Raw genomic sequence first — 50,842 nt, 5'->3', positions numbered from 1 at the left:
AAGTTCTGCTCCATCTAGTTGTTATGTTCATTATAAATAAAAGTACCCTATAAGAGAGACTTTTTTTAAGTGTCTATCTTATAGGGTACATTTTATAATTGGTTGAGAGGCTATTTCTTTTGATATAAATATATTTTGCCTTTGCTTTTATCGTTATGCAAATAAGATGGAATGTGTAATCTCTATGTAGGGTTAATTTGTTTATATGTTATTAATCTGATGTAAATTATCAATTCTCTATAGAATGTGTATATTTCCACTATTACAATTCATTAACATAATATAAATACTATAAAAATAGTGTATTAACAATAATATGTTTACATATATATGTAGTGGGGAAATATGTTTCGAATAGTTTTACTATTGATGGCACGCCGTATGCGATGAAAGTCGCCTGTATGGTGTAGGCCCAAACCGAAAGCCTAGATAGAGATATGTGGTATAAGGTGGGAATAGCAAAGATAAGTTTACTTTGTCGTTAATGCATTCAAACGACACACATGCGAATTTGAACAATATTGCTAAAAAGGTGACAGCAGTTAAGGAGGTTAGAGCGAAAAAGCCTAATGCATTACTATTAGATGCCGGAGATGTTTTCTCTGGAACTTTATATTTTAACGAATTTAAGGGACAAGCTGATCTAGCATTTATGAATTTAATGCGTTATGACGCGATGACATTCGGTAACCATGAATTTGATTTAGGTTCTACACCTGAAGGACATCAAGCCTTAGTTGATTTCATTAAGGGAGCACAATTCCCATTCGTTTCAGCTAACGTAGATTTTTCAAAGGATGCGAAGTTTAAAGGTCTATTTACGGATCTTATCTTAAGTGAGCCACAAAAAGGTAAGATCTATAACGGGATTATTAAAGAAATAAATGGTGAAAAAGTGGGGATTTTCGGATTAACAACTGCTGAAACAAAAGAGATTTCCTCTCCAGGCAGTGTTGCATTCAAAAACTACATCGAGGAAGCAAAAAAAGCGGTAAAAGCCTTTGAAGATAAAGGTGTCAATAAAATAATTGCCTTAACGCATATTGGGTATGATGATAACCCTGCATATGATAACGATCTTATTCTAGCAAAATCTGTAGAAGGTATCGATATTATTGTAGGTGGTCATAGTCATACTCAGCTAGATAAACCAACCGTTGTAAATAAAAATACGACTGGACAAGCAAAGGATCCAACGGTAATTGTACAAGCATATCAGTACAATGATTATTTAGGTACTTTGGACGTTACTTTTGACCAAAAAGGTGTTGTCATTGAGCATAATGGTGCTTTATTAAAAGTAGCTGATTATGCTGAGGATGCACAAGCAGTAGAAATGTTAAAGCCTTTTAAGCAAAAAGTAGAAGAAGTTTCAAAGAAGGAAATTGGTGCAGAAGCTTTAGTAGCGTTAGAGAATCCACGTACTGGTGGAGATAACACAAAGCCAAGTGTACGTAGAAACGAAACACCTTTAGGTAATGTTATTACAGATGGCATGCTTGCGAAAGCGAAAAAGTATAATGCAAATGTCATTATGGCTCTTCAAAACGGTGGAGGTATCCGTGCTGGAATTGATCAAGGACCTATTACAGTTGGTGAAGTAATAACTGTACTTCCTTTCGGTAATACATTAGCGACAATGTCTTTGACAGGAAAAGAATTGAAACAAGCATTTGAAATAAGCGTTGGGCAATACCCAGCTGAAAATGGTGGTTTCCTACATGTTTCAGGTGCAAAGGTAGAGTTTGATTCTTCTAAAGCAGCAGGTCAACGTATCGTAAAAATTTCATATAAGGATGCACAAGGAAATTACAAAGAAATTCAAGATAACGAGACTTATACAGTTGCAACAAATGCATTCACTGCAAAAGGTGGAGATGGCTTTGATGTCTTTAAAAAGGCATATGAGGAAGGGCGAGTGACAGACTTAGGCTTATCTGACTGGGAAAACCTTGCTGAACAACTTAAGTCCCTAGGCAAAGTCAATCCAAAAATTGAAGGAAGAATTGTAGAAGTTGCTAATAGTCTAGTACCTGATAAAAATATCCCAGAGTCAGAATTCTCTGGTACAGCAGACAAACCAAAAGTGTATGAAGGAAATGTAACAGTAGATGTTAACAATATTTCTTTATTAGAAAATGCGGTAGTGAAAGGAAATTTAATTATAACAGGTGCTTTAAAGGATGAATTATCTTTTTCAAACATACAAGTAGAAGGGAATCTGGATCTTTCAAAAACAGATGCTAAAAAAATTAATTTTAATGGAATCACAGTTAATGGAGAAACAATTCAATAATTCTTTTGCAAAGTCTTCTCTTAATAGAGGGAAGGCTTTGCATTTTAAAAACTAACTTTCCTAAATTTGAAAGGAGAATTGACTAGATGTCAAAGAAGAATTGGAAGAAGCCGATAAACGCCTTTTTAGCAACAACCTTAGTCGCGAGTGTTGCCGCACCAGTAGCACCTCTCACTGTACAAGCTGAAACATTAGCAAAGGATTTAATTATTTCAGAGTATATAGAAGGAAGTTCCTTCAATAAAGCGGTTGAAATTTATAATGGTACAGGCGCCGCGGTTGATTTAAGTAATTATACGCTAGAACTTCATACGAACGGGGAAGTTACCGCGAAAAATAAAGTGAATCTGGCAGGTATTCTAGAAAGTGGGGCTACCTATGTTTTATATCATAAAGATGCAGCGCCTAACATTAAAGCAAAAGGAAATCTAGAAAACTCAGCTGTTATTAATTTCAATGGAAATGATCCAATTGTATTAAAGAAATCTGGTGAAATAGTCGATTCTATTGGGCAAGTTGGTTCTTCAGTGGATTTTGGTAAAGATGTAACTTTAGTAAGAAAGAGTTCAGTATTGTCGGGTGATACAATTATTGATGATCCATTTAATGCAGCTTTAGAATGGACTTCATATCCGGTAGATGATTTTTCTAATTTAGGCCAGCACGTTATGGATACAAATTCAGGTGAACCTGTTGATCCAGAAAATCCAGGACCAGTCGATCCAGGGACTCCTGCCGTCCTGTCAATTGGAGAGGCAAGAGCTAAAGGCGTAGGCGAAACTGTTACCATCAAAGGTAGAGTTGCGGCGGGCTTGAAAAATACGTTCTCTGTCCAAGACGAAACAGGTGGTATTGCCGTAAGACCTCCTAATTTAGCTATGTCTATCGGGGATGAAGTTACTTTAAAAGGTAAATTAGCTGACTATCGTGGGCTACTACAATTAGATGGTGCTACAATCGTTGAAAAGGTTGAAAATGCCGGTGTACCTTCTCCAAAGGTTGTAACAGGTGCTCAAGTAAATGAAGATAGCGAATCACAGTTAGTAACAGTGAAAAATGTTACGCTTACAGATGTTCAACAAGGAGCAGGGTGGGCAAACTTTACTGCTAATGACGGAACAAATTTCCTCGTACGAGATGAAACAAATTCGCTAGATTTAACTGTCGGTACAAACTATGAATCTATCACTGGTATCGTTCAACAGTTCGATAAAGACTATCAAGTAATTCCTCGATCAAAAGCAGATATTGTAGTGGATAGTTCAGCATTAAAGCCTGCTATCGCATCTCCTGGAAGTGGGACGTTTACTAGGAAAACAACAGTCACTTTAACAACACCGACAGCTGATGCAGAAATCTATTACACATTAGATGGCACGGTGCCAACTGATAAAAGTCTTAAATATGAGGCACCAATTGAGATTAGCAAAAATACTACTTTAAAAACAATAGTTAAAGCTAAAGATGGCACATTTAGCAATATAACTACATTTGATTATAGCATTACAGATCAATTACAAATTCATGATATTCAAGGTGCAGGGCATACTTCTCCATTTGATGGTCAGACAGTTGAAGGAATTGAAGGAATCGTCACGTATTCATTTTCATTAAATAATAATTGGTATTATACGATTCAAACGCCAGATGAACTGGCAGATAATAATCCGAATACTTCTGAAGGAATTTTTCTGTACAGTGGAAAGAAACCATGGCCAATAAAAGTAGGGGATTTAGTTTCTGTTAAAGGTAAAGTAAGTGAATACGCATACGATGGCTATGATGATAGGCAGCAAACAGATTTAAAAACAACACAAATTAATGTGCGTGACGATCAAGACGGAAAAGTAGAAGTCATTAAAAGCAGTGTAGCTTTACCAAAAGCAATTGAAATAGATAAGTTAAAAATGTCATTTAGTGAGATCGACAGTGATCAGCTTGAAATTTTTAATCCAACAATCGACGCAATTGATTTTTGGGAAAGTCTCGAAGGAATGAGAGTAGAAGTTGGAAATGTGAAAGCTGTAGGACCACAGGATCATGGAGATTTAGTAACAGTACTAGAGGATGAACCAACGAACACAATTCACGGTGGGGTATTGTATGAGAAAGAAAATGCAAATCCAAACAGAATTCAATTCCGATTAGAACCGAATGGAGCTGCACGCGATCTTGAAGTGGCAACAGGTGATAAATTTAAAGGGCCAATTACGGGAATCGTAGGCTATTCTTATCAAAACTTTAAAATCTATACTTCTTTAGATGAGATGAAGGCAGCTTATGAAAAGGGAGATACATCTCCAAAGACGACAAAAATAGAAAAGGCAGAAGATAAGTTAACAATTGCCTCATATAATTTAGAAAACTTCTCTAATAACAAAACTTCTACAACTGATGATAAAGCGAGAAAACTAGCAAGAGCAATTGGTATTGATATGGGTAGCCCTGATATTGTTGGCGTAACAGAGGTGCAGGATAATAACGGGCCATCTCCAGGTGATTCCAAAGCGGATCAAAGTTATAAAAGATTAATTGATGCTATTAAAGGTGTAGGTGGTGTCGAGTATCAGTATGTTAATATCGATCCAATCAACAATCAAGACGGTGGAGCACCGGACGCTAATATTCGAGTTGGCTTCCTTTATAATCCAAAGCGAGTTAAGCTGAAGGAAGGTATCCCATCAGGAGATGCCACAACAGCTGTTGGTTATAAAGATGGGAAATTAACATTGAACCCTGGTCGAATTGATCCGGCAAATGAAGCTTTTAATAGTAGCCGCAAACCTTTAGCAGCACAATTTGAATTCCAAGGTGAAGATGTAATTGTTATCGCAAATCATTGGAATTCAAAAACAGGAGATACTCCTTTATTTGGTGCGATTCAGCCGCCAAAGTATGGAAGTGAAGTGCAACGTAAAAAAATCGCCAACATTGTTTATAATTTTGTTGGGGACATTAAATCAAAAAATCCAGATGCAAATATTGTTTCTTTAGGTGATTTTAATGATTACCAATTTGCAGATGCGCTTAAAATCCATGAAGGTCAATTGATGACAAATATGATTAATAAAGTAGATGCTTCTGATCGTTACACATATGTATTTCAGGGGAACTCACAAGTATTAGATCATATTTTAGTGTCAAACAATCTAAAAGACAAAACCAATGTCGATATTCTTCATATTAACGCTGATTTTACAGACATGGCTGGCCGTGCAAGTGACCATGATCCTGTAATGGTTCAAATCGATGTAAAAAAAGGTTCAACTGTTGAACCGATTCAGCCTGAAATAGTATATGATTATAAGAACTTCAAAACAAACAAATTGACAATAAATAAACCTAGTGTGGCAGTGCACTTAGATGCCCAATCTGTTATTCCAAAAGGTGTATTCCTTAAAGGTGCTTATGCGAAATTACATGGAGAAGGCTTTAAGACGACTGATGTTATCCTTAGTCCAGCTAAAGCAGGGATGATTATCGACCTTAAAGGCAATAGCGTGAAAACACTCACAATTGAAGGTCCAAATGTCAGTGAAATAAGAGGCGCCGAAAATATAGATATACAATCGATAATCTATAAAAAGGGTGCAGCTCCTGAGCAAATTAAATTTACAAATTCGAAGGGGGATCCCATTGTGGATCCTTCTTTACCTTCTGAAAACAATCAACCAATCATTAAAAAAACAATTTCAAACAAAACTGTAGCTGTTGGAGCGGAAATTCAAATTGATTTAACAGATCATTTTTCCGATCCTGATGGTGATGAACTTTCATTTACGGCTACAAAAGGTACTATAAATGGAAAGTTATTAACACTCAATTTAGATGAGGGTAGTCATATTGTTGGCGTTACAGCATCTGATGGCAAGAAAAGTGTCACTACAAGTTTCAGCGTTACAGTGATTGCTAATGATTATTATGCTGGAGCATATAACAAGGAAGGTCAAGCACTAAAAAAGGCTCTTCATGATATCATTTCTGAACAAAAGGTACTTTCTTATGATGATGTTTGGGATGCATTAAAGTATACGGATGAAGACCCTAATAATTCGAATAATGTCGTTTTATTTTACTCTGGTAAATCTAGTCCGAAAACAAACAATGGCGGCAATGTAGGAAACTGGAACCGAGAGCATACGTGGGCAAAATCACACGGTAACTTTGGGACAAGCAAAGGCCCCGGAACAGATATTCATCATTTACGCGCAACCGATGTACAAGTGAATAGCTCAAGAGGAAATTTAGACTTTGACAATGGGGGCAGTCCAGTCGCTGGTTGTAATGGCTGCTTTAAAGATTCAGATTCATTCGAACCACCTAATCGCGTAAAAGGTGATGTAGCACGTATACTATTATATATGGCAACTCGTTATGAGCTTGGAGATAAGGTTGATCTTGAATTAAATGACAAAGTCAATAATGGAACAGCCCCTTATCACGGTAAACTCTCTGTTCTTTTACAATGGCACAAGCAAGATCCTGTAGATGAATATGAAAAACAAAGAAATGAAAGAATTTACGAAATCCAAGGCAATCGAAATCCGTTTATAGACCATCCTGAATGGGTAGAGAAGATTTGGTGATGGAAAGTTTGGTTAATGCAGTGACTTAAACTATTAATATTACTTTCTTCTTTATTAATATGGAAGAGTACTCAAAACGCCACTTCAAAGTATATGAAGTGGCGTTTGTTTAAATACTACTCATAAAGCTAACGAATTGAAGCGGTACACCGATATGGCTGTACCTTCTCCGTGGTAAGCGAAGAGGATTTTTCCTTATGTAGGAACTTTTTCAGACAACACCTTGTAGTTCGCTTCCTCTTTTCAATTCAGCCTCATGCGATCGAGCGGGCAGATAATAATTCAATAATGCGCGGTGCTGGCTTTCGTGAATAGCTACTAGTCTGTTTACTTTTTCGTTTGTATCTAAAACAACTTGTTTGATTTGCTGCTACTCAAATTCTACTACTTCAAGACGATTCTCAACCGATTCAATTCGACTATTAATTGAATCAAGACGATGATTAATTTGCTTTAATTCGCTTAATACTTCCTCCATCGATTTTACTTCTCTTCTATTAAATATATCTATTTTGCTTATCTATCTCTCATTAATATAACCTCCTCATTATAGCCATAGATTACAAGTATCACCATTGCATTCATCGACAAACTATGACAGACTTAAATGAGATATAATAGTTTTAGGAGAATGTTTAGTGATTAAAGAGTGGGATTTACTGCGTGTGGTGGCGTGTTTGTCTATTTTACTATTACACACTTCTTCATGGATTATTATGGAGGTAGGTGTAGAGCCAGAGCAGTCGTTTTATCTGTTTTTACGGATTGCGCTGTGTTATGCGACGCCAACGTTTATTTTATTGTCTATTTTAATTTTAGCGAATCGTTATCAGGATAAAATACCGAATAACTTTTGGCCGAATAGAATTCAATATATTTTTCTACCTTATTTAGTATGGGCAATGCTTGATTCGGTAATTGTAGAGTTAATTTATCACAATGGCTTAGTATGGGATAAGTTTGTCAGTAATATTGTTTACGGCGGGTTTGTAGGCTGGTTTGTTGTGGTTATGATGCAGTTATATGTAGTCTTTGCGTTGATGAAGCGTTTTAAATGGTCTATGGCTTGGTTTTTACCGTTATGTGTACTGATTATGTTAATCCATCATTCATTGATTGCCTTGCCATATCCATTTTTTGAAGAGAATGAACTCACGTTGCGTTTACTATTTACGGGTTGGCTTGGTTATTTTGCGATAGCTTATGCGATGGGTGTGTATTATACGCAGATTGCTGCGCTTGCGAAAAAGTATCGTTACGCGACGATTGTGTTGCTTGTGTTATCTGCTATCTTTTTATATATCCGTCTGCAGCTCGGTTATACAGAGACGCATTCGAGACGACTTGATTTAATACCGCTTGTTATAAGTGTCGCCTTATTGGTAATTGCCTGGGGGCAGTCGCTACCTTATACGAAAACGGTTCAATTGCTAAGTCGATATGCGTTTATGATCTATCTCATTCATTGGGAGGTTCTGAGGATATCAACAGGATGGTTTGTGGACCATTTTAATAGTACGTTTGTCCGAGTGCCATTGCTAATGCTGTGGGCGCTAATCGTTTGTATTACGGTGACAAAGTTGATTTCCATGCTTCCATTTAGTCAGTGGATAATTGGGAGAATAAAAAGACGTACCGCATAGGAAAAGCAGTGATTTCTTTAATTATAGAAATCACTGCTTTTTTTATTTCACCGGTAGCAAAAAGGGATGCGCCACTAGGGATAGAAGTATCAAAAATAGCATCTACCATTCCGCAGTCTCAATAGATTCACGAATATGACATACGAAACGAGGTATACGTTCCAACCATTTTTATAAGACCCATTTTCAAGACAAATTAATATTCCATAAAAACTCCATGCCATAAATGTCCAGCACGCCCCGTTCCAAAAGCCCGTGAGCCAAGAATCGCTGATACCTACGAGAAGATCGCTGATAAAAAGCTTAGAATCGCTGATAAGCTCAAGAAGAACGCTGATAAAAAGCCAAGAATCGCTGATACCCTCAAGAAGATCGCTGATAAAAAGCTTAGAATCGCTTATACTCCCAAGAAGATCGCTGATAAAAAGCTTAGAATCGCTGATACCCCCAAGAAGATCGCTGATAAAAAGCTAAGAATCGCTGATACCTTCAAGAAAATCGCTGATAAAAATCCAAGAATCGCTGATACTCCCAAGAAGATCGCTGATAAAAAGCTTAGAATCGCTGATACCCTCAAGAAGATCGCTGATAAAAAGCTAAGAATCGCTGATACCCCAAGAAGATCGCTGATAAAAAAAGAATCGTTAATACCCCCAAGAAGATCGTTGATAAAATACCAAATATTGATAGAATTACTGTAATTGCTGATAAAAAAGTGCCAATTCACAAGTCAATTTCTGAACGAAAAATGGCTTATAGAATATACCAAAAACTAATAATATATAAAACTTATGGAAAATTCTGATAGAATGTAGGGAATACAAGAATAAATTACCTACCTAATTGTGACATGAGTTCACGAATTGTTCACTAATGGTTTTTAATCAATTATTGTTTAAAAGTCGAAAATTGTAGAAATTTGGATGGTAAAAATGACATGGGTAAGATGGTATATTTTCCTTGTGGCAGTAAGGTTTGTCTGTTAATTTTCGGGATGGTAGCCATAACAATATTTGTACAAAATATGGGTATAAAACCTTTAAAACTAAGGTGTTACCACATTTTTCATTCCAGGTATTTCATTTTGAAATTTATTATCTCGTAATCTTATAATGAAGTCGTAGTCACGAATATTGGCTAATTTATCTAGGAGGTAATTTCATATGAAACAAAAATATAGTAAATGGGTTGTAGGCGCAGCTTCAGCAGCCCTAGTAGCATCAGCAATCGTACCAGCAGCAAGCGCAGCAAGCTTTTCTGATATTAAAGGCAATGATCACGAGGACGCTATTTTAGCATTAGCAGACGCTAAAATCGTATCTGGATACCCAGATGGTACATTCAAGCCGAATGCTGTTGTTACACGCGGTAATGTAACAAAGTTCTTAGGAAAATGGTTAGTGTCAGAAAATTACGAAATTCCTGCAGACTATGCAACAGAAGCTCGTTTCTCTGATTTACCAACAACAACATCTGACAAAGAGTTATTACAATATGCAGCACTTGTTAAAGATACTGGCGTATTCAAAGGCGCAAACAACCAATTAATGCAAGCTAATAACATGAACCGTGAGCAAATGGCTGTTGTTTTAGTACGTGCTATCAAAACTGTTTATAACGTAGATTTAGTAGCTGAGTACAAAGCGGATGAAGACTTCGAATCTGTTATCACTGATTTAGACAAAGCTACAGCTACAGAAAATCGTGAAGCAATCATCGCATTAGAATATGCTGGTATTACAAACGTTGAAAATATCCAACAGTTCAATCCTAAAAACTCATTAACACGCGGTCAATTTGCATCATTCTTAAGCCGTTCAATTGATAGCTTTGGTGAAGAAGCAACTTTAACTGTTAAAGAAGTTAAAGTTGTAGATGCAACAACATTAGAAGTAACACTTTCTGATGACAAAACACATAAGGTAACATTACCAACTCCACTTCCAGAAAACAAAGAAACTAAAGTAGAGTTCGAGATCGATGGCAAAACTTATTCTGCTGAAGTTACATATGTAACTGCGGTAAAAGTAAAATCTGTTGATGCAGTAAATGCAAAAACTTTAGCTGTAACATTCAATAAACCAGTTGAAACTGAAAAAGCTAAATTTGAGCTTAAAAAAGATGGCTTCAAATCTAACTTCTCTTCTATTACTTGGAATGAAGATAAAACAGTTGCAACAATTGAATTAACAAGCAAAATTACAAAAGGTGAATTCACTGTAAACGTAACTGGCCTTTCAGATGAAGCACTAACTGGTTCTGTGAAAACAGAAGACGAAAAAGTTTCTATTATTGATATTCTTGGTGAAGTAGCTCCATCAACTGGTGATAATACAGCTACAATCGGCTACCAAATTAAAAACCAATATGGTGAAGATATTACAAAATTAAATGCTTCATCTTTAACACTTTCTGCAGCAGGCGCTGATTCTGCAGTTGCAAATGCAGACGGCTCAATCACTATTACTAAAGCTGCTGGTCTTAAAGAAGGCGACAAAGTAGTACTTACAGTGATCCACGGTTCAACTGCAACTACAACAACACAAACTGTAACAGTTTCTGCTAAAACTGTAGCATCTGATGTAACAATTGGAGCTCTTTACAATAAAGATGGCAAAACTTTAACTGAAGATACTACTTTAGCAAAAGATAAATTCTATCTTCCTGTTACTGTAAAAGATCAATACGGTAAAGAAGTTACTGACTTAAACCGTCTAAATGGTGAGGTTCTTGTAACGAATACAAACCAAGCTGTTGCAACATTTGGTGCATTTGAAAAACAAACAATCGAAGGTAAAGATGTAGTTGTACTTCCTGTTACTAACATTGTAGCAACTGGTGATACAAACGTAATCGTTATCGCTAAAGCAACTGGTAAAAACGGTCAAGCAACAGTGAAAGTTGCTGAAGGTTTACGTGCTGATTCAGTAACATTAGGCGCGCCAACAAAAGTTGCTACTGCTGGAGCAGACATCCTATTCCCATTATCTGTTTTAGACAAACAAGGTAATGCAATTAAAGATACTGCTGTATTAGGCGGTTCTAAAGGTATCACTATTACTGGTGGTACTTTAGTAGAAAAAGACGGTGAGCTTTATACAAAAGTAGCAGGTGCTAACGTAGTAGAAAACGCACCAGTAACTGTTGTTGTGACATCTTCAACTGGTAAAGTTGCAACTCAAACAGTTATCCCTAAATCAGCTACTGAACCAAAAGTAATCACTGGCTTAAATAGCAAAGTAAGCACAGCTATCCGTGAACTTGCTGATGAAAAAGTAGAAATTGCTGCAAAAGATATCGTAGTTGAAGACCAATTCGGTCAAGTTATTTCAACTGACGAGCTTCTTGCAAAACTTGCAACAGCAGGTTACACAATCAAAGCATTCACAGATGCGGATGCACCATTCACTGTAGCAGGTGAAATTAAAGATGCTGCTAACAATAAAATCACAGTAACATACAAAGCAGGCGCTACTAAAACAACTGCTAATGTAACATTCAAACTTGTAAAAGTTGCGAATGATACTGCAGTTGAAGCAAGCTCTTACTCTAAACAATTCTCAGTTGTAAAAGATAGCTCGTTCACTTCTTATAAAGTAGAAGATATCAAACCTATCTATGTAACTGGTACTGCAGGATCTTTTGCAATCCCAACTGAATATGGAAAAGACATCGTAGTGAAAGCAGTAACTGCTAATGGTGGAGAAGTTACACTTAAAGCTGGTTCTGACTACACAGTAAAATCTGCAGTTCTTACAGGCGTTGAAGATGGTAAAATTACTACTGATGATGCGGCTAAAGTAGAATTCGATAAAGATGCGAAAACTACAACTGCAAAAGTAACAATCACAATCAATGCTACTGGTGAAGAAATCGTGAAAGAAGTAACATTCTCTAACGTTGCTCCTAAAGTAGAAAAAGTTGCTGTAGTAGAAAACAATAAAGCTCAACAATACATTGATGGTGAAGCTGTTAACTTCGTAACAACTTCTTCTTACAATGTAGCTGCTAACTTCGACTTAGATGCATTCTTCCAATTAGCTGACGTAGTTGTTACTGACCAATACGGCGTAATGGCAACTGTTGCTGAAACAGGTGCAGATAAAGGTAAAGCTACATTTGATGGCAAATTAACTGCTGCTACAACATTAACTTTATCTAAAGTTTCTGGTGAAGTAGTATTCAGCCAAAACGGTACAGCTGAAGCATCTGCTACAGGTAAAGCTGGAGACGTATTCAATGCTCGTGTAAACATTGGTGGTCAAAGTGCAGAGCTTGTAAAAATTACAGCTAAACAAGACTTCAAAAACAACTAAGAAATATTTTATATACAGTGGAGGTTTGAGTTAATCGAACTCTCCACTGTTTTTTTATGGGGAAAATTATGGCGATGAATAGAGAAGCGAGAGTGACGGAAAGAAAGACTAGCGATGGAAAGAAGAGAGAACGGCGAAAAGAAAAGTCAGCGATGGAAAGAAGAGCGGGAACGACAGATAAAAGAGTTAGATCGACGGAAAGAAAAGTCGAAACGAAGAACTGAATCCGCAAAATAACAGATATCATCTCGAACCGACGAACTTGGTAGTCATTAGTAGAAACTTAACATTATACCTCACCCTAACATTCGATATAGAACTAGAAAAAAGAGACTCTTAATAAGTTGATTATGAAATATTTGGATTCCCTTATACGTATTATAATAGTATGATAGACAAAATATGTTAAGGGGTTGAGCCGGTGATGAAGAAGCATACTTTATTTCATGGGGCATTAGTTGCTGCTTTAGCGACAAGTGCGATTGTAGTAGTACCAACTGCACAAGCAACAGATAAATTTTCCGATGTTGATTACACGAAAGAATACGGTGTTGCTGTAAAGGATTTAGCAGAGCGCGGAATTATTAAAGGTTATACAGATGGCACATTTAAGCCATTCGCTGACGTGACGCGTGGACAGGCATCGAAGATTTTAGCAGGTCTGCTAGGGTTGGATACTAAAAATGTAATGGATCCACAATTTACTGATGTAAAGCCGAGCGATGAATATTATGGGGCAATCGCAGCCTTGGAAAGTGAAGGGATTATCTCAGGGTTTGCGGATGGAAGCTTCGGTGTTAATCAAGCGATTACACGTGAACAATTAGCGCGAATGCTAACAACGGCATACCATTTAGAAACTACTGAATTTGGTCAGGCATTACCATTTAAGGATATTGAAAAATATTCAGATGCTTATTACGCAGTCGCTCCATTGTTTGAGAATAATATAACGAAGGGGATTACACCAACTACTTTTGGTTTAAAAGAGACTGTCAATCGTTCGCAGCTTGCGTTATTTATTCATCGTCTTGAAGCTATGCAGGCTAAACGAGTGGTCCAAACATTTACTGCACAGGAGTTTAATTCAACTAATATTGATGCTTATTCTAATGATAACCTATCGCCAGATGGAGAGCATGAATTTTTCCGCATTCTTCGAACAAATAACGATGTGAAGATTGAGGCGTTACGAGAGGGGTCTGGCAATTTCATGCTGGTTGGCTACAATATTGATAATGATGAAAATTATGAAATAGTCGACTTGCAAAAATATAAAATTGATGTAACAAAAGTAGATGGAAAATTACAAATTAACTGCCAGCCAACAGATGAAGTTACCCCGGGATCAGCACTGTTTTTAGAGCAAGATTTAGGCTTTGATCCGAAAAATATTCAGCTAACTACAGCTGCTGGACATGCTGTTAGTGATAAAGTTTTCAGCTATAAGCCATTTAAATTTGATGGCTGGGAGGAACATTCGATTCCTAATGGCGGTAATTATGTGCTTTCGTTATCGCAAGCAGGTGACTATATTGCGACTTTCTCAGATAATAAAGGACATTCGGTACGTGTAGGCATCCATGCAGAATCTGATGGCTATGAATTGTATACAACATCAGCGGTTGAAAGAAACAGCACGTTCATTCCAAAAAGTGAAATTGGCTTTAATGTGAAAGATTTCAAAATAGAGCAATACACAGGCGCAATGCATGATTATAAAATAGTTGATGTCGAGCTTTCAGCAGATGGTATAACTGTAAAAAAAGTCGGAAAAGGTAATTCTATTTTTTCTGTCCGTCTAAATGGAGCAAATGGTGAGAAACTATATGTTCATGGCATGGTCTATGAGGTAAGTGGTATAACAGCAATGAACTATGAACTAGCGACACAAGAACAGATGGAAAATTCATCATTTAATTAAGAAGCCGGTAGAAAAGAGAACATCGCTGATAAAAATCGAAGAATCGCTGATAGAACCAGGTAAATCGCTGATAAAGCCAGATAAATCGCTGATAAACATCAAAAAACCGCTAACAACACAAAAGCCTCCCCAATTTTTCATTCGGGGAGGCTTTTATATACTAAAAGACAATATATTTCACGTAGTCTTTCCAACCAATCTCTTTAAAATCTCGCCACTCGATTTTTTTAAGAGGTATTGAACGGAAGGAGCGAGCTAAAATATTGCGTTGTTCATTTGCAATAATAGGTGTTCCGGCATCCATATAGCCTGTAAAGATAGTAGAATCTGCCGTTTTAAAGGCAACCTCGATATCCTCAAGGCGTATTTTGCCATTTTCATCAATCGTATAAACGCTATATTTATTATTCTTTCTAGCCTTCACCCATGCGGACTTCACCTTAAGTGCGTTGGATGCCTGATTTACGGTAATAGAAGCCTTACCGACAGTTGAAAATGGTATGTTTTCTAGTATGTCATCTTGATGCAATATTACCTCATAGCTTGTAGGCTTTGGTAGCTTTGCAGACTTAGCTAGTGCATTTGCCCAAAGGGATTCATTATTTGTTGGTATCATTTGTTTTTGAAATACAATACCTGATAGCTCATTGTCGTTATGCGGCAATTTAAAACTAACGGTTTGCCCATCTTCAACCTTTTGCCATTCATCCTCGGATAAGTAAGCTAGCATAGACTTTTCAGATGAATAGATTTCAAATGTTACCGCACCAGCTTCTTCAGTGATTTTTGAGATTACACCATCTACTGGGCAAATAACACCTTGGCGCGCTTTAACTTCGCCAATCTGTGCATCCATTAAAGCTATTTGACGATTGGTCTCCGCAATGTGACGGTTCAGTATTGCCACTGCAGTTGATGGAGAAGCTTGCTGACCTAATTCAAATTTAACAGAGACGTTTAACTTCTCACTAATTTGGTCGGTATTAATAGAGCTTTTTGGGTCATTGCCTTCTCCGTATTCAGATTCTATGTCCGCTAAAGCAGATTCTAAATCACTTAATTCAGTTTCGTAAGCAGTGCGTTCAGCCTCAAGCTTTGCTAATTCACCGTCAACTTCCTCTGTTTTGTAGGTAGCTAGTAAATCATTGGCATGTACTTCCTGCCCACGTGTTACATCTATTGCAGCAAGATTTTTCGCATCTGCTGAAATCGTATAGGTTTGCGTTGGTGCAACAATCGCATCCTTTTCCACCGTCTCTACACGATCACCAGGTGTAGCTCTTTGGAATTCATTGATAAAGTAGGATCTTGCTACTTTACTATCATCCTTAAATACAAAATAAGCATTTACACCAATTAATAACGCTATCACAAAAATACTTAAACTTGTCCAAGGTCTGGATTTAATAAAGCGCATCATCCTAACCCCCTTGTAATCCATTCTTGTAGTGGTAACACACTAATCATTCCGATAAAAATAGCCATTACTACATATAGCCCAATAATTTTTGCTAATAATGCCTTTCGATCTGACCATTCCTCCCATTTTGAGAGGAACGTGTATTGCACAATAATTGTTAATACTGTTGCTACGGTTAGTTGATTGATAGCAAATAGTACATAATCCTTATCAATTACTTGCTGAGCTATAGGAGCAAGTGAGAAGAAGGAGAAGTTTGTAGTGTAACCAACTGCATAAAACACAGCAAATAAAATTGTCTTTTCAATAAGTAAAAATACCATTACATAAAGTTGTACCTTCTGAATCCATTTGTAAGGAATGTCTGTTAATAGATGTAACAAGTATGTAACGCCATAATAATGGAAGCAATAATAGATGACTCCCCAGGCAATAACTCCAACCATTGATAGTAAACGGGCTGTATAGTATTCAGTTGGATGATTCGATGCAAATAATGTTGTTAAGCTCTCAGTACCCATGCCCCAAAACTCACGAACGATGAATAGAAGCAAAAAGAGTATAAAAACTACGAAGGATCGCTTTTTATAGCCTCTTATTTCTCCTTGCTCAACAGCTTGGGTAAAATAAGTGGGATGCATTAAGCTGTGCCAAAATTTATATTGATAAAACATATATAGCTCCCTTTCTCGTAAATTAAATAGTAAAGTTGTAGTATACACCTAATTACTGGAAAATAATATAGTAGAAATGCTAAGTTTTTCATTGATTTCCCTCGAAAAAGAGAAAATTTAATCGTTATTTTAGACAATTATACAAAGCTTTTATTTACCAATCTGAGTAATGTTTCAACAAAATATTTCCTGGAAAATATAAGGTGTAAGTACCTATAGAGTAGCGCTTTCCGCAGACGAGCGCTGATTCCTCTACGCTTCGTTTGTACAAGAAAATTGCCGTCAGCTGCACCTATCTTTTAGGTAGTAAATTTGTTCAGCTAAAGTCTATTTAGCATTTTTACTCGAAATTAGTCATCTTTTGCCAAAATTTCTTCCAGATCAATGCACATAAATCAATTATATAGTATCCTAACAATAACTTCCTATAAAAAGACTATTTAATCTAAAAAAATTATCTTGCTGTTAGTGAAGAGGATGAGCTTCTTTAATAGATTAGCTTGAAATAGGATAAAATGCACCGATACAAAAGGTAGCAAATTAGAAATAAATGATACATATCTATTTACCTATAAAAAAGAAAGGGTGGGCATTTTGAAGAAACCACTACAGGTTGGTGTAATAACAAGTCTATTACTAACTCCGACAGCAATTGCCAATGCTCAAGAAGGACAACCTCAAACAATTTCTCAGGCAGATCAAGTAGCTAATGTGAATGTAGCGGCAGTAGACACTAGAGCACAAACCATTGCACAATTTGGCAAATTATCTGTTACTTCAACTAATGATGAAATGGTGATAGCAAAGGGGGATGTAGCAGTTTTAAGTACTACAGACTTCAAACCCGATGAAATCAATTTTATTAAAGCGAAATACGAGTATGTTGTAGCTCAACGAGATTTATTGGCTAAATTAAAGACTATTGGAGCCAAAATAAGTAAGTTATCTTATACAAGTAAAACATTTGTTGATGAAGCTACAGAAGTTAATAAAGAGTACAATACTTTTTTAGGTTCAGACACTGAAGCCTATATAAAAGTTCAAAAGACTTTCGAGAGTGCTGTAAATGCTGCCCTTGCGTCAGCGGATGCTAAGGACCTTGTTTCGGCAGTTCGAGGTACATCAACGCAATACGGCTATGGAGTACAAGAGCGTAATGATTATTTCAAAAAGAACGGTGCAGATATTGAGAAGCTTTTAAAAATGTACAAGGATGCAGAAGATGTAGGTCAGGCAATTAAAAAGTTAGATTCTTTTATTGATATCCTAAACAACCAGTTATCCACTTCTACTGACATTGCCAAAGCTATTACTGAAGTAACAACTGAACTAAACAAGCTCACAGCTGATCAAAAGAAAATTATTACAGCCTATAATCCAAATAATGCAACGGTAACACCATACAAAAAATATACAGAAGTATTAGCCAACTTATCATCAGCTGATCAAGTAATTGCGAAAATTACAGAGCTGACAAACAAGAGCCCAGGGGATTTCCCATCTGCTACAAACTTTATTAGTGCAGTAACAGCGATTGAAACTGCCTACAATAAACTAGATGCTGGCTCAAAGAATTTAGTTACGAATTATGAAACGTTTAAGCTATTTAAAGCTGCCGCTGATATTTCCAAGCAAATTACAGCACTAAAACCGTCAAATAATGCAGATTATCGAACTTCTGTAAAGGCTATTAAAGATACCTTATCAACATTAGACAAAAAAGATTTTGTGAAAAATAGCGCTGACTTAGAATTAGCTGAAGCAAATATAGCGGCAGCGCAAGAAATTGAGAAACTCATTGCTGGAATTGCCAATGCTTCCGATAAAATTACTCAAATAGAGCAAGCGCGTGCAGCTTACAATACACCAGTATCACCTGATGGGAAGAAAATAGATCCTGCCACAGTCAAAAAAATCGTCAACAATTTGTCAGAACTAACAAGCTCGGAAACATCATATAAAGCAGTTTTAAATGTAATTGCGCTAGTGGAAAAGCTAGACCCAACTGCGAAAGATTATACTAAAAAAGCGAAGGCTGCGAATACTGCTTATCAAAAGCTAGATTCTGCAAAACGCGAATATGTGAAAAGCTATAAATCGTTGGGGGATCAAGTAGAGGCGATGGATATTGTGGCACGCATCATGGCTTTGAATCCATCGCAAAAAACATATACGGAAGCAGTCAAGGCGTTATTTGCAGATTATGAGAAACTATCACCTAACGGGAAAAACCTTGTAACGAATTATTCTGATCTTCAAATCGCGGACGGCTATATTACTACAGCTAAAAATTTCGATGATCGTGTTATCGCTTTAGCTAATGAGCCAGATGCTACGTTTGTAGCGAAAATAGCAGCGATGTCTGCAGAATATAAAAAGATGGATAAAAATGCAAAAAAATTAGTAACACAATCCAAGACATTAACAACTTATGAGAAAAATAATGCCAAAGTTGTGAAGGTTATTAATGCGATTGCAGCTTTAAATCCAGCAAATAAGGATTATACAAAAAAGGTTTTGGCAGCGCGTAAGGCGTACAATGCATTAGACTCCGCCTCACAAAAACGCGTAACAAACTACAATCAGCTAACAGCTGTTGAAGATGTTGCTACATTAATAGGTTTGATTGAAACATTGAAACCGACAAGTAAAACATTTTTAAATGATTTAGATTCTGCGCGCAAAAATTACGATGCATTACCACCAGAAAAGCAAACTGCTGTCACAAACTATGAAAAGCTTGTCACAGCTGAGACTGAGCTGAAATCTGCGCATATAGTTATTGAATTGATAGACGTGGCAGTGCCTACTGATCCAGATTACTTAACGAAGCTTATGAATGCTCGCGTTGCTTACGATAAGCTAACATCAGGACAGAAAAAGCTTGTCTCTAATGTGAAGGTGTTAACAGATCGTGAAAAAGAAGTAAAAGCAATTTTAAATACTATGGTGCAAATCGATGGTATAGAGCCGGACACAAGTAAATTTGTCAGTCAAGTAAACTCAGCGCGAAAAGCGTACGATAAACTGACAAAAGACCAAAAACTATATGTCAATAATATTGCTATTCTACAAAGCTATGAGCCAACTGCCAAAGTGATTGAATTAATTGGCAAACTAAAGCCGTCAAGTAAAACGTTCAATGCGGATACAGTACAAGCTCGAGCATTATACAATGCTCTAAGTAAGGATATGCAGCAATATGTCACAAACTACAATTTATTACAAGCTGCTGAAACAAGCATCTTAGGTGCAGGAAATGTACAGCGCATGATTGATGAGCTTCCGACTGTCCCGGCAAATCAATATATTAAACGTATAGAAGAGATACGTGCAGCATATAATGCATTACCAAAAGATCAACAATATGCGGTTGAAAACTATAAAACATTGCAAGAGCAAGAAAAAATTATTAAGCCTGTCATTAGTGTTGTCAATGAGATTGATAAACTTATGACATCGAAAAATATGGACAGCCAATATCAAAAGATTTTAAAAGCATATGATAATCTTACTGCCACTCAGCGTAAATATGTTTATAACGATCAGCTGCTTCTATCAATAGATAACGTTATTAAAGTTTATCAAAGTATTGCAGCTTTAAAGCCAAGCGACAAATTGTATTTCGGTATGATAGAATCTGTACGAAAAGATTACGATAGCTTAAGTACTACAGATAAGCAACGAGTATCTAATTACAATATTTTGCTTGAAGCTGAGAAAAATATGAGTGAAGTAAAGAAAGTTGTTGAGATTATAGCTGGTCTTAATCCGGCTTCTAGCACATATATTCAAGATGTAGCGAATGCTTCTGCTGCATATAAAGCATTAGATTCTAAAGTAAAAGGACAAGTTCTTAACTACGATACTTTAAAGAAAGCAGAAAAAGATGTAGCAGTAGTGTTAAAAGTAGTAAATGCGATTGGCGAGCTGGATCCAGACGCTAAAACGTTTGAAAAGAAAGTACTGTCTGCACAAAAACTATACGACGCACTTACTCTTGAGCAACAGGATTTAGTATATAATTACCGTATTTTACAGGATCATATAAGAACATTAGGTTTGTAATAAGGAGAGAGGGCAAGTCCCTCTTTTCTTTCTTTATAATAAGGAAAGGAAGCGTTAACTTGTCGACTAAGAAGGTACATAAAGCATGGGCTTTTGCAACTGCGGCAGTAGTTGTTCCCTGTGTTGCAGCCATGCCTGCAGAAGCAGCTGCAATGCCATTTACAGATATAAAAAATAGCGGAAGCGAAGCAGAACTATACAAGGCAGTTAGTGAATTATATAGCCAGGGAATTGTATTTGGGACAACATCAACTACGTTTAGTCCTTATCAAAATTTAACACGAGGGGAAGCGGCATACTTTTTGGCTGAAGCTCTAAAATTGGAGACAAAAAATGTCGTAAATCCTGGCTTCAATGATGTACCGACTTCTCATAAATATTACGGGCATATTGCCGCGCTTGCTGAAAAGGGTATTATCCAAAAAGGTACAAATTATAATCCAGATCATTTTATTAAACGAAGTCAAATGGCAAAGATATTGACACTTGGCTTTAATTTACAGCAGGCAACAACATTATCTGCGCCTTTTTCAGATTTTACTAAAGATAATGAAACTAATAAGTATATTCAAACGTTATTAGATTATGGGATTACACAAGGAACTAGTGCGACAACATTTTCACCCTATACAGATGTTCGACGCGGTCAAATGGTTTTATTCCTGTACCGCACTTTGCAAAAAGCTGAAGACGATTTCTATATTATTAGCGTTGAATAAATGCGAAGACTCACTCTTAGGTTATTTTCAATCTTAGAGTGGTTTTTTAAAAATTATAAAGGTAAAATTAGGTAATAATGGAATGTGAGTATCTCGTAACTAAAGTCGGGTGTCGGACCGGTAGACCTTTAAACTGCGAATTAGAACGATGATATTGCTTTTATTCCCTCGTCACGTGGGCCATGAGGGAAATCAAACATGATACTGAAATGGATACGATTCCTAATTTGGTCGTTAGGAAAACATGTGGTGGCAAATTTGTTCCATTAGAGTACTATACATATTTTAAATGAAGGAGGAGGTAGCTATGTTTAAAAAAGTATCTAGTGTTGTTGGTATGTCTCTTATTTTGCTGACTACATCATATGCTGTGCCTCTGACAAACACATCTGAAGAAGTATTGGCAGCCAATATTGCAAAGGATGTTTCACAATCACATTGGGCAAAAAGCGCAATAGAACATATGCTAGAAAAGCATTATATGACAAATTATCAGGATGGCTTCTTTAGACCAGAACAACCGATTACTAGGGCGGAGGCTGCAGCTGCAATTGCTCGTTCCATGAAGCTAAAACTAGATACCGATTACACTCCTAATTTTACAGACTTATCAGCCAATCATCCGTACTATAAAGAAATTTGTGCATTAGTGGAATTAGGGATATTACAAAATGGTGATTACTTCAACCCTGATGCATCTTTACAGCGTGCACAAATTGCCAAAATGTTAACACTCGCGTATCAAATTGAAGTCGATTCTCAAAATCATAGTAAGTTTAGCGATGTTAATGAGGGACATTGGGCAAAAGACTATATTGAATCACTTGCAGATGTTGGTGTTATTAAAGGGATCAACGCACAGCAATTTGCACCAAATCGATTGGTAACACGTGCGCAATTTGCTTCTTTGGTTGAAAGAAGTCTCGACTTTTCAGCGAAGATAACAAATCTCGAGGTAGCCTACGACTATTTATCCAAGTCTTATATTCCAACAAAAAATTATTCACCAACCATGTCCAATGATGTAATACGATTAGTCAACGTCGAACGACAAAAAAGAAAGCTACAACCCCTAAACTATGATGCAGCTTTAACGCAAATTGCCGTTATTAAGGCACAAGATATGGTGAATCGACATTATTTTGAGCATGAATCCCCTTACTACGGAATGCCCTGGGATTTGGCAACATTATTCGATTATCCATACACGAGCTTAGGAGAGAATATAGGAAGAAAAATTCCAACATCCGAAGCTGCCGTCAAAGCATGGATGGCTTCACCAGCACATCGTGAAAATATTTTACGAGAAAATTACACAAATACCGGGGTAGCAATTGCAGTTGATAGCAATGGATATTACTATTGGGTGCAGTTATTTTCTAGTCAATAGCCTATGCGAAGCGGGATAGGGGATACCCGCGCGAAGCAAAGGCGAATACTCGCGGAGCAGAGGTGAATACTCGCGGAGCAGAGGTAAATACCCGCGAAGAAGGGGCGATTACCCGCGCGGAGCAAAGGCAAATCCCCGCGAAGCAAAGGCGAATACTCGCGGAGCAGAGGCGAATGCTCGCGAAGCGGAGGCAAATACTCGCGAAGCGGAGACAAATACTCGCGGAGCAAAGGTGAATACTCGCGAAGAAGGGTTGAATACCCGCAGAGCAGAGGTAAATACCCGCGAAGAAGGGGCGATTACCCGCGCGGAGCAGAGGCGAATCCCGCGAAGCAGAGGTGAATACTCTCGAAGCAAAGGCAAATACTCGCGAAGAAGGGTCGAATCCCCGCGGAGCATAGGCAAATACCCGCGAAGCAGAGGCGAATACTCTCGAAGCAAAGGCAAATACTCGCGAAGCAGAGGCAAATACTCGCGAAGTAGAGGCAAATACTCGCGAAGTAGAGGCAAATACTCGCGAAGCAGAGGTAAATACTCGCGGAGCAAAGGTGAATACTCGCGAAGAAGGGTCGAATCCCCGCAGAGCAGAGGTAAATACCCGCGAAGCAGGGGCGATTACCCGCGCGGAGCAGAGGCGAATCCCGCGAAGCAGAGGTAAATACTCGCGGAGCATAGGTGAATACCTGCGAAGCAAAGGCAAATCCCCGCGCAGAGCAAAGGAAAATCCCGCGAAGCATAGGCAAATACTGCGCGAACCCCTTACATCATTAAGAGGAAAATTGGATCGTAAATGCTCATATTTAACAGTTGAAAATTGAAATTACACTAAATCTTGTAATCTATTGTGACAAAGCGTAGCGAATATTACAGGAATGTTACAAAAATCCCGAATATCCATTATTTAATACCCATATTTTAGCGCTGATAAACCACGAAACGTTGGTATATCAGTGTTTTTTTGTGCTTTAAAAACCGTTACACAATTGAAAAGTTAAAATAGCATCTTTTATGATAGTCTATTTATAGGCAAAAAAGTTCTGAGAGGGGTATACCGAATATATGAAAAAGAAATGGTTATTACCGATTTTTGCATCTTTCATGTTATTTACAACAACTCAAATAGATAAAGCAGAAGCAGCTACAGAATCTGATGTTACTGATACAGCGTCAAAATATTTAGGTGTTCCATATCTTTATGGAGGTACAACTACTAAAGGGCTCGATTGCTCAGGATATACATCTAAAGTCTTTGCAGATTTAGGTATTGAATTAAACCGTACATCAGGCTCACAATATCAACAAGGTACTGCGGTAGCAAAGAAGGATCTTCAAGTTGGAGATTTACTATTCTTCAATACTAGTGGTAAAGGTGTTTCGCATGTATCTATTTACATGGGTGACGGGAAAATGATTCATTCACAAACAGGTAAAGGTGTTAGTTACTCAAATGTAGATGATCCTTATTATTGGGGTTCTCGTTACATTGGTGCTAAACGTGTAGCAACATTTGATAGTGAACAAGCAGAAGCTGTTAAAGAAGAAGTAAAGGAAGCTGCGATTGACTTTACAGTTTATGCTTCTCGTGCTGAAGTGGCAGTGCAAATTGCTAAAGCACTTAACTTGGATACATCCGATAAAAATACGAATTTTACAGACGTAAAACCAACAAATGAACATGCTGGTGCAATTGCTGCTGTATCGAAGTTAGGTATCTTTGCTGGTGATGGTAGTGGTAAATTTAATCCATCTTCACCGATAACACGTGCTCAAATCTCGAAAGTATTAGTACAGGCCTTCGGATTAAAGCAACAAGGCAATGTTGTAACATTTGCTGATGCTCCTGCAAATCATTGGGCAAATGAATTTATTTCAATTCTTGCTTCAAATGGTATTGCAGAAGGTATTGGAAATGGTAACTTCGGTTACGATGAGATGTTAAAAATTTCTCAACTTCAAACATTTATTGAACGCGCACAAAAATAACAATAATAATCAAATTCCGTATTACTTAGACAAGGGCTACGTTTAAAGTAATACATTGCAAGGAAGTTCTTTTATATAATGTATAAATTGAGGGGAGTTTGCACTTGCAGACTCTCTTCTTTTTATGAAATATACTAAAAATAGGGGTGATGCCTAGAGAACAGTGGAATAGTTACATTCGTATGATAGTTTTGTCGGTGCAGTTTTGCTAAAATGAACACGAGAACAGGAAGGGAGGAAATAAGACATTGAACCTCAAGAAAGTCAGTCTTATATTATGCGTCTTATTCATTTCAGCTTCTATGTTTACAATACATAGTGCCCAAGCAAGTGGTGGGTTTGTAGATGTTCCTAAAGATCATGAAGCGTATGAAGAGATCAATTATTTAGTTAGTTTAGGTGTTATTAAAGGATATACGGAAAACGGCAAAACGTATTATAAACCTTATAATAACGTAACGCGTGGACAAGTTGCCAAAATGGCTGTAATTTCTTCAGGTAACCAGCCACTAGTTGTCAATAAATCAAGCTTTTCCGATGTAAAAGTCGGCACAGAGCTTTCAGGCTATGTAGAACGCGCTATACAGCTTGGTTTCTTTAAAACAAATACTCAGGGGCAATTCTTACCGGATAAGCCTTTAACTCGTGATGAAATGAGTTATGTATTAACAAAAGCCTTTAAACTTGATACAAGTGAATATCAAAATATCGATTCTCCTTTTGTGGACGTAGGGATTACTCATCCATATGTTACATTTGTGAATACGATTTACTATAATGGTATTACAAAGGGAACAGGTCAAAATTATTATCCAAATAAACAAGTGACACGTGCGCAGTTTGCATTATTTATAGCGCGTGCGAAAAGTGAAAAGTATCGTTTAGAGCTACCAGTTAAAGGTGTAGGTGTACCTGATACAAAACAGGTCATTGGCTTAGTTTCTGTAACAACTGACGGATTAAATATTCGTAAATCAAAAGATTCTTCATCTACTGCTAATATAGTAGGTACAGTAAACAAAGGTGGTAAACTATCAGTCTATGCAGTTGAAGGGGACTGGTTAAAGGTTACTTATAAAGGTGCATTTGCTTATATTCATAAAACGTATGCACAGTTTTTAGACGCTGACGGTAACGCATTAGGGAATGTCCAAAAGCAAGTTACTGCAACACAAAATTTAAATGTTTACGTAAAACCAACTTCTTCATCAAAAGTTATTACAACAGTTAATAGCAAAACGAAATTACCAGTTTATAAGACAGTAAGTGGCTACCATCTAACTGTAGTAAACGGTATACCAGGCTATGTCGTGGCTAATAGTACAGAGGACGTTGAAGTAGAAAAACCTTCTAATCCAGATCCAACTCCACCAACAGTTTCTGGTGATGTATTAGGTCGAGTGACGGTTGACAGTTTAAATGTTCGCAAAGAAGCTAACTCAACTTCTACGGTACTAGGTAAGCTGAAAAAGGGCGAATATATTCAAGTAAACAGTATTAACGGTTATTGGGCACAAGTTACTTATCAGGGTCAAAAAGGGTATGTCCATAAATCATACTTAAAGCTACTAAATCAAAGTGGTAATCCATTGAAAAATCGAATTATCATTCTTGATCCAGGTCATGGTGGTAAGGACCCTGGAACTGTTTTAGGTTCTTATTCCGAAAAAGCTATCACATTAAAAGTCAGCACACTTGTGAAGCAAAAGCTAGAGGCTGCAGGTGCGAAGGTATATATGACTCGTACAGGGGATACGTATCCTTCATTACAAGACCGCGTTGATTTTACAAATGCTAATTACGGTGAAATCTTCGTAAGTGTCCATGTAAACTCAGCAGCAAATACTTCTGCACAAGGTACTGAAACATATTATGCAATTTCAACAGGTGATATGTATCAAGAAGACATTGATCTTGCGACATTTGTAAATAATCAAATTGTTAATAACTTAAATATGAAAAATCGTGGTGTTAAAGAAGAGCAATACTATGTTATTCGCAACACGATTATTCCAGCCATCTTAGTCGAGCTAGGCTTCCTAACAAATGATGAAGACCGCGGTAAAATGACGACTGATAAATATGTTGAGTTATTTGCTGATTCTATCTACAAAGGAATTTCACAATACTACGCGAAAAAATAATAAAACGGGCTACATTGTTCAATATGAACGATGTAGCTCTTTTTTTGATGCTTTCAATACTATGATAATTCTATTATTTAGAATTTAAGTTGTAACAGTTTCATCTATAAGATAGTTTTACCTGTGAAATTTTGCTAATATTAATGGTAGAACAAGAAGGGAGGAAATAAGACATTGTATTTCAAAAAAATTAGTCTTATCTTATGCGTCCTTTTCGTTTCTGCTTCAATATTTACAATACATAGTGCACAGGCAAGTGGCGGTTTTGTAGATGTTACGAACAAGGATGACGCATATGAAGAAATCAATTATTTAGTTAATTTAGGTGTTATTAAAGGGTATACAGAAAAGGGCAAAACGTATTATAAACCTAACAACACCGTAACGCGTGGACAAGTTGCCAAAATGGTTGTTGTTGCTTCAGGTAACAAGCCACTAGTTGTCAATAAATCAAACTTCTCAGATGTAACAGCCGGCACAGAGCTTTCAGGCTACGTGGAACGCGCTGTACAGCTTGGTTTCTTTAAAACAAATATCAAGGGACAATTCTTACCAAACAAACCTTTAACTCGAGATGAAATGAGTTATGTGTTAACAAACGCGTTTAAGCTCGATACAAGCGAGTATAAAAATATCGATTCTCCTTTTGTAGACGTAGGTATAACTCATCCGTACGTTTCATATGTGAATACGATTTACTACAATGGTATTACAAAGGGAAGTAATCAAAATTATAATCCCAATGAACAAGTGACACGTAAACAGTTTGCATTATTTGTAGCGCGTGCCAAAGAAGAAAAATATCGTTTAGATATCCCTGTTAAAGGTGTAGCTACACCTGATTCATCACAGGTCATTGGCTTAGTTTCTTCATCAACTGACGGATTAAATATTCGTAAATCCAAGGATTCTTCATCTAATGCTAATATTGTAGGAACTGTCAACAAAGGTGGAAAACTATCAGTCTATGCAGTTGAAGGAGACTGGTTAAAAGTTTCCTATAAAGATGCCTTTGCTTATATTTATAAAACGTATGCACAGTTTTTAGATGCAGATGGTAACGCATTAGGAAATGTTCAAAAGCAAGTTACGACAACACAAAATATAAATCTTTACGTAAAACCAACCTCTTCATCAAAGGTAATTTCGACTGTGAATAGTAAAGTGAATTTACCTGTTTATAAGACGGTAAGTGGTTACCATCTAACTGTAGTGAACGGTGTACCAGGATATATTGTGGCTAATAGTACAGCGGATGTTGAAGTAGAAAAACCTTCTACTCCAGATCCAACTCCGACTCCAAATCCAAAACCAGATCCAACACCACCAACAGTTTCTGGGGATCTATTAGGTCGAGTGACAGTTGATAATTTAAATATCCGCAAAGAAGCTAACTCTACTTCTGCAGTAGTAAGTAAGCTAAAAAAAGGCGAATATGTTCAAGTGAACAGTATTAACGGTTATTGGGCTCTAGTTACTTATCAAGGTCAAAAAGGGTATGTCCATAAATCTTATATAAAGTTATTAAATCAAAGTGGTAATCCGTTGAAAGATCGAATTATCATTCTTGATCCAGGTCATGGTGGTAAGGACCCAGGAACCAATTTTGGTAAAACTATTTTCGAAAAAGACATTACATTAAAGGTTAGTACTATAGTCAAGAACAAACTGGAGGCTGCAGGGGCAAAGGTATTGATGACACGTACGGGTGATACATTCCCTACTTTACAGGGGCGTGTAGATTTTACAAATGCTAATTACGGTGAAATCTTCGTAAGTGTCCATGTAAACTCAGCAGCAAATACTTCTGCACAAGGTACTGAGACATATTATGCAGTGACAACAGGTGATATGTTTAAGGAAGATATTGATTTAGCGACATTTGTAAACAATCAAATCGTAAATAACTTAAATATGAAAAATCGTGGCGTCAAAGAACAGCAATACTATGTAATTCGCAACATGCTAATTCCATCTATCCTAGTCGAACTGGGCTTCCTATCAAATAATGAAGACCGCGCTAAAATGACAGATGATCAATATGTTGAGTTATTTGCTGATTCTATCTACAAAGGAATTTTGGAATATTACACAAAACAATAATAATGAAAAGCTACATCGTTCAATAGTAGACGATGTAGCTCTTTTTGTTTGATTTAGCACTTTGCGCATTATGATCATTGTGAATTAGACTTCTATTATTTAGAATTTTAGTATAATAATAGTTTTAATTGAGAAATTTTGCTAAGATTAGTGGTAGAACAAGAAGGGAGGAAATAAGACATTGTATTTTAAAAAAATTAGTCTTATCTTATGCGTCCTTTTCGTTTCTGCTTCATTGTTTACAATACATAGTGCACAAGCAAAAGGCGGCTTTGTAGATGTTACGAACAAGGATGACGCATATGAAGAAATCAATTATTTAGTTAATTTAGGTGTTATTAAAGGGTATACAGAAAAGGGGAAAACGTATTATAAACCTAACAACACCGTAACACGTGGACAAGTTGCCAAAATGGCTGTTGTTGCTTCAGGTAACAAGCCATTAGTTGCTAATAAATCAAGCTTCACGGATGTAACAGCCGGCACAGAGCTTTCAGGCTACGTGGAACGTGCTGTACAGCTTGGCTTCTTTAAAACAAATATCAAGGGACAATTCTTACCAAACAAACCTTTAACTCGAGATGAAATGAGTTATGTGTTGACAAACGCGTTTAAGCTCGATACAAGTGAGCATGAAAATATCGATTCTCCTTTTGTAGACGTAGGCATTAATAATCCGTACGTTTCATATGTGAATACGATTTACTATAATGGTATTACAAAAGGAAGTAATCAAAATTATAATCCAAATGAACAAGTGACACGTAAACAGTTTGCGTTATTTGTAGCGCGTGCAAAAGAAGAGAAATACCGCTTAGATATCCCTGTTAAAGTTGTAGCTGCACCTGATTCATCACAGGTTATTGGCTTAGTTTCTGCAACAACTGACGGATTAAATATTCGTAAATCAAAAGATTCTTCATCTACTGCTAATATTGTAGGAACTATCAACAAAGGTGGAAAACTATCAGTCTATACAGTTGAGGGAGATTGGTTAAAAGTTTCCTATAAAGATACTTTTGCTTATATTTACAAAACATATGCGCAGTTTTTAGATGCAGATGGTAACACATTAGGGAATGTCCAAAAGCAAGTTGCGACAACACAAAATACTAATCTTTACGTAAAACCAACCTCTTCATCAAAGGTAATTTCAACTGTGAATAGTAAAGTGAATTTACCTGTTTATAAGACAGTAAGTGGTTATCATCTAACTGTAGTGAACGGTGTACCAGGTTATATCTTGGCTAATAGTACAGCGGACGTTGAAGTAGAAAAACCATCTACTCCAGATCCAACTCCACCAACAGTTTCTGGTGATGTATTAGGTCGAGTGACGGTTGACAGTTTAAATATCCGCCAAGAAGCTAACGCTACTTCTGCGGTAGTAAGTAAGCTGAAAAAGGGCGAATATGTTCAAGTGAACAGTATTAACGGTTATTGGGCACAAGTTACTTACCAAGGTCAAAAAGGGTATGTCCATAAATCTTATTTAAAGTTATTAAATCAAAGTGGTAATCCGGTAAAAGATCGAATTATCATTATTGATCCAGGTCATGGTGGTAAGGACGTAGGAACCCATTACGATAAAATTTACGAAAAAGATATAACATTAAAGGTTAGTACTCTAGTAAAGGATAAACTAGAGGCAGCAGGTGCAAAGGTATTGATGCCTCGTACTGGAGATACATTCTCCCCGCCACAAAAACATGTTGACTTTTCACATGCTAACTACGGCGAAATCTTCGTAAGTATCCATGTGAACTCAGCAGATAATACTAAAGCAAAAGGTACCGAAACGTATTACGCTAAAACACCAGGTGATATGTATCAAGAAGATATTGAGCTTGCGACATTTGTAAACAACCAAATTGTTAAAAACGTAAATATGGAAAATCGTAAGGTCAGAGAAATGAATTACATTGTAGTTGCAAATACGAATATTCCAGCCATTTTAGTCGAGCTAGGCTTCCTATCAAATAAAGAAGACCGTGCTAAGTTGACGGATGATAAATATATTGAGTTATTCGCTGAATCTATCTACAAAGGGATTTTGGAATATTACTCAAAACAATAATAATAAAGAGCTACATCGTTCAATAGTAGACGATGTAGCTCTTTTTGTTCGATTAGTAGTATTAAAAGTGATTTTTTCATCGCAAAAAAGCGATCTATCAGCGATTTGGTATTTTAGCGGCGGAAAACACGAGTTTAGCGGCGAACCGGGCACTTTTAGCGGCGCAATTCATGGGTTTAGCGGCGAACTGAGCACTTTTAGCGGCGCAAAACACGAGTTTAGCGTCAAACCGAGCACTTTTAGCGGCGGAAAACACGGGTTTAGCGTCGAACCGAGCACTTTTAGCGGCGGAAAACACGAGTTTAGCGGCGAACTGCACTTTTAGCGGCGCAATTCATGGGTTTAGCGGCGAACTGAGCACTTTTAGCGGCGCAAAACACGAGTTTAGCGGCGAACCGAACTTTTAGCGGCCGAAAACACGAGTTTAGCGTCGAACCGAGCACTTTTAGCGGCGGAAAACACAGGTTTAGTGGCGAACCGAGCACTTTTAGCGGCGCAATTCACGAGTTTAGCGGCGGAGTACACGGGTTTAGCGGCGAACCGCACACTTTTAGTGGCGCAATACACAGGTTTAGCGGCGAACTCACTTCAAGCGGCGGAAAACACGGGTTTAGCGCCGAACCGAACTCCACACAGCGCAATACACGAGTCTACCGGCGAACCGAACTCCAACCTGCGCAATACATGGGTTTACCAACGATATAAAGCATCCCAAACAGCGCACTAAAATCAACTTTCACCTTAATAGCTATTTTGAATTTGCGTAAAGTGTTCTATTTACGAATTGAGCAAAGTTTTGACGTGTTACTGTACCATTTGGTTTAAATGTATTATCGGCATAGCCTGTAGTGATGCCAAGTGCATATAAGGCTTGAACATCTTTATAATATGCATGAGATGTCGGCACATCAGAGAAAGTATTTTTCGTATAACCTTGTAGCTTGAAGCCGTTGACAAGTGCTCGTGCCATGGCAGCGCGGGTCATTGGCTGGTGGGCATTGATTTTGCCATTTTCTACTGCAATAATGCCGTAGCGTAGGCCTGTTGCTAAAACAGCATAGCCATAATCACCTGCTTTGATGTCACTTGCATTTAAGGTAGCTGAGCTGGATGCTGGAATCCCTAATGCTCGTAAAATCATTTCTGTTGCTTGTAGGCGAGTTAATGTACCTTGTGGATTAAATTTTCCATTCGTTCCTTTCACAATGCCTAGTGCATATAAGTTTTTAATATCATAATAGGCACCATTCGACGAAGATACATCTGAGAAGAATGGAGCGGAAGCAATTGTCGCTTTGTTGGAACCTTTTGCGCGTGTGAGCGTTTTAATTTCTGCAATCGTTGCAAATTTTTCATCAGCATTTTTGCGATCATCGCGCCCCTCTATAAAGGATGTACGTATCGTATATGTTCCGGTAGCTAAATCGCCAGGCATAGAAATCTGATATTTTTCCGCATGCGTACTAATGTCTTTTTGATCAGCATTGTTTGTTGAGGAATCCGCAGCAAGTCCTGGAATGTAACGTTCATGTCCATTACCAACAACTTTATCGTTTGCGTCTAAAATTTCTACTTTCAATGTACCGCGTGCAGGCACATTACCATTGTTTTTAACCGTTACAGTGGAGTAGAAAACGAATTTACCAGACGGTGCTACATAACTTTGCACCCCGTCAGAGTAAAGCGAAAGGTTATAACGGCGGGGCACATAGCCATTATGTTTTTCGGCTACCCAATTTAAAGCATGCTTCATAAATACTTGTGCATCTTTGTCACCATTAGTTGTTGAATAGGCAGCACCATTTTCGTTATCTTGCCAATCCGTTTTATCATTAATATTTATATAATCATAGATTTTGAATCCAATTTGAACAACTCTGCCTTTGCCGTATTCGATCGCATGGGCTGCGCCAAATTCATTTTTTTTCATTGTTTTAGGTTTGTCTGTGTAATTGTAATCTGAGAAATATAAAATAGGTGTTGCAGATCCACCTTGCCAAGGCTTCATGACTTCTACCCAATCACGATCTGTTTTTGTTAGATTAAGCTTGCTTTTGCCAAGCTCTTTTGTTGTATTTTGAATAATTGGATGAATAGTATTTATATTGCTTATTGCAGAGTTTCCTATCACAATATCGTCAATAAAACGGGAATTGAAGACTTCAGTTAAATTATCCCACTCCATTACCCAAGAATCGACATCGTAGATCAATGGAGAGAGATCCATTTGACCGAGTTTAGGGAATTTTGCGGATTCATTACGGGCTGTTTGGAAGGCAAAAATTGCACCACCGCCATTTCGAACGTATATTTTGACATTTTCGCGTTGCTGATGATTCATCATGACTGTATAGGCAAAGACGATTGCATCATATTGACTTAAATTTTCTAAATTATTTAAGTCTTTCTCATAAATTTTCTCTACTTGGAAACCTTGTTGCTGATAGAGAAGAAAAGCTTTTAGTTCCTTATTATATGTGGAGCTATAGTCAACCTTTTCAGAAATAAGTTGGCCATTAAATGTTCCACTAGGGTGTGTAGTATTGGCATATTTTTCACTACTTTCAGAGAAAACGACACCGATTTTCTGTGCAGCTTTAGCTTGTGTTGGTGCTAAAAAAACTACGAGCATAAAAGAGCATGCTACGAGTAGTGAAACGAATAATTTCTTCATTAAATCCACATCCTTATTTTTGTATTTTTCTTCAATTTCGCGATTGCGTCCTATTTTGAATTGTGCTCAAACCGTGAAATTTGCACTACTTATTTATCATACAACTAAATAATGGATAAAACATTAAAAATTGGTTGTTTATATGGCGTTTTGAATTAGATTGTCGATTAATGTGAGGCTAAAATTGTGTTGTCCAGAGCGAAGAGGGACAACTGTTGGGGAAACTTACGTAGTAGATTTTGGGTATAAACTCATAATTTAGGAAAAAAGAAAAACATTGCATAATTATATATAAAATCAATTCATTCCTTTCTATAAGTCTACCTGTATTTATGATATAATAACTCTTGTTTTGCTTAGTAAATAAAAGAATAAACAATTTTGATTCGCGATAGAGGAGGGCAATCACATCTTCTGAGATGTATGACATTTATGAATAAACTGAAACAAACTTTTGCAAAGGTCAACAAAATTGATACGTTTTCGCCGTATTTCTTTTTACCTTTTATATTAATGCTCTATTTCTTTACAAGTCTATTTGATTTCCATCGATTTGAATTATTTAATTTACGTGTATCAATTTGGCCAGCAGTAATTTTAGCAGTACTATGCTATTACATTGGTGTGTACATTATTGATAAGTTAAAATGGACAATCCCATCATTTGGTTTATCCTTCTTAGGGAAATATGTTGTTCATTTTATCGTATTTTTAACTTTACTTGGTTTAGTTGCATATGTATTAATGATGATTAAAGGTGGTGGATTGGGGATTTCTGATGAATCTAATCGACGTAACCTTGATCCAAAATTAAACTTCTTTGCTCAATTATTATGGTATGGCGTTTTACTGTTATTATCATATAAAATGATTTTAGAAAAAAATATAACATGGAAAAAAACATTAATCTACGGCTCCATTTATGCTGCAGTAATGTTCTTATTCCTATTAATGGGTTACCGTACTCCACTAATTATTATGTTATTTACTGGTATTATCATTTTCCATTACGTTGTAAAACGAGTGAAATTAACATGGTTCCTTTCAGCTCTGTTTGTTATCGGAGTAGCCTTCTCAATGTTTGGCTTCCTTCGTGTTGTATCAGAGGATACAACGAAAGAATTTAATAGCCGTGAACAACCAGATGTAGAATTGACTGAAACAGAAAAGGAAAAGCTGTTATCAGTAGAGCAGCAAGTTAACTTAACACCAAAATGGATTCGTTCAATAAATGGTGAGAGTGTAACAGGCCATATTGTTTTAAGTAAAATTATCGAATATACGCAGGAGGAAGGTTACCTAAATGGGGAAATCCATGCTGGTATCTTCAGTACAATTTTACCGGGTGAACAAGTTTCACCACGTATGAAAGTAACAAAAGTTGTAAACTCTCTAGCTGAATCTGAAGGTAAATATATTACACGTCCTAACAGAACAACAACACCAACATTTATTGGTCAATTATTCTTAGACGGGGGTTATCTGCTTGTAGCGATAGGCTTCTTCTTATATGGTGTATTAATCTCATTAATTTATAATAAAGTGAAGCAAGGCGGTATTCGTAGCTTCCATTCAGTAGCTTATGCATTTGTCATTACCTTATTTACAGTGTCTATGCATACAGGCTTACTTGATTTAATCTTTATTTTAATGCTTGGCTTTGTCATAATTGCGTCAGCGATTATGAAAACAGATAAGAAAAAGCTTTCATATTAACAATAATAGTGATGTCTCAAATATTATTTGAGGCATCTCTTTTTTATTTGGTGTTCCTATCCGTCAGTTGGCAGGTGGATGGCGATAAAACATGAAATTGTTTCGATAAAATTAAAAAGTTGGATGACATTTTGTTACCCCTTGTTTTGCAGAAGGGCAATAAACATTGCCATAATAGCCTTTTCAACAACATAAAAAGTCGCCCTACGTTATAGGACGACTTCTTTTTTTATTTTACTGTATTGATCACTTGTACATAGTCTTTGCTAACGAAAGCTTTTCCTGTATACAGTTTATCAGAAAGGACCTCATACCAGCCGTTTGTCGCAGAGCTTGTGATGATCACAGGCATGCCACTTCGTGCATATGTGAATAGTGGGCTAAAGCTAGTAGCTGCGCCTGTACGAACGTTTAAGCCGGTTGTTGTTGTTATACCGATTGTGTATGGATTTTTGGCATCCTTAAAGCCTAATGCTTTTTCAGCACGGTAATAGTGTCCTGCAATTTTTGCACCCCAGAATGGATCAGAAGCGTATTTCACGTTAAAGCCAAGAGCTTTTGAACCTACTACTGCACCGTTAGCAAAGTTTTTACCAGTTGAGCCCCCTGGAGTAATGTAGTTTGGCTGTAGGAATTTTTCAACAAGCTCATTGATATTGTCAACTACACTATCAAACTTTTTGTTTTTTGGGTTCGTATCAGTCACGTACAAACCAAATAAGTTGTTTAAGTCTTGTGCCTGATTACTCATACCATAAGCACTTTCATGCTGAGCAAGTGCCAAAACAAGCATTGCGTTAATTTGAGATTTTTCTTCCACATCTTTCAATGTTTTCCCTAAACCTATTAACTTACTTTTCTTTGTAGCATCTTTATAACTGCTAACTCCTGTACTCTCAACCTCTGCTAGCTTATTCATTATATAAGCATCTAGTTCTTGTGCCGTATATTGTGTTTGGGCACGGGCAGGTAAAAATTGATAATAGTTATAGGCCTCACCTTTAGAGGAGCCGTTGCCGTTTGTGAAATAAATACCGTCCCAGCTATAGTATTTTTCGCCTTGCTTCATAAATGATGGCGCTTTTCCGAAAACATAGCTAGAAGAATACTTATTTGTGTTGTAATCGTAAAGTGTATGTTTAATTTCACCATTTACATTTTCGTAGTAAGAACGACCTTTGCTCATTGAAAATGGGATTAATGTAACATCAGCGTGTTTTAAGTAGCCGACTTGACCAGCTAATCGAACTTTTACTTGTGTTGCATCACTGCTGAGGTATTCCATTTCTGTATTTGCCGCAACACCAAGCGAGTCATTAATTGTTTCAGATTTTAGTGCTACATAATTATTTGTAACAACGTAGCCTGAAGACATTTTCACAATTTTATCACTTTGGACAATAACCTGTGTATTTTTTGTCACAGCTTTTTCAGCAGCTTCAAAGGTAGAGAATCCTTGATTACCAACTAATGTGCCGTTTGAAATTTCCTTAACAGCATATTTAGAAGATCCAGTATTTGTATCGCCACCGTTAGTATTACCACCGTTAGTATTGCCGCCGTTAGTATTGCCGCCGTTAGTATTACCACCGTTTGTATCGCCACCGTTTGAATTACCGCCGTTAGAATTACCACCGTTTGGTTCAGCAGCGTCTGGATCACCAGCAAGTTGCATTAGACGTACAATAAACGAAGATGCTTGTCCAATAGTTGCATTTTTTTCTGGCATAAAGTAACCATTTGCGCCTTTAATAATTTCTAGTTGTGCACCTATAGCTACTGCTTGACGGTAGTCTTTTAATATAGCTGCATTATCCTTAAAGGTAATAGAAGAAGTACCTTTAGGAATGTTTAAATAATTGATAGCTCTCTCAATCATAACCGCCATATGCTGTCTTGAAATTGCGGCATTAGGCTTAAATGAACCATCTCCGTAACCTGTAATAATACCAGCTGAAGCAGCAAGCTTAATATCCTTTGCATGTACATATGTATCCGGGACATCTTTAAAGACTATGTCGCTTGTCGCTTCAAGATTCATGGCTTTAGTTAAATAAGAAGCAAATTCTCCGCGTGTCACATTGGCATCTGGACGATAACTTCCTTTTGCATCTTTTACTAATGCATTTTTGGAAATTAAATAACGAAGACCCTTTTCATGTGAATGCCCTGTTAGTTCGTCAGCAGATGCTAGTTGGGGTTGCCAAAGAAGCATGCCGATTACTGTCATGAGCAAAGCAATGATTGATAGTTTTTTCATATTTTACCCTCCTAGATTTCTACACCATTTTACCAAAATTATAGAGTAACGATAAGGGTCAAATGTTAGAAATATCATAAAATGAGACTATATAAATAGTTTTCATGACAATTCATATAAAACTGGAAAATAGCATAAATGTTCCATGGATATTTTGACATATTTTTGATAGTGTTGTAGAAGTAAAACATGTGAAGGGAGAGTTGAAGGCTCCATTTTACTCAGGAGCGCAAAAAAAATGAAAAAAATAGCGAAAAATTTACTAGTTTTAGTTGTATTATTGTCAATGGTTGTTAGTCCGTTAAATGCCTATGCAGCCCAAACGGTCAAAAAGGATTATAAATTATCACATGGTGTGCAGTATAAACAATATACATACAGCAGTACCAATACAAATTCTATTAATCATCTTGCTATTAATGTAGACGAAACGACGGAAGTACAATTAGGTATGCCTGCGAATGTCAATGGCAGAGAATCGACAGTAGCAAATGCTAATCGTAATTCACGTGAAGGGAATCGTGTAGTTGGTGCTATTAATGCAAGTTTCTTCGATATGTCTGCAGGTTACCCATTATTTTTATTAAGTAAAGATAATGTTATTTTAAATGGTGGTGCTGTTTCAAACGGCTCCGATGAATATATGAATGTCCCTACAGCTTTTGGGGTTGCAGCAGATGGCAGTGGTGTCATTGACTATTTTGATTTTAATGTAACCCTTTCTCACAAAGGTAAAGACTATGAAATGACAGGTATGAATCGTGCACGTAATATATATGAAGCGATTGTTTACACACCACAATTTTATAGTAAAACAACAAATACAAATGAATATGGTTTTGAAATCGTAGTAGATACTGGAGCTCCGATTACTGAAAACAAATTCGGTCAAACATTAACAGGGAAAGTTACACAAATTACACCTTATGGATCAAAAGAAAAAATATCCATCCCGTCAACTGGCTTTGTCGTATCTTTACAAGGTGGGGATTGGCACAGTAAGCTAAGCCAAATTGCAGTTGGAGATGAGCTGAGTGTTAACTTCGCTATTGATAAGCTTTGGCAGGATGCGAAATTTATTATGGCAAGTGGTCCGTATTTAGTAAAAGATAATAAACCTTACATTATGATGGGCACATCTAGTGATCGTGCAAAAGCGGTTACTGCACGTACTATTGTAGCGACAAGTAATAATGGAAAAACAGTACACCTTATTACGGTTGATGGAAAACAGAAACATAGCGCAGGGATGAATATGGTTCAACTTGCGAACTATTTAGTGTCACTTGGTGTTGATCGAGCAATTAACTTAGATGGTGGCGGCTCAACAACGATGGGTATTCGAAATCCCGGTAATAATAATGTCATATTAGCGAACCTACCTTTAAATGCAGGCAATGCGCAACGTCTTGTGTCCGCAACATTACAAGCTGTAAGTACGGCACCAACTGGCAAAGGTACACAAATTAAATATACGAATAGTACAAGCTATGCAACTCTTTTAGCAGGTGCTTCGTCTAGTATAGCAGTACAATATATTTTAGATGATAACTATAATGCGCTACCATTAGACGGTCATGTATCGCTAACATCTGAGAATAATACTTTAAAAGTTAACGGCTTGAACTATACTTCAACGACAGCTGGCAATGATCGCATTTTCATCAACCACGATGGCTCACCTGTTGAATCATTCCAAGTAAAAGTAGTAGATGCTCCAGCAGTATTGGACATTGCACCAAAGTCAAAAACAGTAGGAGCAGGCGAAACTGTTAAATTTACTGTAGATGCAAAGGATGACGGTGGCAAACCTCTAGTTTACAATGCATCACAGGTGAAATGGTCTGTAGATGGTAATATCGGTACGATTACTAGTGATGGTAAGTTTACAGCTAAAAATCCAGGTGCTACTGGTAATGTAGTAGCGATTTTAGGAACAAAGCGTGTAGAGGCTACTGTAACTGTAGCAAAGGCTGCGTTGTTTAAAGATATTCCAAGTAATTATGTGTACTATAAAGAAATTGAGTATTTAACAAAAAATAATATTATTACAGGCCATCCAGATGGCACATTTAGACCAAATGACAAACTTACACGTGCACATGCAGCAGTTATTATTAGCCGCGCACTTGATTTAAAAACATCAAACGTCAAAAATCCAGGCTTTAAGGATGTTCCAGCGAATCACGATTATTATAAACAAATCGCAGCTGTAGTTGAGTCTGGTATTATGAGTGGTAAAGGCAATAATGTCTTTGATCCAAATGGTACTTTAACTCGTGCACAAATGGCGAAGGTTGTAGCATTAGCTTATAATCTAAAAGGAACAAGCAGCACAAACTTTAAAGATGTATCGAAGAATCATTGGGCATACACATATGTTCAACAGTTAGCTGCAAACAAAATTACAACTGGTTATGGTGATAACACCTTTAAGCCAGATGAAGCGATTAGTCGCGCTCATTTCGGATTATTCCTTTATAGAGCAATTAATCAATAATAGTCGTCCTTAAAGAATGGCTTAGCATTTAAAAAATAGCAAACTAGTAATGTTACCTAGTTTGCTATTTTTCTCTTTAAATAAAAAGGTTATAGATTGGGCAGTTAGGCTTGTATACCTTGCAAATCGATAGTTAATTGATATTTATAACCATATAAGTTGATTAGCGGCACATCGGACGTCCCCAGGAAAGCGCCAAGCCGCAACGGAAATCAACCTTACGTTACGTTGATGAGCAAACATATCACAAAATTAGTAGTGACTTTTGAAGCTCATCTTATTTTTACTAGTTTTAAAAGAACGGAAATGTGCAATTGTGGTATAATCTCAGTATTAAAAAGTAAAAGGATGTTTTTTAATGAAAATAGGCATTGTGGGGAATTACGGCAATGATAATAATGGTGATGAATCAATATTATACGGCATTCTTCAACAAGTAAAACAAACATTTTCGGTAACTAGTGATGACATTACCGTTTTTAGTAATAACACACAACAAACATCCGAACGTTATGGGGTACATAGCTATCCATTGTATTACAGGAAGAGTAATTTATTTAAAACGTTTATCCATACTTATAAAAACAATAAACAATATGTATCAACATTTGACCTCCTCATCATTGGTGGTGGTGGTATTCTTATGGATTTTTATAAACGTGAGGCTCACCTGTATGGAGCGTATGCAATGATGGCAAAACAAAGTAATGTTCCCTACATTATTTACGGATGTGGCGCCGGACCACTTGATACGATTTCCGGGAAAATTAGTATTCGCGCAATGTGTCGTTATGCAGCAAATATCTCTGTACGTGATCCTCAGTCTAAAAAGCTTTTGCAAAGTATTGGGGTGAAAAAGCCAATAGATATTATTGGTGATCCTGCATTTACATTAAAAGGTGATCGTCAACATTACGCCGAAAAACCAATTAAAATAGGTGTATCAGCGGTTCCGTACTATAATGCAAACTATTGGCCAGAGGGCAATGTTGAAAAATATGATGCGTACATTACAGGCATGGCGAAAAATTTAGATCATGTAATTTCTGAACATAATGTCGAAATTACATTCTTTGCCACAAAATTCCCGCAGGACGTCACTGTGACGAAGGATATTCAGAAAAAAATGCAACAACGTGCACATACAAAAATTATTGATGAAAATTTGGTGCCTGAGCGATTACTTGATGTAACTGAAGAACAGGATATTATTATCGGTACACGTCTGCACTCGCTTATTTTGGCAACAAATTCAGAAACTCCGATTATTGCGATATCCTACCATACAAAAGTACAGGATTTTATGTCCTTTGTGGGCGCATCAGATCGTTGCTTACAAATGCAGGATGTAGAGGATGATGTGAAGGCTCTATCCACATTAGTTGGCAAATTAAGTAGCAATTGGGATCAGTCGATTGCGGAGACGAAACAAATTGCTACCCATATTCATAAAGAGGCCATGCGTGGTCAGGAATTAATGAAAAAGGCAGTGACACGTCTATGAAAAAAATACTCGTCATTAGTAATATGTATCCAACATCTGATCATTTATCATTCGGTATTTTTGTGAAAAACCAAGTCACTGCACTTGAAAAAGCAGGACTAGACGTAGATATATCTGTTAATACTAATCCGTCAACAGGTAAGAAAAACACCATTATGAAATATACAAAATGGGGTTTATCGACATTGATGAAAGGCTTAAAAAACAGAAAGTCTATTGATGTCACACATGCACATTATGTGTTTCCATCTGGTATGCTGTCGCTCCTATTAAAGAAAATGTTTGGTATACCATTTATCGTTACAGCTCATGGTGGCGATATTGAGCGCATGGCGAAGAAGAACACAAGAATTCGCAATTGGACAGCGAGTATTTTACGTGAAAGTGAACATGTTATCGCAGTAGGTCCTGTCTTAGCTCAACAAATTGAACAAGATTTTGGGATTGAAAAAGGTAAAATCTCTGTTGTTAGTATGGGTGTGAATCGTGAGGTTTTCACAAAAGGAAATCAAGTAGCAGTGTGCAAAGAACTACAATTAGCTACTGAGCCATTCAAATTTTTATTTGTAGGAAATGTTATAAAACAAAAAGGCGTTGAAGAGCTGTTACAGGCTTTCCAAATGCTAAAAACAAAAGTATCTCGGCCTTTAGAGTTAAATATTGTAGGTTCTAGAAGAGACCAGGCATTTTTCCAATCTTTGCAACCATTAATCAGTGAAGACGTCAAATTTATAGATCCACTAAAACAACAAGAACTAGTAAAGTGGTTCCAAGCAAGTGATGTCTTTGTATTACCATCCCATTTAGAAGGTTTTGGATTAGTGGCATTAGAGGCATTAGCGACAGATACACCTGTTATTGCTTCAAATGTAGGCGGACTTGTATCTTTGCTTGGAGAGGGCGCAGGGCATTTAGTGGAGCCCGAAAATGCGATGGTTTTATCTGAGGAGATGCTGCGTGCCGTGAACACGCCAAAAGAACAATATATGAATCGTGAAGCGGTCGATGAAGTATTAGCCATTCACGATGAAAAAAATATAACAGCTCGCTGTATAGAGATTTATAAGTCGGCCATTGAAGGTAGGGATGGCCTATGAATAAGTTTGTAAAAATAGTCGGGGCAGTTGCGATTATTAATGTCGTGGCACGTGTTTTCGGATTTTTACGTGAAATGATAATCGGATACTACTATGGAAGTACCCACGTTGCTGATAGTATCTTTACAGCTTACACAATTCCAAATTTTTTATATCTAGTCGTAGGTGGTGCATTTACTACTGCTGTTATCTCAATTTATAATCGGGAAACAACGGATCGTGCGCTATTTGTCAAACAGTCCTTTACAATTGTCTTGCTAACGGTTTCAATAATGACAATTCTAATGTTAGCGTTCACTAATCCGATTATGGAGCTTTTTAACCAAAGTAAAGATCCAAAAGATTTTAGTCAAGATGAGTTAGATTTAGCTAAAAATCTATATTATTGGATGATGCCTTCATCAATCTTACTTGTATTGTCCTCATGGTATAGTGGATTGCTAAACGCAAATCAAAAATTCCATTTGTCTAGCTTTGCCATTTTAATTTATAATGCAATCTTTTTAGTGATTGCTGTAGGATTAGCTGAGTTTATCGGTCCAATTGGATATGGTATTAGTGCATTAGTAAGTGCAGTAATAATGGTGTATTTCCTAATTATTGGATATCGCAAGTTGGATTCACATAAGGTTGGTTTTTCATTTGAACGAAATATTGCATCAAAGCAATTATGGTTAATGACTTTACCAATTATGCTCGGTGGGGCTACCATTCAACTATACGCATTATTACAGCGTCTTTTTGCAGGAATGTTATCTGAAGGGGCAGTAGCTGCAGTAAACTATGCTTCAAGGCTTATGCAATTCCCACAAGCAATTTTAATTACAGCAGTAACGACAGTTATCTTTCCAATTTTGAGTCAAAAAGAAGCAGAGAATGACCTTACTTCCATTAAAAGCTTATACTCAAAAGGGCTACATTATCTATTGTTGTTACTTTATCCTGTAACAGTCTACTCATATTTTTACGCAGAGAATCTTGTGCAGGTTGTTTATCAACGTGGTAATTTTGATGCAGTTTCAACTGCAATTACAACACCAGTACTGGCAATCTTCTGTTTATCGATGTATTTTTTAGCTGCAAACGGGTATATAACACGCTTTTACTATGCAAAGGGTGACTCAATGGCACCTGTTATCTTCAGCTTAATAAATGTATTTGTTATTAACATTGCCGTTATTATGTTACTTGTCGATAAGTGTGGAGCGGATGCAATTGCATGGGGTACATTAGTGAGTTCAGTAACAAACTTTATTATGCTGATTATTTATGCAGCCTATAAATATGACTTGAAAATGGGGATCTTTAGCAAAGAACTTCAATTTTTCAGATCAGTTCCACCAATGATTATTATCACGATTGTTTTGTATTTTTCAAGCAAGTTTTTAGTATTTGACAACATATGGATAACTTTCATTGTAGGCCTTGTTATTTTTAGTGCAGTGGTTGTTGGCTCATACTTATTATTTGGCGTGAAGGAAGTAAAAGAATTTAGTGATAAATTAAAACGGAAATATTTAAAACAATAAGGAAAAGTGGGTATCTTATAAACTGGATACCCACTTTTTTATTTTTCAGGCATGTTGATTAGGAAATATGTGCTTATTGTTGTTTGATAAAGGGATTTTTCGTTTTTACTAAGGTGCACCCATTTGATTCCACTACGACTATGGAAATAAAACTTCATTGGACACTATAAGATCTATCTGCAAAAAAGTTGTTATATTTATAATATTTTATAGTGAAAAAATAGGAGCTGTATTATAATTAGTTTTATTAAAAGCGGAATTTTTTATGAAGATATGGATAAATTGGCATTATTCAGTGATGCCTAAAGGACTATGTCTACTGCAAATTAGATAAGGGGGAAGTATGGCGAGAGGTAGGAAGGTTAATTCAAATGGTGAACGAAGTAAACAATTATTGCTTGAAAAGGCTTTAGAGATATTTTCTGAAAAAGGTTATCATGGTACAAAGGTTAGTGACATTGTAAAAGCCGCTAATGTAACACAGCCAACTTTTTATTTATATTTTGAAAGTAAGGATTCTCTCTACACCGATCTGAATAAACGATTTCAGCATGGGTTTGATGAAATTATGAGTAAACAATCAGAAGAAGTTGAAGAGGGATTAGAAGGCTTTGTTAGAGAGCTAAAGCAAAAAGTACATATGTTATTCGTTTATATAACTGATAATCCTAAATTAACAAAAATCGGATTATTCGAATCTGAGCAGTCACTTGTAATTAAATCTCGACTTACACAGCAATTTACTCACCTTATACATCGTTATGATTGTACCCACATATTACAATCATATTGTGCAGACATAAACATAGTTGTAGATAGTTTTGTAGGGTCCTTTGAGCGTTTAATATTAACTAATTTACTTGAACAAAAAAAACAGCCATGCGAGTTGGCGAGCGATTTGGTTCATTTATACTTTGTAAGAGAAGCAAATTATAAATAGCTCATAACCAAAACGTGTGGTTGATTTCCGTTCCGACTGGGCGCTTTGCCGCTGGCGCTTCGCTTTCGCACAGATAAAACATTTGCCGCTGTCGCTTCGCTGCAGGGTCTCGGGCCAACAGATGTCTTTTGCGCGAAAGCGTAGTGCTAACGAAGCGTCAGCAAAAGGGTTTCATTCTGTGCGAAAACGTAGTGCAACGAAGTGACAGCAACAGCACCGATGTTGGTCACGAAGGCGTTATCACAGGATGTGATGGTTTTAGCCTTCGTTCCTCTATTGCTAATCCCCAAGGAGTCGCCCAGTCTCCACTCCAATCAACTTAGATAAATGGCATACGTTAAAAAATGTCATCCACAATTTTTGGTAATGAGCCTTATAAATTTGAAAAAAAGATGCTGGGGAAAACTGGTCAAAATCTAAAAAAGCGCGAGAAATCAATTTTAAAAACGTTGATTTCTTGCGCTTTTCTCATGTGAAATTTTAAAATTATGCTTCAAAAACTTACTAATGTCCCATCCTCTTTGTTATTTCTTAACTGTAATATGAAGATAAACGCCTTTTTGAAGCTTATTGCCTGTTTCTTTTTGAATAGATGGATGAACGAGTAGCATATACTCTTGCCCACTGTTTAACGGTTTTGATGGGGTAACAAGTAATGAACTACCATCAACTTTTGTAGTAATCGGTACTTCGTTACCGCCTAAAGCGACAAGTTGTACACTACCTTCAGCAATTTGCGAAGAGAGAGCTTGTGAGAATTTTACAGTAAATGTTTTAGAAGTTGGTACATTTTTTAAGCTTGCAAGCTCTTTATAATTTGTATATTGTGCTTTAATTGCATCATAATGTGCCTGGAAAATAGGAGCAGTCTTTGTTTGGACGTTCGGTTTTACCCCAACCTCATTAATCGTTTTCCCTAATGGACCTGTAAAATTACCAATCGTAAGCTTTAAATAGCTACCATCCTGCAGTTCAAAAAAGCCTTGCATACAGCCTTTTCCATACGTAGTTTCTCCGTATAAAATAGCAGATTGCTGATCTTGTAATGTTGCTGATAACATTTCAGAGGCGCTAGCGCTATAACGGTTTACTAGAATACGTGTATCAGCTGGGAATTTTTCGTTTTGTTTGACTGCACGTATTTTATAAGAGGCATGTGCTTCTTCCAGTAAGTAGGCAATTTTTGCATTCGGGAAAAGCCCTGCAATCTCCTCAGCTGTTGATACATAGCCGCCACCATTGTTTTGTAAATCAAGTATAAAAGAGGTTGCACCACGCTGTTTTAATTGAATAAGCGCATCCTTGACAAGCTTTGCACCATCTTCTGAGAAGGATGACATAGCAATATAGCCAACATCCCCAAATAGTAACGCAGATTCCACATTCGGTAATGTGAATTTTTTTCGTGTAATGGTTGTAGTTGAAGTTTTACCATCTGCATGCTGGAGTTTCACTTCAATTTTAGTATTTTCATCACCAGTTAATAAGGACGAGACTTCTTGGGTAGAGCTTCCTACTACGGATTGTCCGTTAATGGCGATAATAATGTCTCCAGCAACTACACCGGCATTAGATGCACCGCTATCCTCAAACACTTGTAAAATATGAATGCCATCTTCATGTTCTTCGATGATTACACCAATCCCAATAGTTGATAGATCGATGCTATTGATAAATTCTTCAAATTCCTTCTTCGTAAAATATGTAGAATAAGGGTCTAGCATATCAATGATTTCAGGAATTGTTTTAGCTTTTTGCAAATTTCCATGGATGGTTCCAACATAGTTTTCCTCAATAATTGCCTTGATTTCCTTTACAAGCTGTTGTTCATTGCTTGCAGCAGAAGCGTTTGTAAATGGTATGATGAAAAAGCATAGAACGAATACAAAAGACCACAATACTTTTTTCATAGGACACCTCTTTTCTAATTACCTTCATTATACATGAATTTCCATATAACCGTGAATAGGAAAAGGAGGGGATTACCTACAAAAAAAAGAATCTACTAGCCATTTGCGAAAAAATAAGTTTATGCAAGATTCCTAGACAGTCGTTGTCTAAAAGAAGCTTGAGGCTTATTCGCAAAAAGCAAGCAGATTCTAGTTAGATGAAGAGCTTTATTTTTTTATTAGCTTATGAATGATGAAGCCGACAAGCGCACCGATTATTGCAGGTACAAGCCATGCCAGACTTTGCTCGTATAATGGTAAAGCTTTTAAAATGTTCACATATGGTGTAATAGTAATCTCCATTTCCTTTAAACCATCATTCAAACTAACAAAGAATGTAGGAATTAATGCTAAAATGTAAACAATTTTTCCACCTTTAAAGAAGTTATCGAAAAGCGACAGCACCATTAACACTATTGCTAGCGGATAGATGATTAATAATACAGGTAGTGATGCACTAATAATTGTTTCAAGACCTACGTTTGTAATAGCCGCACTGAATATTGTGAAAATTATCAAAAACGTTTTATACGAAACACTAGGAAATAGTTTATTGAAAAATTGAGCATTGGCAGTCAGTAAACCTACAGCAGTAGATATACATGCTAGTAAAATTGTGGCAGATAATATAATAGTCCCGAGTGTACCAAAAAGAGCTTCAGCTGACTTCGCAATTATAGTACCACCATTATCAAAAGCACCAATTGCACTAACACTAGTGTTACCAATTTGTCCAAGTGCTATATAGACAAATGATAAGCCAATAGCCGCAATAATTCCTGCGAAAATTGTCGTTTTGACTTGCTTTTTAGTATCTGACATACCCATGTCGCGCAATGCTTGCAAAATAACGATTCCGAATACGAGTGCACTTAGTACATCCATTGTTAAATAGCCTTTAACAAAGCCTTCAGTCAATGGTGACGTAGTGTATTTTCCTATAGCTGCCCCTGGTTCACCCATTGGGGAAATAAAGCTTTTAATAGCTAGTAATAGAATAACACCTAATAGAACAGGCGTTAAAATTTTCCCAACACGATCGACAAGTTTTGAAGGGTTAATAGCTAATAATAGTATTAAGGCAAAAAATATGACAGAAGTAATGAAAAGTGGTGCCCAATGATCTGCTACTCCCTCTGGAAGAAATGGGACGATCCCGATTTCATAGGATACAGAACCCGTACGCGGCACTGCAAAAAATGGTCCAATCGCTAAATAAACGATTGATGTAAAAATAATACCAAAGGTAGGGCCGACACGATTTGCTAGTATTTGTAGATCGCCACCCGCCTTCGCAATTGCAACGATTGCTAATAGCGGTAATCCGACACCAGTTATTAAGAAACCAATCATTGCTGTCGTTATATGTTCACCAGCTTGTTGGCCTAATAATGGGGGGAAGATAATATTTCCGGCACCTAAAAATAAGGCAAATAATAGTAAACCTACTGCCAAATTTTCTTTGATGAAAAGCAAGATGTTCTTCATAAAAATTAAAACTCCTTTAGATTGAAAAGATGAAACTTTCTAAAAATTTTAAATACAGAAGTGTATGTTATCACATGAATACTAATCTTGCAATTAATATTCTATTACAATTTGTAAGAATCTGTCGGAATCAGTAATTTTCATAAATTGTTTGAAAAATAGTCAATTTATCTGATATCTGATTTCTAAAATATCTAGTATGATAGACACACAAGGAAATATTTTAGCACGAACGGAGGCAAATTGATATGAAAAAGACAAAAAAATTAAGAATCCTTGCTTTAAGTACTATTGCTACTTCTTTTTTAGCATTTCAGACCGCAGAGGCAGCTACATATACCGTGCAAAAAGGAGATACTTTAACTAAAATCGCTCAAAACAATAAAGTAACAGTACAAGACATAAAAAGCTGGAACAATTTAAAGAATGATCTGATTTATGTCGCGCAAAAGCTTGAAGTTTCAAAACAAGCTACTAATGATGCGGTAAAACCTTCAAATCCATCAACAACAAATCCATCAACACAAAAGCCGACAACACCATCAAAGCCCACAGCTGTTTCACATACAGTCGTTAAAGGCGATTCATTATCCAAAATCGCTAAGCAATATAATGTGACAGTAAAGGACATTAAAGACTGGAATGGACTTACGACAGACACAATTTACGTTGGACAGGTGTTAAAATTATCTCCAGTAGCTTCAATACCCGAGAGTGATACAGTACATAATAACGGATCTTCAGGTGTGGGAACATCAACAGAAACAACTAAAGATCCTACAGCTAATGGACAAGCTATTTATAAGAAAACAGTAGACGTAGCTAATTCATTAGTAGGAACACCATATCTCTATGGTGGCAACACATCCGAAGGCCTAGATTGCAGTGGCTTTATTTACTACGCCTTTAATCAAGGTGGTTTAAAAATTGGAAGAGACAGTAGCGAAGGATATTTCTACGGTAACACAACACAAGTTAAAAATCCGACAGCGGGAGATTTAGTATTTTTCCAAAATACGTATAAAGATGGAATATCTCATATGGGTATTTATATAGGTAACAATAAATTTATCCATGCAGGATCAGACGGTGTTGAAATTTCGGACGTTACATACTCTTACTGGTCTACAAGATTAGTAGCTTATAAACGATTCGACGCTATTAAATAAAGTAAAAGTGATATTTGCAAATATGCAAATATCGCTTTTTTATGTTAGGTAAAATGCAGGTATGAAGTCAAACAATCGCTGATAAAAGGTTGCGCATCGCTGATAAAAAAGACAGAATCGCTGATAAAAGAGCTAGAATCGCTGATAAAACCCGGAACATAGCTGATAAAAGTGCCGGAATCGCTGATAGAACCCAGAACATCGCAGATAAAAGAGCTAGAATCGCTGATAAACCCCAGAACATCGCTGATAAGAGTGCCAGTCAGAATCGCTGACAGAAAACGGAACATCGCTGATAAGAGTGCTAGAATCGCTGATAGAACCCAGAACATCGCTGATAAAAGTACTAGAATCGCAGATAGAACCCGGAACATAGCTGATAAAAGTGCCGGAATCGCTGATAGAACCCAGAACATCGCAGATAAAAGAGCTAGAATCGCTGATAGAACAAGGAATATCGCTGATAAAAGTGCCAGAATCGCTGATAGAACAAGGAACATCGCTGATAAAAGTGCCGGTCATATTCGCTGATAAACATCAAACAACGCCGTTACACCGAGAAGAAAATAAACAAATAAAAAGAGGCTGGGACAAAACCCATCTCTAAACTAAAAAGCCGGCGAAATTTTACGATCAGTAAAATTTCACCGGCTTTCAATTTTTTTCATAAAAA

General features: G+C 36.8%; 27 protein-coding genes and 1 pseudogene. 21 read left to right on the top strand and 7 right to left on the bottom strand.

The genetic code is table 11. The annotated features are described in order from the left end of the window. Positions 1–460 precede the first annotated feature (460 nt). From ACQKOG_RS24650 to ACQKOG_RS24625, 6 genes and pseudogenes are all read left to right on the top strand, one after another. Positions 461–2,296: pseudogene (locus ACQKOG_RS24650) on the top strand (bifunctional metallophosphatase/5'-nucleotidase); the annotation flags it as partial. Between the two features lie 86 nt (positions 2,297–2,382). Beyond that, positions 2,383–6,882 (top strand): endonuclease, encoded by a 4,500-nt coding sequence (locus tag ACQKOG_RS24645; protein ID WP_427448426.1) that lies wholly within the window; start codon positions 2,383–2,385, stop codon positions 6,880–6,882. A 638-nt stretch (positions 6,883–7,520) separates the two neighbouring features. Then, on the top strand, positions 7,521–8,525 hold the full coding sequence (locus tag ACQKOG_RS24640; RefSeq protein ID WP_427448425.1) for an acyltransferase family protein: 1,005 nt from the start codon (positions 7,521–7,523) through the stop codon (positions 8,523–8,525). Between the two features lie 1,163 nt (positions 8,526–9,688). After that, entirely contained in the window at positions 9,689–12,841 is a 3,153-nt protein-coding gene (locus tag ACQKOG_RS24635) for an S-layer homology domain-containing protein (RefSeq protein ID WP_427448424.1), read from the top strand. 68 nt (positions 12,842–12,909) lie between these two features. Then, positions 12,910–13,065 (top strand): hypothetical protein, encoded by a 156-nt coding sequence (locus ACQKOG_RS24630; RefSeq protein ID WP_370078413.1) that lies wholly within the window; start codon positions 12,910–12,912, stop codon positions 13,063–13,065. A gap of 200 nt (positions 13,066–13,265) precedes the next feature. After that, a complete protein-coding gene (locus tag ACQKOG_RS24625) occupies positions 13,266–14,765 on the top strand; it encodes an S-layer homology domain-containing protein (RefSeq protein WP_427448427.1) in 1,500 nt (499 codons plus the stop codon). 160 nt (positions 14,766–14,925) lie between these two features. Here the strand turns inward: ACQKOG_RS24625 and ACQKOG_RS24620 are convergent, their stop codons facing one another. Together ACQKOG_RS24620 and ACQKOG_RS24615 are read right to left on the bottom strand one after the other, a co-directional pair. Next, positions 14,926–16,185, bottom strand: coding sequence for an HlyD family secretion protein (locus tag ACQKOG_RS24620; protein WP_427448423.1), 1,260 nt, complete (start codon positions 16,183–16,185; stop codon positions 14,926–14,928). After that, entirely contained in the window at positions 16,182–16,859 is a 678-nt protein-coding gene (locus ACQKOG_RS24615; RefSeq protein ID WP_402872235.1) for a hypothetical protein, read from the bottom strand. Before ACQKOG_RS24615 ends, ACQKOG_RS24620 begins: the two co-directional genes overlap by 4 nt. 594 nt (positions 16,860–17,453) lie before the next feature. Between ACQKOG_RS24615 and ACQKOG_RS24610 the strand changes: the two genes are divergently transcribed. From ACQKOG_RS24610 to ACQKOG_RS24575, 8 genes are all read left to right on the top strand, one after another. After that, entirely contained in the window at positions 17,454–20,927 is a 3,474-nt protein-coding gene (locus tag ACQKOG_RS24610) for a hypothetical protein (RefSeq protein ID WP_427448422.1), read from the top strand. Positions 20,928–20,986: 59 nt separating this feature from the next. Next, positions 20,987–21,646, top strand: a complete 660-nt coding sequence (locus ACQKOG_RS24605) for an S-layer homology domain-containing protein (RefSeq protein WP_402872240.1) — start codon at positions 20,987–20,989, stop codon at positions 21,644–21,646. A gap of 307 nt (positions 21,647–21,953) precedes the next feature. Then, positions 21,954–23,036 (top strand): S-layer homology domain-containing protein, encoded by a 1,083-nt coding sequence (locus ACQKOG_RS24600; RefSeq protein ID WP_370078404.1) that lies wholly within the window; start codon positions 21,954–21,956, stop codon positions 23,034–23,036. 1,059 nt (positions 23,037–24,095) lie between these two features. Further along, a complete protein-coding gene (locus tag ACQKOG_RS24595; RefSeq protein WP_370078402.1) occupies positions 24,096–25,019 on the top strand; it encodes an NlpC/P60 family protein in 924 nt (307 codons plus the stop codon). 248 nt (positions 25,020–25,267) lie between these two features. Further along, positions 25,268–27,163 (top strand): N-acetylmuramoyl-L-alanine amidase, encoded by a 1,896-nt coding sequence (locus ACQKOG_RS24590; protein WP_370078400.1) that lies wholly within the window; start codon positions 25,268–25,270, stop codon positions 27,161–27,163. Positions 27,164–27,337: 174 nt separating this feature from the next. Further along, positions 27,338–29,266 (top strand): N-acetylmuramoyl-L-alanine amidase, encoded by a 1,929-nt coding sequence (locus ACQKOG_RS24585; RefSeq protein WP_427448421.1) that lies wholly within the window; start codon positions 27,338–27,340, stop codon positions 29,264–29,266. A gap of 181 nt (positions 29,267–29,447) precedes the next feature. Beyond that, positions 29,448–31,343, top strand: coding sequence for an N-acetylmuramoyl-L-alanine amidase (locus ACQKOG_RS24580; RefSeq protein ID WP_427448420.1), 1,896 nt, complete (start codon positions 29,448–29,450; stop codon positions 31,341–31,343). After that, positions 31,285–31,668 (top strand): hypothetical protein, encoded by a 384-nt coding sequence (locus ACQKOG_RS24575; protein WP_427448419.1) that lies wholly within the window; start codon positions 31,285–31,287, stop codon positions 31,666–31,668. The genes ACQKOG_RS24580 and ACQKOG_RS24575 overlap by 59 nt, the downstream gene beginning before the upstream one ends. Positions 31,669–32,091: 423 nt before the next feature. On the opposite strand, the gene ACQKOG_RS24570 is transcribed toward ACQKOG_RS24575, so the two are convergent. Beyond that, positions 32,092–34,017 (bottom strand): S-layer homology domain-containing protein, encoded by a 1,926-nt coding sequence (locus tag ACQKOG_RS24570; RefSeq protein ID WP_427448418.1) that lies wholly within the window; start codon positions 34,015–34,017, stop codon positions 32,092–32,094. A 432-nt stretch (positions 34,018–34,449) separates the two neighbouring features. On the opposite strand from ACQKOG_RS24570, the gene ACQKOG_RS24565 reads away from it, so the two are divergent. After that, complete coding sequence (locus tag ACQKOG_RS24565) at positions 34,450–35,733, top strand: oligosaccharide repeat unit polymerase (protein WP_370078392.1); 1,284 nt, start codon at positions 34,450–34,452, stop codon at positions 35,731–35,733. A gap of 229 nt (positions 35,734–35,962) precedes the next feature. Here ACQKOG_RS24565 and ACQKOG_RS24560 read toward each other — a convergent pair whose 3' ends face one another. Then, a complete protein-coding gene (locus ACQKOG_RS24560) occupies positions 35,963–37,993 on the bottom strand; it encodes an S-layer homology domain-containing protein (RefSeq protein ID WP_427448417.1) in 2,031 nt (676 codons plus the stop codon). A 238-nt stretch (positions 37,994–38,231) separates the two neighbouring features. Between ACQKOG_RS24560 and ACQKOG_RS24555 the strand changes: the two genes are divergently transcribed. The 5 genes from ACQKOG_RS24555 to ACQKOG_RS24535 all read left to right on the top strand — a co-directional run bounded on the left by ACQKOG_RS24555 (position 38,232) and on the right by ACQKOG_RS24535 (position 45,563). Beyond that, positions 38,232–40,493 carry an S-layer homology domain-containing protein gene (locus ACQKOG_RS24555; protein ID WP_427448416.1) on the top strand — a complete coding sequence of 754 codons (2,262 nt, stop codon included), beginning with the start codon at positions 38,232–38,234 and terminating at the stop codon, positions 40,491–40,493. 358 nt (positions 40,494–40,851) lie between these two features. After that, positions 40,852–41,997 carry a polysaccharide pyruvyl transferase family protein gene (locus tag ACQKOG_RS24550; protein WP_427448415.1) on the top strand — a complete coding sequence of 382 codons (1,146 nt, stop codon included), beginning with the start codon at positions 40,852–40,854 and terminating at the stop codon, positions 41,995–41,997. After that, positions 41,994–43,094, top strand: a complete 1,101-nt coding sequence (locus tag ACQKOG_RS24545; RefSeq protein WP_427448414.1) for a glycosyltransferase — start codon at positions 41,994–41,996, stop codon at positions 43,092–43,094. Before ACQKOG_RS24550 ends, ACQKOG_RS24545 begins: the two co-directional genes overlap by 4 nt. Further along, positions 43,091–44,623, top strand: a complete 1,533-nt coding sequence (gene murJ / locus ACQKOG_RS24540) for a murein biosynthesis integral membrane protein MurJ (RefSeq protein ID WP_427448413.1) — start codon at positions 43,091–43,093, stop codon at positions 44,621–44,623. The genes ACQKOG_RS24545 and murJ overlap by 4 nt, the downstream gene beginning before the upstream one ends. 343 nt (positions 44,624–44,966) lie before the next feature. Continuing rightward, complete coding sequence (locus ACQKOG_RS24535) at positions 44,967–45,563, top strand: TetR/AcrR family transcriptional regulator (RefSeq protein WP_370078381.1); 597 nt, start codon at positions 44,967–44,969, stop codon at positions 45,561–45,563. Between the two features lie 524 nt (positions 45,564–46,087). Here ACQKOG_RS24535 and ACQKOG_RS24530 read toward each other — a convergent pair. Then, on the bottom strand, positions 46,088–47,473 hold the full coding sequence (locus tag ACQKOG_RS24530) for a S41 family peptidase (RefSeq protein WP_370078379.1): 1,386 nt from the start codon (positions 47,471–47,473) through the stop codon (positions 46,088–46,090). Positions 47,474–47,680: 207 nt separating this feature from the next. Continuing rightward, positions 47,681–49,000 carry a branched-chain amino acid transport system II carrier protein gene (gene brnQ / locus ACQKOG_RS24525; RefSeq protein WP_370078377.1) on the bottom strand — a complete coding sequence of 440 codons (1,320 nt, stop codon included), beginning with the start codon at positions 48,998–49,000 and terminating at the stop codon, positions 47,681–47,683. A gap of 248 nt (positions 49,001–49,248) precedes the next feature. Here brnQ and ACQKOG_RS24520 point away from each other — a divergent pair, with 248 nt between their 5' ends. Continuing rightward, entirely contained in the window at positions 49,249–50,169 is a 921-nt protein-coding gene (locus tag ACQKOG_RS24520) for a LysM peptidoglycan-binding domain-containing protein (RefSeq protein ID WP_370078375.1), read from the top strand. 44 nt (positions 50,170–50,213) lie between these two features. Here the strand turns inward: ACQKOG_RS24520 and ACQKOG_RS24515 are convergent, their stop codons facing one another. Further along, positions 50,214–50,669 (bottom strand): hypothetical protein, encoded by a 456-nt coding sequence (locus tag ACQKOG_RS24515; RefSeq protein ID WP_427448412.1) that lies wholly within the window; start codon positions 50,667–50,669, stop codon positions 50,214–50,216. Between the last annotated feature and the right edge of the window lie 173 nt (positions 50,670–50,842).

Source organism: Lysinibacillus sp. NPDC093216 (assembly GCF_050280325.1).
GTDB lineage: Bacteria > Bacillota > Bacilli > Bacillales_A > Planococcaceae > Lysinibacillus.
Note: the sequence above shows the minus strand (reverse complement) of the source record. Positions and strands in the feature narration are given on the sequence as shown.

Bases quoted from the DNA above. Each gene is read 5' to 3' on its own strand.
- ACQKOG_RS24645 (WP_427448426.1), top strand. From the start codon at position 2,383: ATGTCAAAGAAGAATTGGAAGAAGCCGATAAACGCCTTTTTAGCAACA.
- ACQKOG_RS24635 (WP_427448424.1), top strand. From the start codon at position 9,689: ATGAAACAAAAATATAGTAAATGGGTTGTAGGCGCAGCTTCAGCAGCC.
- ACQKOG_RS24630 (WP_370078413.1), top strand. From the start codon at position 12,910: ATGGCGATGAATAGAGAAGCGAGAGTGACGGAAAGAAAGACTAGCGAT.
- ACQKOG_RS24625 (WP_427448427.1), top strand. From the start codon at position 13,266: ATGAAGAAGCATACTTTATTTCATGGGGCATTAGTTGCTGCTTTAGCG.
- ACQKOG_RS24620 (WP_427448423.1), bottom strand. From the start codon at position 16,185: ATGATGCGCTTTATTAAATCCAGACCTTGGACAAGTTTAAGTATTTTT.
- ACQKOG_RS24615 (WP_402872235.1), bottom strand. From the start codon at position 16,859: ATGTTTTATCAATATAAATTTTGGCACAGCTTAATGCATCCCACTTAT.
- ACQKOG_RS24600 (WP_370078404.1), top strand. From the start codon at position 21,954: ATGTTTAAAAAAGTATCTAGTGTTGTTGGTATGTCTCTTATTTTGCTG.
- ACQKOG_RS24595 (WP_370078402.1), top strand. From the start codon at position 24,096: ATGAAAAAGAAATGGTTATTACCGATTTTTGCATCTTTCATGTTATTT.
- ACQKOG_RS24570 (WP_427448418.1), bottom strand. From the start codon at position 34,017: ATGAAGAAATTATTCGTTTCACTACTCGTAGCATGCTCTTTTATGCTC.
- ACQKOG_RS24565 (WP_370078392.1), top strand. From the start codon at position 34,450: ATGAATAAACTGAAACAAACTTTTGCAAAGGTCAACAAAATTGATACG.
- ACQKOG_RS24560 (WP_427448417.1), bottom strand. From the start codon at position 37,993: ATGAAAAAACTATCAATCATTGCTTTGCTCATGACAGTAATCGGCATG.
- ACQKOG_RS24555 (WP_427448416.1), top strand. From the start codon at position 38,232: ATGAAAAAAATAGCGAAAAATTTACTAGTTTTAGTTGTATTATTGTCA.
- ACQKOG_RS24550 (WP_427448415.1), top strand. From the start codon at position 40,852: ATGAAAATAGGCATTGTGGGGAATTACGGCAATGATAATAATGGTGAT.
- ACQKOG_RS24545 (WP_427448414.1), top strand. From the start codon at position 41,994: ATGAAAAAAATACTCGTCATTAGTAATATGTATCCAACATCTGATCAT.
- murJ (WP_427448413.1), top strand. From the start codon at position 43,091: ATGAATAAGTTTGTAAAAATAGTCGGGGCAGTTGCGATTATTAATGTC.
- ACQKOG_RS24535 (WP_370078381.1), top strand. From the start codon at position 44,967: ATGGCGAGAGGTAGGAAGGTTAATTCAAATGGTGAACGAAGTAAACAA.
- ACQKOG_RS24530 (WP_370078379.1), bottom strand. From the start codon at position 47,473: ATGAAAAAAGTATTGTGGTCTTTTGTATTCGTTCTATGCTTTTTCATC.
- brnQ (WP_370078377.1), bottom strand. From the start codon at position 49,000: ATGAAGAACATCTTGCTTTTCATCAAAGAAAATTTGGCAGTAGGTTTA.
- ACQKOG_RS24520 (WP_370078375.1), top strand. From the start codon at position 49,249: ATGAAAAAGACAAAAAAATTAAGAATCCTTGCTTTAAGTACTATTGCT.
- ACQKOG_RS24515 (WP_427448412.1), bottom strand. From the start codon at position 50,669: ATGTTCCTTGTTCTATCAGCGATTCTGGCACTTTTATCAGCGATATTC.